The 56,069-nt window shown below is 52.2% G+C and carries 61 protein-coding genes and 2 tRNA genes (1 of these 63 only partly in view); 27 read left to right on the forward strand and 36 right to left on the reverse strand.

The annotated features are described in order from the left end of the window. Both nrdD and nrdG read left to right on the forward strand, forming a co-directional pair. Positions 1 to 254, forward strand: a 254-nt coding sequence (gene nrdD / locus ED901_RS13875) for an anaerobic ribonucleoside-triphosphate reductase (RefSeq protein WP_305775600.1), incomplete at its 5' end; no start/stop codon positions are given. 4 nt (positions 255 to 258) lie between these two features. Further along, a complete protein-coding gene (nrdG, locus tag ED901_RS13880) occupies positions 259 to 723 on the forward strand; it encodes an anaerobic ribonucleoside-triphosphate reductase-activating protein (RefSeq protein ID WP_122096261.1) in 465 nt (154 codons plus the stop codon). 39 nt (positions 724 to 762) lie between these two features. Here nrdG and ED901_RS13885 read toward each other — a convergent pair whose 3' ends face one another. Together ED901_RS13885 and ED901_RS13890 are read right to left on the reverse strand one after the other, a co-directional pair. Continuing rightward, complete coding sequence (locus ED901_RS13885) at positions 763 to 1,077, reverse strand: CcdB family protein (protein WP_122096262.1); 315 nt, start codon at positions 1,075 to 1,077, stop codon at positions 763 to 765. Next, the gene (locus ED901_RS13890; RefSeq protein WP_082465799.1) at positions 1,078 to 1,239 is read right to left on the reverse strand and encodes a type II toxin-antitoxin system CcdA family antitoxin; all 162 of its coding nucleotides are present in this window, start codon (positions 1,237 to 1,239) and stop codon (positions 1,078 to 1,080) included. 269 nt (positions 1,240 to 1,508) lie between these two features. On the opposite strand from ED901_RS13890, the gene phnF reads away from it, so the two are divergent. The 10 genes from phnF to ED901_RS13940 are packed head-to-tail and all read left to right on the forward strand — an operon-like array spanning position 1,509 to position 9,104. After that, complete coding sequence (gene phnF / locus ED901_RS13895) at positions 1,509 to 2,234, forward strand: phosphonate metabolism transcriptional regulator PhnF (protein ID WP_122096263.1); 726 nt, start codon at positions 1,509 to 1,511, stop codon at positions 2,232 to 2,234. Then, a complete protein-coding gene (gene phnG, locus ED901_RS13900; protein WP_056782410.1) occupies positions 2,235 to 2,678 on the forward strand; it encodes a phosphonate C-P lyase system protein PhnG in 444 nt (147 codons plus the stop codon). It begins immediately after the preceding gene. 3 nt (positions 2,679 to 2,681) lie between these two features. Further along, positions 2,682 to 3,263, forward strand: coding sequence for a phosphonate C-P lyase system protein PhnH (phnH, locus tag ED901_RS13905; protein WP_122096264.1), 582 nt, complete (start codon positions 2,682 to 2,684; stop codon positions 3,261 to 3,263). Next, entirely contained in the window at positions 3,263 to 4,345 is a 1,083-nt protein-coding gene (locus ED901_RS13910) for a carbon-phosphorus lyase complex subunit PhnI (RefSeq protein ID WP_056782412.1), read from the forward strand. The genes phnH and ED901_RS13910 overlap by 1 nt, the downstream gene beginning before the upstream one ends. After that, entirely contained in the window at positions 4,335 to 5,210 is an 876-nt protein-coding gene (locus ED901_RS13915; RefSeq protein WP_122096265.1) for an alpha-D-ribose 1-methylphosphonate 5-phosphate C-P-lyase PhnJ, read from the forward strand. Before ED901_RS13910 ends, ED901_RS13915 begins: the two co-directional genes overlap by 11 nt. Next, entirely contained in the window at positions 5,210 to 6,001 is a 792-nt protein-coding gene (gene phnK, locus ED901_RS13920) for a phosphonate C-P lyase system protein PhnK (protein ID WP_056782414.1), read from the forward strand. The genes ED901_RS13915 and phnK overlap by 1 nt, the downstream gene beginning before the upstream one ends. A 28-nt stretch (positions 6,002 to 6,029) precedes the next feature. Beyond that, positions 6,030 to 6,737, forward strand: a complete 708-nt coding sequence (phnL, locus tag ED901_RS13925) for a phosphonate C-P lyase system protein PhnL (protein WP_056782415.1) — start codon at positions 6,030 to 6,032, stop codon at positions 6,735 to 6,737. Next, a complete protein-coding gene (gene phnM / locus ED901_RS13930) occupies positions 6,734 to 7,870 on the forward strand; it encodes an alpha-D-ribose 1-methylphosphonate 5-triphosphate diphosphatase (protein WP_122096266.1) in 1,137 nt (378 codons plus the stop codon). The genes phnL and phnM overlap by 4 nt, the downstream gene beginning before the upstream one ends. An 11-nt stretch (positions 7,871 to 7,881) precedes the next feature. Continuing rightward, positions 7,882 to 8,457: a ribose 1,5-bisphosphokinase gene (gene phnN, locus ED901_RS13935; protein ID WP_122096267.1), complete on the forward strand. Its 576-nt coding sequence runs from the start codon at positions 7,882 to 7,884 to the stop codon at positions 8,455 to 8,457. Positions 8,458 to 8,465: 8 nt separating this feature from the next. After that, entirely contained in the window at positions 8,466 to 9,104 is a 639-nt protein-coding gene (locus tag ED901_RS13940; protein WP_056782418.1) for an acetyltransferase, read from the forward strand. Between the two features lie 98 nt (positions 9,105 to 9,202). Here the strand turns inward: ED901_RS13940 and ED901_RS13945 are convergent, their stop codons facing one another. Together ED901_RS13945 and ED901_RS13950 are read right to left on the reverse strand one after the other, a co-directional pair. Continuing rightward, positions 9,203 to 9,844, reverse strand: coding sequence for a hypothetical protein (locus tag ED901_RS13945; protein WP_056782419.1), 642 nt, complete (start codon positions 9,842 to 9,844; stop codon positions 9,203 to 9,205). 97 nt (positions 9,845 to 9,941) lie between these two features. Then, complete coding sequence (locus ED901_RS13950; RefSeq protein WP_122096268.1) at positions 9,942 to 10,394, reverse strand: YhbP family protein; 453 nt, start codon at positions 10,392 to 10,394, stop codon at positions 9,942 to 9,944. Positions 10,395 to 10,510: 116 nt separating this feature from the next. Between ED901_RS13950 and ED901_RS13955 the strand changes: the two genes are divergently transcribed. After that, positions 10,511 to 10,825, forward strand: coding sequence for a GIY-YIG nuclease family protein (locus ED901_RS13955; RefSeq protein WP_122096269.1), 315 nt, complete (start codon positions 10,511 to 10,513; stop codon positions 10,823 to 10,825). Between the two features lie 27 nt (positions 10,826 to 10,852). Here ED901_RS13955 and ED901_RS13960 read toward each other — a convergent pair whose 3' ends face one another. Continuing rightward, a complete protein-coding gene (locus ED901_RS13960; protein ID WP_056782422.1) occupies positions 10,853 to 11,356 on the reverse strand; it encodes a GNAT family N-acetyltransferase in 504 nt (167 codons plus the stop codon). Continuing rightward, positions 11,350 to 11,871 (reverse strand): SCP2 domain-containing protein, encoded by a 522-nt coding sequence (locus ED901_RS13965; protein WP_122096270.1) that lies wholly within the window; start codon positions 11,869 to 11,871, stop codon positions 11,350 to 11,352. The genes ED901_RS13960 and ED901_RS13965 overlap by 7 nt, the downstream gene beginning before the upstream one ends. 303 nt (positions 11,872 to 12,174) lie before the next feature. Here ED901_RS13965 and ED901_RS13970 point away from each other — a divergent pair, with 303 nt between their 5' ends. Together ED901_RS13970 and ED901_RS13975 are read left to right on the forward strand one after the other, a co-directional pair. Further along, complete coding sequence (locus ED901_RS13970) at positions 12,175 to 13,170, forward strand: peptidase U32 family protein (protein ID WP_056782424.1); 996 nt, start codon at positions 12,175 to 12,177, stop codon at positions 13,168 to 13,170. Positions 13,171 to 13,184: 14 nt separating this feature from the next. Next, the gene (locus ED901_RS13975; RefSeq protein ID WP_122096314.1) at positions 13,185 to 14,063 is read left to right on the forward strand and encodes a U32 family peptidase; all 879 of its coding nucleotides are present in this window, start codon (positions 13,185 to 13,187) and stop codon (positions 14,061 to 14,063) included. Between the two features lie 57 nt (positions 14,064 to 14,120). On the opposite strand, the gene ED901_RS13980 is transcribed toward ED901_RS13975, so the two are convergent. Genes ED901_RS13980 through ED901_RS13990 form a run of 3 tightly spaced genes read right to left on the reverse strand, consistent with a single transcriptional unit; the run spans position 14,121 to position 17,424 of the window. Continuing rightward, on the reverse strand, positions 14,121 to 15,284 hold the full coding sequence (locus ED901_RS13980; RefSeq protein ID WP_122096271.1) for an ABC transporter permease: 1,164 nt from the start codon (positions 15,282 to 15,284) through the stop codon (positions 14,121 to 14,123). Further along, positions 15,281 to 16,453 carry an ABC transporter permease gene (locus ED901_RS13985; RefSeq protein WP_122096315.1) on the reverse strand — a complete coding sequence of 391 codons (1,173 nt, stop codon included), beginning with the start codon at positions 16,451 to 16,453 and terminating at the stop codon, positions 15,281 to 15,283. Before ED901_RS13985 ends, ED901_RS13980 begins: the two co-directional genes overlap by 4 nt. Beyond that, a complete protein-coding gene (locus ED901_RS13990) occupies positions 16,450 to 17,424 on the reverse strand; it encodes an HlyD family secretion protein (protein WP_056782426.1) in 975 nt (324 codons plus the stop codon). The genes ED901_RS13985 and ED901_RS13990 overlap by 4 nt, the downstream gene beginning before the upstream one ends. A gap of 341 nt (positions 17,425 to 17,765) precedes the next feature. Here ED901_RS13990 and ED901_RS13995 point away from each other — a divergent pair, with 341 nt between their 5' ends. Continuing rightward, the gene (locus ED901_RS13995; RefSeq protein WP_056782427.1) at positions 17,766 to 18,791 is read left to right on the forward strand and encodes a luciferase-like monooxygenase; all 1,026 of its coding nucleotides are present in this window, start codon (positions 17,766 to 17,768) and stop codon (positions 18,789 to 18,791) included. A gap of 89 nt (positions 18,792 to 18,880) precedes the next feature. Here the strand turns inward: ED901_RS13995 and ED901_RS14000 are convergent, their stop codons facing one another. The 17 genes from ED901_RS14000 to rlmE form a co-directional block, all read right to left on the reverse strand. After that, positions 18,881 to 20,815, reverse strand: coding sequence for a DEAD/DEAH family ATP-dependent RNA helicase (locus ED901_RS14000; protein ID WP_122096272.1), 1,935 nt, complete (start codon positions 20,813 to 20,815; stop codon positions 18,881 to 18,883). Beyond that, entirely contained in the window at positions 20,805 to 20,885 is an 81-nt protein-coding gene (yrbN, locus tag ED901_RS25630; RefSeq protein ID WP_096335046.1) for a protein YrbN, read from the reverse strand. The genes ED901_RS14000 and yrbN overlap by 11 nt, the downstream gene beginning before the upstream one ends. A gap of 115 nt (positions 20,886 to 21,000) precedes the next feature. After that, entirely contained in the window at positions 21,001 to 21,885 is an 885-nt protein-coding gene (gene nlpI / locus ED901_RS14010) for a lipoprotein NlpI (protein ID WP_056782429.1), read from the reverse strand. Between the two features lie 129 nt (positions 21,886 to 22,014). Next, the gene (gene pnp, locus ED901_RS14015) at positions 22,015 to 24,138 is read right to left on the reverse strand and encodes a polyribonucleotide nucleotidyltransferase (protein WP_056782430.1); all 2,124 of its coding nucleotides are present in this window, start codon (positions 24,136 to 24,138) and stop codon (positions 22,015 to 22,017) included. 273 nt (positions 24,139 to 24,411) lie between these two features. Continuing rightward, complete coding sequence (gene rpsO / locus ED901_RS14020) at positions 24,412 to 24,681, reverse strand: 30S ribosomal protein S15 (RefSeq protein ID WP_056782431.1); 270 nt, start codon at positions 24,679 to 24,681, stop codon at positions 24,412 to 24,414. Between the two features lie 123 nt (positions 24,682 to 24,804). Continuing rightward, positions 24,805 to 25,749: a tRNA pseudouridine(55) synthase TruB gene (gene truB / locus ED901_RS14025; RefSeq protein WP_056782432.1), complete on the reverse strand. Its 945-nt coding sequence runs from the start codon at positions 25,747 to 25,749 to the stop codon at positions 24,805 to 24,807. Beyond that, on the reverse strand, positions 25,749 to 26,162 hold the full coding sequence (gene rbfA / locus ED901_RS14030; protein ID WP_056782433.1) for a 30S ribosome-binding factor RbfA: 414 nt from the start codon (positions 26,160 to 26,162) through the stop codon (positions 25,749 to 25,751). Before rbfA ends, truB begins: the two co-directional genes overlap by 1 nt. A 75-nt stretch (positions 26,163 to 26,237) precedes the next feature. Next, positions 26,238 to 28,931 (reverse strand): translation initiation factor IF-2, encoded by a 2,694-nt coding sequence (gene infB / locus ED901_RS14035; RefSeq protein ID WP_056782434.1) that lies wholly within the window; start codon positions 28,929 to 28,931, stop codon positions 26,238 to 26,240. Positions 28,932 to 28,955: 24 nt separating this feature from the next. Then, positions 28,956 to 30,464, reverse strand: coding sequence for a transcription termination factor NusA (nusA, locus tag ED901_RS14040; RefSeq protein ID WP_056782435.1), 1,509 nt, complete (start codon positions 30,462 to 30,464; stop codon positions 28,956 to 28,958). A 23-nt stretch (positions 30,465 to 30,487) separates the two neighbouring features. Further along, positions 30,488 to 30,940, reverse strand: a complete 453-nt coding sequence (gene rimP, locus ED901_RS14045) for a ribosome maturation factor RimP (RefSeq protein WP_056782522.1) — start codon at positions 30,938 to 30,940, stop codon at positions 30,488 to 30,490. A 228-nt stretch (positions 30,941 to 31,168) separates the two neighbouring features. Next, positions 31,169 to 31,245, reverse strand: a tRNA-Met gene (locus tag ED901_RS14050). 59 nt (positions 31,246 to 31,304) lie between these two features. Continuing rightward, positions 31,305 to 31,391, reverse strand: a tRNA-Leu gene (locus ED901_RS14055). Positions 31,392 to 31,477: 86 nt separating this feature from the next. Beyond that, complete coding sequence (gene secG, locus ED901_RS14060) at positions 31,478 to 31,813, reverse strand: preprotein translocase subunit SecG (protein WP_056782436.1); 336 nt, start codon at positions 31,811 to 31,813, stop codon at positions 31,478 to 31,480. 259 nt (positions 31,814 to 32,072) lie between these two features. Then, positions 32,073 to 33,413 (reverse strand): phosphoglucosamine mutase, encoded by a 1,341-nt coding sequence (gene glmM / locus ED901_RS14065; RefSeq protein WP_056782437.1) that lies wholly within the window; start codon positions 33,411 to 33,413, stop codon positions 32,073 to 32,075. A gap of 2 nt (positions 33,414 to 33,415) precedes the next feature. After that, complete coding sequence (gene folP, locus ED901_RS14070; protein ID WP_122096273.1) at positions 33,416 to 34,255, reverse strand: dihydropteroate synthase; 840 nt, start codon at positions 34,253 to 34,255, stop codon at positions 33,416 to 33,418. Positions 34,256 to 34,379: 124 nt separating this feature from the next. Beyond that, the gene (ftsH, locus tag ED901_RS14075) at positions 34,380 to 36,332 is read right to left on the reverse strand and encodes an ATP-dependent zinc metalloprotease FtsH (protein ID WP_072158216.1); all 1,953 of its coding nucleotides are present in this window, start codon (positions 36,330 to 36,332) and stop codon (positions 34,380 to 34,382) included. 47 nt (positions 36,333 to 36,379) lie between these two features. Further along, positions 36,380 to 37,009, reverse strand: a complete 630-nt coding sequence (gene rlmE / locus ED901_RS14080; protein ID WP_056782440.1) for a 23S rRNA (uridine(2552)-2'-O)-methyltransferase RlmE — start codon at positions 37,007 to 37,009, stop codon at positions 36,380 to 36,382. A 182-nt stretch (positions 37,010 to 37,191) separates the two neighbouring features. Between rlmE and yhbY the strand changes: the two genes are divergently transcribed. Next, positions 37,192 to 37,488 (forward strand): ribosome assembly RNA-binding protein YhbY, encoded by a 297-nt coding sequence (gene yhbY / locus ED901_RS14085; RefSeq protein WP_056782441.1) that lies wholly within the window; start codon positions 37,192 to 37,194, stop codon positions 37,486 to 37,488. A 181-nt stretch (positions 37,489 to 37,669) separates the two neighbouring features. On the opposite strand, the gene greA is transcribed toward yhbY, so the two are convergent. Beyond that, the gene (greA, locus tag ED901_RS14090) at positions 37,670 to 38,146 is read right to left on the reverse strand and encodes a transcription elongation factor GreA (RefSeq protein ID WP_056782442.1); all 477 of its coding nucleotides are present in this window, start codon (positions 38,144 to 38,146) and stop codon (positions 37,670 to 37,672) included. A 283-nt stretch (positions 38,147 to 38,429) separates the two neighbouring features. Between greA and dacB the strand changes: the two genes are divergently transcribed. The 3 genes from dacB to pmrB are packed head-to-tail and all read left to right on the forward strand — an operon-like array spanning position 38,430 to position 41,646. After that, entirely contained in the window at positions 38,430 to 39,863 is a 1,434-nt protein-coding gene (gene dacB / locus ED901_RS14095) for a serine-type D-Ala-D-Ala carboxypeptidase (RefSeq protein WP_056782443.1), read from the forward strand. Between the two features lie 20 nt (positions 39,864 to 39,883). Continuing rightward, a complete protein-coding gene (gene pmrA, locus ED901_RS14100) occupies positions 39,884 to 40,546 on the forward strand; it encodes a two-component system response regulator PmrA (RefSeq protein WP_056782444.1) in 663 nt (220 codons plus the stop codon). Continuing rightward, entirely contained in the window at positions 40,543 to 41,646 is a 1,104-nt protein-coding gene (gene pmrB, locus ED901_RS14105) for a two-component system sensor histidine kinase PmrB (protein WP_122096274.1), read from the forward strand. The genes pmrA and pmrB overlap by 4 nt, the downstream gene beginning before the upstream one ends. A gap of 45 nt (positions 41,647 to 41,691) precedes the next feature. Here the strand turns inward: pmrB and cgtA are convergent, their stop codons facing one another. From cgtA to rplU, 4 genes are all read right to left on the reverse strand, one after another. Then, the gene (cgtA, locus tag ED901_RS14110) at positions 41,692 to 42,864 is read right to left on the reverse strand and encodes an Obg family GTPase CgtA (protein ID WP_056782446.1); all 1,173 of its coding nucleotides are present in this window, start codon (positions 42,862 to 42,864) and stop codon (positions 41,692 to 41,694) included. A 33-nt stretch (positions 42,865 to 42,897) separates the two neighbouring features. Next, positions 42,898 to 43,854 (reverse strand): DMT family transporter, encoded by a 957-nt coding sequence (locus ED901_RS14115; RefSeq protein ID WP_056782447.1) that lies wholly within the window; start codon positions 43,852 to 43,854, stop codon positions 42,898 to 42,900. An 85-nt stretch (positions 43,855 to 43,939) separates the two neighbouring features. Next, complete coding sequence (gene rpmA, locus ED901_RS14120) at positions 43,940 to 44,197, reverse strand: 50S ribosomal protein L27 (protein ID WP_013573805.1); 258 nt, start codon at positions 44,195 to 44,197, stop codon at positions 43,940 to 43,942. Between the two features lie 18 nt (positions 44,198 to 44,215). After that, positions 44,216 to 44,527: a 50S ribosomal protein L21 gene (rplU, locus tag ED901_RS14125; RefSeq protein WP_056782448.1), complete on the reverse strand. Its 312-nt coding sequence runs from the start codon at positions 44,525 to 44,527 to the stop codon at positions 44,216 to 44,218. 259 nt (positions 44,528 to 44,786) lie between these two features. Here rplU and ispB point away from each other — a divergent pair, with 259 nt between their 5' ends. Continuing rightward, complete coding sequence (gene ispB / locus ED901_RS14130; protein WP_056782449.1) at positions 44,787 to 45,758, forward strand: octaprenyl diphosphate synthase; 972 nt, start codon at positions 44,787 to 44,789, stop codon at positions 45,756 to 45,758. A 51-nt stretch (positions 45,759 to 45,809) separates the two neighbouring features. Here the strand turns inward: ispB and ED901_RS14135 are convergent, their stop codons facing one another. Further along, on the reverse strand, positions 45,810 to 46,169 hold the full coding sequence (locus ED901_RS14135; protein WP_056782450.1) for a DNA-binding protein: 360 nt from the start codon (positions 46,167 to 46,169) through the stop codon (positions 45,810 to 45,812). 692 nt (positions 46,170 to 46,861) lie between these two features. Here ED901_RS14135 and ED901_RS14140 point away from each other — a divergent pair. Next, positions 46,862 to 47,134: a helix-turn-helix transcriptional regulator gene (locus ED901_RS14140; RefSeq protein ID WP_122096275.1), complete on the forward strand. Its 273-nt coding sequence runs from the start codon at positions 46,862 to 46,864 to the stop codon at positions 47,132 to 47,134. Positions 47,135 to 47,200: 66 nt separating this feature from the next. Here ED901_RS14140 and mdh read toward each other — a convergent pair whose 3' ends face one another. After that, positions 47,201 to 48,139, reverse strand: coding sequence for a malate dehydrogenase (gene mdh / locus ED901_RS14145; protein WP_122096276.1), 939 nt, complete (start codon positions 48,137 to 48,139; stop codon positions 47,201 to 47,203). A gap of 461 nt (positions 48,140 to 48,600) precedes the next feature. On the opposite strand from mdh, the gene argR reads away from it, so the two are divergent. The 3 genes from argR to yhcN (ED901_RS14160) all read left to right on the forward strand — a co-directional run bounded on the left by argR (position 48,601) and on the right by yhcN (ED901_RS14160) (position 50,270). Continuing rightward, entirely contained in the window at positions 48,601 to 49,071 is a 471-nt protein-coding gene (gene argR, locus ED901_RS14150; RefSeq protein ID WP_056782453.1) for a transcriptional regulator ArgR, read from the forward strand. Between the two features lie 482 nt (positions 49,072 to 49,553). Continuing rightward, positions 49,554 to 49,817: a peroxide/acid stress response protein YhcN gene (gene yhcN / locus ED901_RS14155; RefSeq protein WP_056782454.1), complete on the forward strand. Its 264-nt coding sequence runs from the start codon at positions 49,554 to 49,556 to the stop codon at positions 49,815 to 49,817. A gap of 189 nt (positions 49,818 to 50,006) precedes the next feature. Next, complete coding sequence (gene yhcN, locus ED901_RS14160; protein WP_122096277.1) at positions 50,007 to 50,270, forward strand: peroxide/acid stress response protein YhcN; 264 nt, start codon at positions 50,007 to 50,009, stop codon at positions 50,268 to 50,270. A 302-nt stretch (positions 50,271 to 50,572) separates the two neighbouring features. Here yhcN (ED901_RS14160) and mpl read toward each other — a convergent pair whose 3' ends face one another. Beyond that, positions 50,573 to 51,958 (reverse strand): UDP-N-acetylmuramate:L-alanyl-gamma-D-glutamyl-meso-diaminopimelate ligase, encoded by a 1,386-nt coding sequence (gene mpl / locus ED901_RS14165; RefSeq protein ID WP_122096278.1) that lies wholly within the window; start codon positions 51,956 to 51,958, stop codon positions 50,573 to 50,575. Between the two features lie 167 nt (positions 51,959 to 52,125). Between mpl and fbp the strand changes: the two genes are divergently transcribed. After that, a complete protein-coding gene (gene fbp, locus ED901_RS14170; RefSeq protein WP_056782457.1) occupies positions 52,126 to 53,130 on the forward strand; it encodes a class 1 fructose-bisphosphatase in 1,005 nt (334 codons plus the stop codon). A gap of 130 nt (positions 53,131 to 53,260) precedes the next feature. On the opposite strand, the gene ED901_RS14175 is transcribed toward fbp, so the two are convergent. Further along, positions 53,261 to 54,838: a methyl-accepting chemotaxis protein gene (locus tag ED901_RS14175; RefSeq protein ID WP_122096279.1), complete on the reverse strand. Its 1,578-nt coding sequence runs from the start codon at positions 54,836 to 54,838 to the stop codon at positions 53,261 to 53,263. A gap of 316 nt (positions 54,839 to 55,154) precedes the next feature. Between ED901_RS14175 and ppa the strand changes: the two genes are divergently transcribed. Next, positions 55,155 to 55,685, forward strand: a complete 531-nt coding sequence (gene ppa, locus ED901_RS14180; RefSeq protein ID WP_056782459.1) for an inorganic diphosphatase — start codon at positions 55,155 to 55,157, stop codon at positions 55,683 to 55,685. Positions 55,686 to 55,792: 107 nt separating this feature from the next. Here ppa and ED901_RS14185 read toward each other — a convergent pair whose 3' ends face one another. After that, positions 55,793 to 56,069, reverse strand: the 3' portion of a protein-coding gene (locus ED901_RS14185; RefSeq protein ID WP_122096280.1) for a gamma-glutamylcyclotransferase. It continues 74 nt past the right edge of the window; the window shows 277 of its 351 coding nt (coding positions 75-351); its start codon lies off the right edge, out of view; its stop codon occupies positions 55,793 to 55,795.

Consider the following 56,069-nt stretch of genomic DNA (forward strand, 5'->3'; position numbering starts at 1 on the left):
ACACCCGCGTGCCGTATTACGGCACCAACACGCCCATCGATGAGTGCTACGACTGTGGCTACACCGGCGAATTCGAATGTACCAGCAAAGGTTTCACCTGCCCGAAATGTGGCAATCACGAACCTTCCCGCGTGTCAGTCACCCGCCGCGTGTGCGGTTATCTCGGCAGCCCGGACGCCCGTCCGTTTAACGCCGGTAAGCAGGAAGAAGTGAAGCGCCGGATTAAACATCTGGGTAACGGCCAGCTGGGTTAATGCGTTGAGATTCCATCAGTATTACCCGATAGACGTCGTCAACGGGCCGGGAACGCGCTGCGTGCTGTTCGTTTCCGGCTGCGTCCACGAATGCCGCGGGTGCTATAACAAAAGCACCTGGCGGCTGGATTCCGGCAAACCCTTTACGCAGGAAGACGAAGACCGCATCATCGCCGACCTGCAAAATACCGTCATCCCACGTCAGGGGCTGACGCTCTCCGGCGGCGACCCGCTGCATCCGCAGAATCTTTCCGCCGTGCGCCAGTTGTTGTTGCGCGTGCGGGCAGAATGTCCGGGTAAAGACGTGTGGATGTGGACCGGTTATACGCTGGGTGAACTGAGCGCTGAACAGCAGGAAGTGACGGCATTAATCAACGTGCTGGTCGACGGGAAATTCGTACAGGAACTGAAAGACCCGTCACTTATCTGGCGCGGCAGCGGTAATCAGGTGATCCATTACTTACGTTAGATTCCATTCAGAGGGGAAATCATTCCCCTCTCCTCTGATTCAAATTCCATTCAGTAAAAAATCAAACGCATTTTTCACTTCATAGATTTCACCATCGAGCTGCCTGACCTGATCGCCAATTTCCTGAGGCGGGATCCCGCCTGGAATGTGTGTCATCAGCACATAATGTTTGTGCTGAACTTTAAGTAACGGGCACAGTTTTTTAGGGGGAGAGGTAGTCATCCTCGCCAGGGGAACCAGCGGCACCATGACGGTATGACCAAAGCCACTCGCCGCAGGATGGAGAACATTAAGCAGATAAGGGTAAGCGGCTTTACGCTCACCCATATTTTTATAAATAGCGTAATGCTCCATTTATAATTTCCGTGGCGGATGAGTCAGCGTCCCATGCTTTTCCACGTATTTCTTGAGCGCCTCAAGCCCGGCCCGGTTTTCACGTCGCCATTGCTCAACTGCTGTTTCCTGAACGGGTTGCTCCGCAGACATTTTAAAATCCCTCTTATTTCCTACTGACATAACAGTTCCTTTTACAGTTTTTAGTATGAAAAACAATCAACTAAAACAAAGTGTATTCCTTCACACTCAACTCGTAAATCACCACTGTTAATTCCTGCGAGGCATCTTCCAACTCTTCATTTCCCTGCAATCAGACCTTCACCCAACTGTCATTAAGCTCCGCCAACATGATGCCAACGCCACACTGAGGTTTGCATCATGACCCTTTCAGACCGCTTTCATACTTCCCCTGCCATAGCCCGTTTATCCCGTGCGAGGTATTCATTGTGATGAACTTATCTAGACATCCGACCAGTCACACCACGGTGTATCAGCAAATCGCTGCCGAACTGGAACAGGAACTGCGTAACGGTTACCGCTGCGGTGATTATCTGCCGCCGGAACAACAGCTTGCCGATCGTTTTCAGGTGAACCGCCACACGCTGCGCCGTGCGGTGGATGAGCTGGTGGATCGCGGCTGGCTGCAACGCCGTCAGGGCATTGGCACGCTGGTGCTGATGCGGCCTTACGATTATCCGCTGCACTCGCAGGCGCGGTTCAGCCAGAACCTGCTGGATCAGGGCAGTCACCCGACCAGCGAACGTCTGCTGGCGGTGCTGCGTCCGGCGACCGATCACGTCGCGGCGGCGCTGTCCCGCCAGGAAGGCGACACGATTATTCATTTGCGCACACTGCGCCGCGTTAACGGTGTGCCGGTCTGCGTGATTGACCACTACCTGCCAGATCTCGACTGGTGGCCTGCGCTGCAAAACTTCCACAGCGGCTCGCTGCACGATTTTATCCGCGAAGAAATTAAGCAAAAACTCAGCCGCCGCACCACCCGTATCAATGCCCGCCGCGCGCTGGCGAAAGAGAGCAAATTACTCGAAATCGTACCGCAGGCACCGCTGCTGTGTGTGCGCACCCTGAACATTCGTGAAGGCAGTGACATGGTGGCGGAATACTCCGTCAGCCTGACGCGCGCCGACATGATCGAACTGACCATGGAGCACTGAATGGATCACCTGCAAACCCGCCAGCGCTGGATGTCGGTGCTGGCTCACAGCCGCCCCGACGAACTGCTCGCGCACTGGCAAACGTTAAATTTATCACCGCAGTTTGAACGCATCCGCGCTGCCGAAACCGGCCTGACGCAGCTTCAGGGCCGCATGGGCGGCACCGGAAAACGTTTCGTGATGGGCGACATGACCATCACCCGCGCGGTCATTCAGTTAGATGGCGGCGTCTATGGCTACAGCTACGTCAGCGGGCGCAATAAACCGCACGCCGAACTGTGCGCGGTCATCGACGCCTTACTGCAAATGCAGGGCATGGACGAACTGCTGCATAAACGTGTGATTGCCCCGCTGGCTGCGCTGCAACAGGAGCGCCGTCAGCAACGCGCCCGTGAAGTGGCTTCCAGCCGCGTCGATTTTTTTACCCTGGTTCGCGGAGAATAATTCATGTCACTTGTTGCCAGTTTTCAACATCCCGTTGCCGATGCGCAGTACAGCTTTCGTCGTATTCTCAAGGCGTTAAGCGAGCCCGGCGTCAGCGTGCAGTTGCCCGCCATGCCCGGTTTTGGCGCACTGGGCTCTGCCAGCGCCTGCGTGCTGCTGACGCTTATCGATAAAGACACGCCGCTGTGGCTGAGCGCGTCGCTCAACGATGAAATCCTGCGTAAAAACCTGCGTTTTCATACCGGTGCCGTGCTGACCGACAATGCGTCTGCCGTCAGTTTTGCGCTGGCCGATCCGGCGCTCGACAGCGCCACCCTGCTGGCTTTCCCGTGCGGGGATGAAATGTCACCGGAGCTGGCGACCAGCGTGATTGTTCAGCTGGAAAGTCTCACCGGCGGCACGCCGCTGCGTCTGAGCGGGCCGGGCATCGAAAGCAGCCGGATGATCACGCCGCAGTTGCCCGATTCCGTCCGCGATTATCTGCTCAACCGCCCTCACCGCTTCCCGCTGGGCCTGGACTTTATGTTCACCTGCGGCGAAGAATTGATTGCCATACCGCGCACCACGCGCGTGGAGGTGTGCTGATGTACGTTGCCGTTAAAGGGGGTGAGAAGGCGATTGCCGCCGCCCATCAGTTGCTGGCGCACGAACGCCGTGGCAACGCCGATGTGAATGAACTGGGCTGTGATCAGATTGAACAACAGCTGGGGCTGGCGGTTGACCGTGTGATGAGCGAAGGCGGGATCTACGACCGCGAGCTGGCGGCGCTGGCGATCAAACAGTCCGGCGGTGATCTGGTAGAAGCGATTTTCCTGCTGCGCGCTTACCGCACCACGTTGCCGCGTCTGGCGACCAGCGAGCCGCTGAACACTCAGGCGATGCGCCTTGAACGCCGCATTTCCGCCATCTACAAAGATCTGCCAGGCGGCCAGGTGCTCGGGCCGACCTACGATTACACCCACCGTCTGCTGGATTTTGCCCTGCTGGCCGAAGGCGAAGCGCCGTTTACCCCGATTGCCGATGAACCGCAGCCGGAAGACTGCGGGCACGTATTTGATCTGCTGACACAGCAACAGCTGGCCGTTCGTGAGGAAGACGACGGAAGTGAGCCGGAAGATATCACCCGCACGCCGCCGGTATTTCCGGCATCCCGCGCGGCGCGTCTGCAACAACTGGTGCGGGGCGACGAAGGTTTTCTGCTGTCGCTGAGCTATTCCACCCAGCGCGGTTACGGTCGCACGCATCCGTTTGCCGGAGAAATCCGCACCGGCTGGCTGACCGTCGACATTGTGCCGGAGGAGCTGGGTTTTGCCATTGATATCGGCGAAATCCTGCTGACCGAATGCGAGATGGTGAACGGTTTTGTCGCCCCCGAAGACAAACCGCCGCACTTTACCCGTGGATACGGGCTGGTGTTTGGCCGTGCCGAGCGCAAGGCGATGTCGATGTCGCTGGTGGATCGCGCACTGCAAACCCGTGAATACAATGAGCAGATCAGCAGCCCGGCGCAGGACGAAGAATTCGTGTTGTCGCACGCCGATAACGTCGAAGCCGCCGGTTTTGTTTCGCACCTCAAACTGCCGCATTACGTCGATTTCCAGGCCGAACTGGAGTTGCTAAAACGCCTGCGCGCCGCGAAAGAACAGGATCCTGCCAATGAACAATAATACCGCCCGCACACTGACCGGCTACAACCACGGTTATCTCGATGAACAAACCAAACGCATGATCCGCCGTGGGATCCTCAAAGCCGTGGCGATCCCCGGTTATCAGGTACCGTTCGCCGGACGCGAAATGCCAATGCCTTACGGCTGGGGCACCGGCGGGATCCAGCTGACCGCCAGCGTGATCGGTGAAAACGATGTGCTGAAAGTGATCGACCAGGGCGCCGACGACACCACCAATGCCGTGTCGATCCGCAAATTCTTCCAGAGTGTCGCGGGGGTGAAAACCACCGAGAAAACCGTGGAAGCCAGCCTGATCCAGACCCGCCACCGCATCCCAGAGACGCCGTTGCAGGAAGATCAGATCCTGATTTTTCAGGTTCCGATCCCGGAGCCGCTGCGCTTTATTGAACCGCGTGAAACGGAAACCCGAAAAATGCACGCGCTGGAAGAGTACGGCGTGATGCAGGTGAAACTTTACGAGGACATCGCGCGCTTCGGCCATATCGCCACCACCTACGCCTATCCGGTAAAAGTGAATGACCGCTACGTGATGGATCCGTCGCCGATCCCAAAATTTGATAACCCGAAAATGAACATGATGCCCGCCTTGCAACTGTTCGGTGCCGGCCGTGAAAAACGTATTTACGCCCTGCCGCCGTTCACCAAAGTGGAAAGTCTGGATTTCGACGATCATCCGTTCACCGTCCAGCAATGGGATGAACCCTGCGCCCTCTGCGGCTCGCGCCACAGTTATCTTGATGAAGTGGTGCTCGACGATCAGGGCAACCGCATGTTCGTGTGCTCCGACACCGATTTTTGTGCTCAGCAGGTTGAGCAACAGGCTTCCAACGAGGGTAACCGCTGATGACCACTCCCTTAAATCTCGCCGCCGAACCCCTGTTGTCGGTGAATAACCTGACCCACCTTTATGCGCCGGGTAAAGGCTTCAGCGATGTGTCGTTCAATCTGTATCCGGGCGAAGTGCTGGGCATTGTCGGTGAATCCGGCTCGGGTAAAACCACGCTGTTGCAGTCGATTTCTGCCCGCCTCGCGCCACAGCAAGGGCAGGTCATCTACAACAACGGCCAGGTTGCCGCACAGTCGTTGTATGACATGGCCGAAAGCGACCGCCGCCGTTTGCTGCGCACCGACTGGGGCGTGGTGCATCAGCATCCGATGGACGGTTTACGCCGTCAGGTGTCTGCCGGGGGCAACATCGGCGAACGTCTGATGGCCGTGGGCGAACGTCATTACGGCGATATCCGCAAGAAAGCCGGTCAGTGGCTGGAGGATGTCGAAATTCCGGTGTCGCGCATTGATGACCTGCCGACCACGTTTTCCGGCGGCATGCAGCAACGTCTGCAAATCGCCCGCAATCTGGTGACGCATCCGCGTCTGGTGTTTATGGACGAACCGACCGGCGGACTCGACGTGTCCGTGCAGGCGCGTCTGCTGGATCTGCTGCGCACGCTGGTGGTGGAAATGCAGCTGGCGGTGGTGATTGTCACCCACGATCTGGGCGTCGCCCGCCTGCTCGCACACCGTCTGCTGGTGATGAAGCAGGGTCAGGTGGTGGAAAGTGGATTAACCGACCGCGTGCTCGACGATCCGCATCATCCTTATACGCAGCTGCTCGTTTCTTCCGTGCTGTCCTGAACCTTATTTAAGAGAAAGAGTGACCAAAATGACGACGAAGCTCAGGGTCGAAAATCTCAGTAAAACGTTTGTTCTGCATAACCAGAACAGCGCCAGATTGCCGGTATTCAGCAACGCCAGCCTGACAGTAAATGCCGGGGAATGCGTGGTGCTGCACGGCCATTCCGGCAGCGGGAAATCCACCCTTCTGCGCTCTTTATACGGCAACTATCTGCCGGACAGCGGCAAAATCTGGGTGGAACATCAGGGCCAGCAGATTGACATGGTTAGCGCCGAAGCACGGCAGATCCTGGCGGTTCGCCGCCATACGGTCGGCTGGGTCAGCCAGTTTCTGCGGGTTATCCCACGTATCAGCGCGCTGAACCTGGTGATGCAACCGCTGCTGGAACTGGGCGTGGATAAAGCGCAAAGCGAAGCCCGCGCCAGCGCCTTGCTGCGCCATCTGAACGTGCCGGAACGTCTGTGGCACCTCGCGCCTTCGACGTTTTCCGGCGGCGAACAACAGCGCGTGAACATCGCCCGCGGTTTTGTGGTCGATTATCCGGTGCTGTTGCTCGACGAGCCGACGGCTTCGCTGGACGCCACCAACCGCGCGGCGGTCGTCACGCTGATTGAACAGGCCAAAGCGCGCGGCGCGGCGGTGGTCGGGATTTTCCATGATGCGGATGTACGCGAACGCGTTGCCGATCGTTTATATGAAATGAGCCCGGAAACGGCTCCGGAGATGTCCGCATGATCATTAATAACGTCAGACTGGTGCTCGACGATCAGGTTGTTGAAGGATCTCTTGAGATGCAAAACGGCGTGATCAGCGCCTTCGCTGACACCCGCAGTCAGTTACCACAGGCGCTGGATGCGCAGGGCGGCTGGCTGATGCCCGGTTTTATCGAGCTGCACACCGATAATCTGGACAAATTTTTCACGCCGCGCCCGAAAGTTGACTGGCCGGCACATTCCGCAATGAGCAGCCACGATGCGCTGATGGTCGCCAGCGGTATCACCACGGTGCTGGATGCCGTGGCGGTCGGGGATGTGCGCGACGGCGGGCATCGTCTGGAGAATCTGCAAAAGATGATCGACGCGATTGTGAACAGCCAGAACGCCGGGCTGAACCGCGCCGAACACCGTCTTCATCTGCGCTGTGAACTGCCGCATGAAACCACGTTGCCGCTGTTCGAGAAGCTGATGGACACGTCAGTGTTGTCGCTGGTGTCGCTGATGGACCATTCGCCGGGCCAGCGCCAGTTCGCCACGCCGCAGAAATATCGCGAATATTATCAGGGCAAATACAACCTTAACGATGAGCAGATGGAGGACTATCAGGAAGAGCAAATCGCCCTGTCGCGCCGCTGGGCACAGCCAAACCGTGAAGCCATTGCTGCACACTGCCGTGAGCGCAGGATTTCACTGGCCAGCCACGATGATGCCACCGCCGCACATGTCGAAGAATCGCTGGCGCTCGGCAGCGTGATCGCTGAATTTCCGACCACCGAAGAAGCGGCGCGTGCTTCTCATGCTAACGGGTTGCAGGTGCTGATGGGGGCACCCAATATCGTGCGTGGCGGCTCGCATTCCGGCAACGTCGCGGCGCACCAGCTGGCCTCACTCGGCCTGCTGGATATTCTCTCCTCCGACTACTATCCCGCCAGCCTGCTCGACGCGGTCTTCCGCATCGCGACGGATGAGAATAATGCCTTCAGCCTGCCGCAGGCGGTGAAGCTGGTGACCCGTAATCCGGCTAATGCGCTGGGCTTGCAGGATCGCGGGGAAATTGCCGAGGGCAAACGCGCGGACCTGGTGCTGGCACGCGCGCACGGCGAACATCACTACGTTCAAAACGTCTGGCGACAGGGCATTCAGGTGTTCTGAGGGGAGAAAGGATGAGTCGTTTACTCTATCTGATGGGCGCGTCGGGTTCAGGCAAAGACAGTCTTCTGGACGCGTTGCGCCAGCATTTACCCACTGATGTCGCCGTGGCGCACCGCTACATTACGCGCCCTGCCGATGCGGGCGCCGAGAACCACATTGCGCTGAGTGAAACCGAGTTTTCTCAGCGCCGCCAGCTCGGTTTATTTGCCCTTGAATGGCATGCACACCAGTGCCGCTATGGCGTGGGCATTGAAATCGACAGCTGGATGCAACTGGGCTGTCATGTGGTGGTCAACGGCTCACGCGCGCATCTGGACATCGCCCGTCAGCGTTATGGCAAGCGGCTGCTGCCGGTGTGTTTGCAGGTTTCAGACGAAGTGCTGGCCGCACGTCTTACGAAACGCGGACGCGAAAATGCGGCGCAGATTGCCTGTCGGCTTCAGCGCGCCAGAGAGTATGCCAGCGCGCTGCCCGCCGAATGCCATCTGCTGAACAATGACGGCGCATTACAGGAAACATTACAGCATCTGCTGGCGGTGCTTTCGCTGCCGGTCAGTGCCCCGGCTTATCCCGTGACGTTACGATGAAGGATCCTATGACAGACATCATTTCTCCCTTTTCGCTGGCTGATGAACACGATTTTTCCCGGCCTCAAATTGGTCAGCAGGTTGAGCTGAACGGATCGCAGCTCGGGCACTATGTGCACATCGCGGATAACGCGATCATCGAAGAAACGCAGATCGGCGATTACTCTTACACCGCCGGAAATAACCAGATCTTCTACGCGACGATCGGCAAGTTTGTGTCGATCGCCACTTATGTGCGGATCAATCCCGGCAATCATCCGACCTACCAGCGTGTGGCGCAGCACCATTTCACCTACCGCAGTTCGGTGTATGGGCTGGGTGAAGACGATCAGGCCTTTTTCGACTGGCGGCGTGAGCATCACGTCACCGTGGGCAATGATGTGTGGATCGGCCATAACGCGGTGCTGATGCCGGGCGTGAACGTCGGCAATGGCGCGGTGATCGGCACGTCGGCAGTGGTCACCAAAGACGTCGAGCCTTATTCCATCGTCGCGGGTGTACCGGCGAAGAAGATCGGCATGCGCTTTGACGATAAGATGATCGACAGGATCGAAAAAAGTCAGTGGTGGAACTGGGATCATGAAACGCTGAAAGAAAGGATGCCGGACTTCAGGGATCTGGCGGTATTTGCGGAAAAATATCTGTAAAGATCGACCGGGAGGAAGCGTCAGGTCAGACAGGCAGAAAATTCACGTTTTTTGCCTGATACCTTATCACAAGGATCCGCCTGAGCGGATCACGCGGATTAAAGATCTTCAATACTGGCGGCAATCTGATCGGATTCCAGCACCGTTATTCCGCCCAGCCCGGCATTGAATGCCTGCTCCTGCAACGCTCTGGCCACGATATCAGCATCAATGGCTTTCAGTTTTCCCGGCAATAATTTAAACAATGGCGCACTCAGTTGTTCCAGCAGGCGCGGTGGATGCCGTTTTCCCACCAGCAAAGACGGTCTGACCAGCGTCAGCAGCGGCCATCCCTGTTGCATCAGCGCCTGTTCCATTTCGCCTTTGGTCCGGTTATATAAAAAACGCGAACGCGCATCGGCACCGTGGGCACTGACGGTAAGACAATGGCGTGCGCCCAGTTCCCGTGCGGCTTTGGCGCTGTCGACAACCAGGTCGTAATCGACGGCCCGGAAGGCCGCCGCACTGCCAGCCTGTTTGCGGGTGGTACCCAGACAACAGAACAGCAAATCGATGGGTTCATCCAGCGCGACCACCAGTGAGGTCAGATTGGCTCCCAGCGGATTGACCACTTTACTGCCCGGCGGCAAAGGACGGCGGCTCGGCGCAACAATGCGGCTGACGCGCGGGTCCAGCTGGAGCAGGCGCAGAAGCTCTCGCCCTACCAGACCACTCCCACCAAGAAGAAGAACTTTTGCCATATCACTTCCTTTTAAACATCGGCGTTTCAGATAGCTTTTATCAGCAGATTTTTCAGTGTTACCTGATCGTTAAAGCAGCGCTATAAGACATATCCTGTTACGGATGAATGTCAGACATCCCCCGATCCCACAGCAGCTTTTTCCCAAAGCCGAGCGTGTTGTCGGTCATCTTGATGTAATTGAGTTTAAGCCGCCACACCGGCGCTTTCATCGCCACGGCCACCGGAAAATGCGTGCAATAAAGATGGCGCGCGCGCCCCTCTTCTTCACCACTGAGCAGCGTGGCCTCTGCGCGAAACTGAATCCCCTGGATCAGGGCGATGGTTTTCGGATGCGGTGCGATGGTGCCGACCACCTGCGGCGATTTCGCCATCAGTGCGCCGTGCAGCGTTTTCATTTCCGTCATGAAATACAGCGACAGGCTTTCTGAATCGGTAACGTAAAAACAGTTGGCGCTCCACATCTCGCCATCGGCGGCGGCGCACAGCGCCAGAACGTGGTTTTTATTGAGAAACTTCAGGATGTGTTTCAGATCGTCGGGATTATTCATCAACGGTGCCCTTTCCATTCTTTGCGCACAGTGTAACGTGCTGCCAACAGGTTTTACGTCACTCCTTTGTGCGCTTCGGGTAAACTTACGCAAACTTTATTAAACGCCATGAGCCTATGTCAGCCCCACCAAACTGGTATTTGTATATGTTGAGAACCCCGACCGGCGTGCTGTACACCGGGATCACCACCGACGTGACGCGGCGTCTGGCGGAGCATCAGTCCGGAAAAGGGGCGAAAGCGCTGCGGGGAAAAGGCGAGTTACGGCTGGCGTTCCATTGCCCTGCGGGCAACCGTTCGCTGGCATCGAAGCTGGAAATCAGAGTGAAAAAGCTCAGCAAGGCGCAAAAGGAGTTACTGGTAAAAAATGCGCCGCCGTGTCTGGAAAGGTATTTTGGCTTGCCGGAGAGCGGTGTTCAGGAAGAGTGCTGACGGGCCTGATGACAGGCCCGCTGGAAATCAGAAACGGTTAAATGCCGCCGGGAAAACCACTTCTCCGCTGGCATGAGTGAGCGCATCGTCTGACAGGGTAAACAACTGGAAAGCATCCTGCGTGCCCGGCCAGCGGCAATGCAGGTCGTGTGGCGCGGCGGGTTTGAAGCCAAAACGGCGGTAATATGCCGGTTCACCTAATACCACCACAGCGGCATAGCCGAACTCGTTGAGGGAATCTAACCCTTCGTACACCAGTTTTTGCCCCAGCCCCTGTTTGCGCAGAGAGGCTTCTACCGCCAGCGGAGCCAGCCCTACCCAGTTACGGTCTTCACCCTGAATATCGACCGGGCAAAACGCAACGTAACCCACGACACCACCTTCATCATCCGTTGCCACAACGCCCAGCGTCAGCAGGCCGTCTTCGCGCAGTTCCTGGACTAAATCGGCTTCGGCACCGGTCGGAAACGCAGAGCGCAACAGGCGGTCTATGCCCGCCGCATCTACAGGAATTTCAGTTCGAATTAACATGATTCAGCTACCGGAGCTTGTGGCTCGCGGCCCTCTTGCAGACCTGCTTCAACAAAGTCGGCCAGACGCAGCAGACCGTTTTTCAGCAGTGCAGGCATCGTATCAAGGTCGATAGAATCCATCAGATTCTTCACGTTCAGACCGAGTTCAGTGTCACCTTCAATGCGCAGACGACGCTGGAAGAACAGCGTATCCGGATCTTCCTTACGCGCCGCGATCAGGATCAGATCGTTGGCTTGACCACTGAAACTGACGTCGGCTTCGCCTTGTTCGCGAACGATCAGTTTGCCTTCGCTGACGGACATCTGCCAGCTCAGGTTGAGATCGGAAACCTCAATTTTTAACCAGCGGCTTTCCAGAAAATCCAGTTCGCCGTCGGCCAGTGCCTGACGTAACTGCCAGCTCAACACCTGCTGCAAAACCTGACGCGACACGGCGAAAGGGGTGAATTTTAAAGGCACACTTAACAGGGATGGCCCCTGACGAACTATACGTGCACGTAGTTTTTGCAACACTCGCACTACTCCTTTCGGTAACTTTTTGGGCAACACGTCAGTCTATTTTGCCACATCGCCAGACTCATTCAGCGGCCTGCATCAATAAATACTGCTACAGAAAAACCTCACGTACAACCTCCCCGGCCCTAACTCACCGCTCAATACCGCAGAAACTGCCTCAAATCAAAATATTGCATCTATAGCTTCTCTAAAATAGTTCGCCAACCGAAGCCCTCGCTGATGAATGAATTACGTCGGCATATCGCTTCTCATCACTATCAACCCTTCAGCTACGCTGTCCGGTTGCAGCAAGGAATGATCATGGAGCTACTTTGTCCGGCAGGGAATTTACCTGCGCTGAAAGCGGCGATCGATAACGGGGCCGATGCGGTTTATATCGGCCTGAAAGACGACACCAACGCGCGCCATTTTGCAGGTCTGAATTTCACAGATAAAAAACTCCAGGAAGCGGTCAGTTACGTGCACAGCCGCCAACGTAAACTGCACATCGCCATCAATACGTTTGCACATCCGGACGGGTATCAGCGCTGGGAGCGCGCCGTGGATATGGCCGCGCAACTCGGCGCGGATGCGCTGATCCTCGCCGATATCGCCATGCTGGACTACGCGGCCAATAAATATCCTCACGTCGAGCGCCATGTTTCGGTGCAGGCTTCGGCCACCAACGATGAAGCGATCCGTTTCTATAAACGTAACTTCGACGTCGCCCGCGTGGTGTTACCGCGCGTACTTTCCATGCATCAGGTGCGTCAGCTCTCGCGCACATCGGTGGTGCCGCTGGAAGTGTTCGCCTTCGGCAGCCTGTGCATTATGGCCGAAGGCCGCTGCTATTTGTCTTCCTACCTGACCGGTGAATCACCCAATACCGTCGGAGCCTGTTCTCCGGCGCGGTTCGTGCGCTGGCAGCAAACCGCGCAGGGCATGGAATCACGCCTGAACGATGTGCTGATAGATCGTTACGAGGAAGGCGAAAACGCCGGTTATCCGACGCTGTGCAAAGGCCGTTATCTGGTGGATGGCGCCAAATATCATGCACTGGAAGAGCCAACCAGCCTGAATACGCTGGAATTACTGCCCGAGCTGTTCGCCGCCAATATTGCCTCGGTGAAAATTGAAGGCAGGCAGCGCAGCCCGGCCTACGTCAGCCAGGTCGCCCGCGTCTGGCGTGCGGCGATAGACCGTTGCATGGCCGATCCGGCGCACTTTACAACCGATGCCGCCTGGATGAGCACGCTGGGCGCAATGTCTGAAGGGACACAAACGACGCTCGGTGCCTATCACCGCAAATGGCAGTAACCGAAGAGACAATGATGAAATATTCTTTAGGCGCCATCCTTTATTACTGGCCGAAAGCGCAGGTGGAAGAGTTTTATCAGGCCGCCGCCGCAAGCAGCGCAGACATCATTTATCTGGGTGAAAATGTCTGTACCAAACGCCGTGAAATGAAGGTCAACGACTGGCTGGAGGTCGCGCGCCAGCTGGCAGCGACCGGCAAACAGGTGGTGATCTCCACGCTGGCGTTGTTGCAGGCACCGTCTGAACTCAATGAACTGAAACGCTATGTCGAGAACGGTGAGTTTCTGCTGGAAGCCAATGATTTTGGCGCAGTGAATATGGCTGCTGAGCGCAATCTGCCGTTTGTGGTTGGCCATGCGCTGAACTGCTATAACGCCGTTACGCTAAAAATCCTGCAAAAACAAGGCATGGTGCGCTGGTGTATGCCGGTTGAGCTTTCCCGCGACTGGCTGGCGAACCTGCTGAACCAGTGTCAGGATCTGGGTATTCGCGATAAGTTTGAAGTGGAAGTGCTCTCTTACGGGCATCTGCCGCTGGCTTATTCGGCACGCTGTTTTACCGCGCGTTCAGAGAACAAAGCCAAGGATGAGTGCGAAACCTGCTGCATCGGGTATCCGCAGGGCCGCAAGGTGCTGTCACAGGAAAATCAGCAGGTGTTCGTGCTCAACGGTATTCAGACGCAAAGTGGCTATTGTTACAATCTCGGTAATGAACTGACCTCGATGCAGGGGCTGGTGGATATCGTCAGGCTGTCGCCGGAAAGCAGCGAAGCACTTGCCACGCTGGAGGCATTTCGCCGCAATGAGCACGGATTAGCGCCGCTGACGCTGACCGATAAGGCTGACTGTAACGGTTACTGGCAGCGCGTCGCCGGACTGGAGCTGCGCCAGTAATTTCAGCCCGTGCGAAAAAGAAAAGGGATATGGCTTTGCGGCGATATCCCTTTTTTATCACGCTTTTTTATGTTTGCGCCTGAACATTGCCCGCAGGCGGACACCGTCGCGCAGCATGCCCACGGCAATACCGGTGAAGGTGTAAAACGCGCACAGGATCAGCAGCATCAGAATATCGCCGCCCACGTCTTTGAACGGCAGCCCCATCTGATTCACCCCGGCAATCGCTTTGGTCGCCCACGTCGAAGGCAGCATAGAAGAGATTGCCCGAACCCATGCCGGCATTGCCTGTAAGGGCCAGATAGTGCCGGAGATGTAAAACACCGGCGTGGTCAGAAAAGCCAGCGTCAGGTAAATCAGCTCGACGCTGCGCAGACATTCCGTAACCAGTTTGCCCAGCCCTAAAACGGCCAACAGGAACGGGAAAGTCAGCAGCAGAATTTCCGGAATGCTGGCCGTTTGCCGGTAGCCTAATATCCACGGCCAAAGCACAAAGAGCACGATCGATAAAAACAGCCAGACCGGGATCAGCGCCGAAATCCCGCCGAGAAATGCCGGGATCGTCGGTTTTCCGGAGGGAGCGCTGTTGAGCACAATACTGACGCGCACACTGGCAATCAGCAGGGAGTGTTGTAACAACATCACCAGCAGGCCGGGGAAAATGATTGCCGCAAAGCTGATGCCGGGGTTAAACAGATCCAGCGTCTGCCCCACCATCGGCGAGAGCACCACGCTGGCCTGACGCTCGCTGAAGCCGTTGCTCAACAACAGATCAGTGTTGTATTGGGTGAGGATCGCCTGATACGCCCCCAGCACATCCTGCTGGATCTGCCCGTTTGCCAGACGGTTGGTGGCATCGCCGTACACCGGAATAACGATATTTTGACCGGCGAGGATCTTCTTCTCCAGATCGACCGGCATGATGATCACGGCGAACAGTTTGCGCAGCGCAAGATCGTGCTCGGCATCCGCCAGATTTTCATAGTGCACCGTGGCGACTTTCGAGGTCGCGTCGAGCTGGCGGGTCAGCATCCGGCTGGCGGTACTGTGATCCTGATCGACGACGGCGACCGGCAAGTCCCACACTGTGCGGTTGGCGTAGACCATGCTCATCACGCACAGGGAAATCAGCAGCATCATCCACATCGGTTTATCAAGCAGGCCCGTCAGCACTTTGCTGAAAGTCCCCCACCAGGTCCTGAACCATTCGCGACGGGTCATTTTCCTGGCTCCTGTTGTTTCAGCCGCAGATATAAGCGTTTACGCACCAGAAGGCTGGTGACCAGCGGATAGATCAGCAGGATGGCGCAGACCATTAAAATACCGCGCACGGACACTTCACGCAGGAAGACGTCAAACATCGCGGCCAGGGCGTAACTGAGCGGTTCGATGCCGGAAATAATCCGCGCAGGCAAAGGCATCGACAGCACCGGGACCGCCATACCGGAGAAGGTCAGCGCGATACTGACGAAAATCCCCATCATGGTGTAGGCCGTAATCGTGGTTTTGGTAAAGGTAAACAGCAACAGCCCGAGGCTTTGGGCGGCAATCACATAAAAGAAACCGATGAGCAGCATATATAACGGGTTACCGCTGACGCGCGCGTCAAAAAAGCCGACCAGCATGGCGATCTCGACCATCAGTAACGTGGTGAAACACAGCGTGTAAGGCGCGAGTTTGCCCAGCAGTGCCAGCGTAAACGACGGCGTGCTGATCAACGCCTGACTGCGCGCCATGACGTAAATCATGCAGGTGACGGTAAACAGTTGCAGCAGGTGAATGGTCGCAGCGAACTGCTGGTAATAAATGTAACTGCCGCTGGCATTGAACAGGCTGCCGTAGGACAAATCCACGCTCGCCAGCGACGGCAACGTTTTGCCGATTTCAGTCGCGATAATCGAACGATAACGGGTATTGAGTTCAGTGATCAGCCCGCTGAAATCCTGCGTGGAATACAGTCCGGCACCGTAGAACAAAGCGTTGTAATACAGCACCGCACTCGGCTGTTTTCCGGCCAGCACATCCGCTTCGAAATTAACCGGAATATACAGCAACGCGTAATCCTGCGCGGTACGCAGGCGATATTCCGCTTCCTGCAATCCGCCACTGAAGGCCTGAACATGCGCATGGGAACCGGCGTCCAGTTTGCGGGTCAGGGTCTTCGACAGGTTGCTGTGATCGTTGTCGATGACCGACACCGGTAAATTCAGCAGGGTGCCTTCAGAGAAATTGCTGCTGATGAGGCCAAACAGCAACAACGGGAAAATCCAGCACAGCCAGTGGATCACCGGCTTGCGGAATGCATGACTGACTTCACGGTTAAATGCCCGGCTAAAACAGCGCCATCCGGCTTTTATTCTTTCACTGCGCGGCGCTTTGACCCGCTTCACTTCGCCTTCCACTGCCACAGCGCACTCATGCCCTGCCGCAATCCGGGCACCGGTTTCGCAGGGTAAAGACGCACTTCAAAGGTTTTAAGATCGAAATCACCTGTCGCACGCGTGGCGCGTTTGGTTGCGTAATCACCGAGCGGTGCGATGTAGCGCACTTCGGCTTCGATCATCTGGTTGTTCAGCGCAGGCACGCGCATTTGCACTTTGTCGCCTTTGCGCACGCCGGCCAGAATATCTTCGCGCAGGTTAAAAACGAAATAGGCGTCAGGCAGACGGACTAACGTCAGCAACGGGCTGTTCGCACTTTCCAGTTCGCCGACTTCCACCGGGATCGGCCCCACTTCACCATCGACCGGGGCTTTCACCTGCAAGTCATCGGTTTGCGCTTTGATTTCCAGTAAGTCTTCTTCCGCCTGACGCAGCTGCGCGGCGTAGCTTTCGCGCTGTTCCACGCGGTCGCCATTGACACCTTCATCAAGATTGGCTTTGGCGACGAGAACTTGTGCATAGGCGCTGTCGCGGGCGCGGCGGGAATCTTCTAAATCAGACGCTGAAATAAACCCTTTCGCCGCCACTTTGGCGTTGCGGTTATAGAGGTCGCGGGCGTTAACATATTCCGCCTGAGACTGGGCCAGCGTGGCTTTCAGGTTGCGGATGCTCTCTTCGCGAGTACCGTTAACGGAGAGATCGAGCTGCGCTTTTGCCTGATCGCGGGCAGCTTCGGCGGCGCGCAACTGCGCCATCATTTCCGGGCTGTCGAGGGTGATCAGTAGCTGACCGGCTTTGACATCGTCACCGCGTTCAACGTGACGTTCAATCACGCGGCCTTTGGCTTTGGAGGCGACAATGACTTCCGGCGCATCGACTTCGCCCTGCAGCAATAAGTCCTGATTGTTCGCACGGAACAACACGGCTAAAGAAACCGCCACGAAGACCAGCAGAAGGGTCAATAAAATTCGTTTACTCATGTGTTGCCTGATCCTTTTTTTTCTCGCCAGTGTTCTTTAAAGGCATTGGTTTTCCATTCCTTGAGTGTCCTTACGCCGCGCTCTGTTTTCGGAGTGATCGATACATCACAGGAGGCGTTCAATCATAGCGGCGCTGACAGAGAGTTTTTAACACAAAACAACATATTGACTGAAACGATAAATTAAACGCAATTCATAGTCGTTACGCATGAGTTGGAGGATCAGGAAAGGCACAAATGCAGTATTCAATCCACGGTGAATGGGTAATACTCGTTCTAATTATGAGCATTTTTAGCGGGCGAACTGCTTGTGTTTCGCCCATCAACGAGTGAGCCGTGACTATGTCTGATAAACACACCGTTCCCCTATCCGTGCTGGATTTAGCACCCGTTCCACAAGGTGCCGACGCTGCACAGGCCTTTAAATCTTCCCTCGATTTGGCACAACATGCTGAAAAATGGGGCTATCAACGTTACTGGATGGCTGAGCATCACAACATGACCGGCATCGCCAGTGCGGCGACGTCGGTGTTGCTGGGATACATCGCGGGCGGCACGAAAACGATTCGCGTCGGTTCCGGCGGGGTCATGCTGCCCAACCATTCCCCGCTGGTCATTGCCGAACAGTTCGGCACGCTGGCGACGCTGTATCCGAACCGTGTCGATCTTGGTCTTGGCCGTGCGCCGGGTACCGATCAGCGCACAATGATTGCGCTGCGCCGCCATCTCTCCGGTGAAGTCGATAATTTCCCGAAAGATGTGCAGGAATTACAGTTGTACTTCGGCGAAGTTCAGCCACAGCAGGCGGTGCAGGCCGTGCCGGGTCAGGGATTGCATGTGCCGATCTGGCTGCTGGGGTCGAGCTTGTACAGCGCTCAGCTGGCCGCCGCACTGGGATTGCCTTTTGCCTTCGCCTCGCATTTTGCGCCGGATATGCTCTATCAGGCATTGGCCATCTATCGCAGTAAATTCCAGCCTTCTGCCCAGTTTGAAAAGCCGTATGCCATGGTGTGTATTAACGCGATTGGCGCGGATACGGATGAAGAAGCGCGACGGATGTTTACCTCAAATCAGCAGCAGTTCATCAATCTGCGTCGCGGTATGCCGGGCAAACTGCCAGCACCCGTGGATAACATTGAAAGTCTGTGGTCCGCGTCAGAGCGCTTTGGGGTGGATAATGCGCTGCGTATGTCGGTCGTCGGCAATAAAGACACGCTACGCCAGGGATTGCAGTCTATTCTGCGTGAGACACAAGCGGATGAACTGATGATTAACGGCCAGATTTTTGATCATCAGGCGCGTTTGCATTCCTTCGAGATTGTGGCCGGTTTACAGGATGATTTGGTAAAAGAACAGCGCATCAGTTAATCGCGTTCACACATTTAAGACGAAAAAAAACCAGCCGGTTAAGGCTGGTTTTTTATTATCTGCACCCGAGTAAAACCAGGTGCGATAAATTATGCGTCAGTCGTGCGACGTGGTGCGCGGCTTGGCGGACGACGTTCGCCTGCAGCAGAAGAACCTTCACGACGATCGCCGCTGAAAGAACGTGGAGCGCCGTTACCACGACGTTCGCCACCTGCACCCGCAGGACGGTCACCGTTGAAAGGACGCGGAGCACCGTTACCACGACGCTCACCACCTGCACCGGCTGGACGTTCGCGACGCGCAGCCTGTGGCTGAGCATCACCCAGTAACTGCATGTTCATCGGTTTGTTCAGGATACGAGTACGGGTGAAATGAGACAGAATCTCGCCCGGCATACCTTTCGGCAGTTCGATAGTAGAGTGCGTACCGAACAGCTTGATGTTACCGATGTAACGGCTGCTGATGTCGCCTTCGTTAGCGATCGCGCCAACGATGTGACGAACTTCAACACCATCATCACGACCCACTTCGATGCGATACAGTTCCATTTCGCCAGCGTCACGACGCTCACGACGTGGGCTGTCGCCATCACGTGCAGGACGGTCGTTGCTGCGCGCCGGACGGTCACGACGATCGCCACGGTCACCGCGATCGCCACGTTCTTCAAATTCACGACGCGGTGGACGGCTTTTGAAGATTGGGTCAGCAGCAACAATCAGAGGACGTTCGCCCTGTGCCATTTTCAGCAGTGCAGCAGCCAGCGTTTCGATGTCCAGCTCTTCTGCAGGTTGCAGTTTAGCCAGCAATGCGCGGTACTGATCCAGATCGCTGCTTTCCAGTTGTTGCTGAACTTTTGCTGCGAACTTAGCAAGACGACGCTCGCCCAGGACATCAGCAGTAGGAATTTCAACTTCTGGAATGGTCAGCTTCATGGTGCGTTCAATGTTACGCAACAGGCGACGTTCACGGTTTTCGACGAACAGTAATGCACGACCAGCACGGCCTGCACGACCGGTACGACCGATACGGTGAACGTAAGACTCAGAGTCCATCGGGATGTCATAGTTAACAACCAGGCTGATACGTTCTACATCCAGACCACGTGCTGCCACGTCGGTTGCGATAAGAATGTCCAGACGGCCATCTTTCAGACGCTCCAGGGTTTGCTCGCGCAGCGCCTGGTTCATGTCGCCGTTCAGTGCAGCGCTGCTGTAGCCGCTACGTTCCAGAGCTTCGGCCACTTCAAGGGTCGCGCTCTTAGTACGAACGAAGATGATGGCTGCATCAAAGTCTTCTGCTTCCAGGAAACGCACCAGTGCTTCGTTTTTACGCAGGCCGTGTACAGTCCAGTAGCTCTGGCTGATGTCCGGACGGGTAGTCACGCTTGACTGGATACGTACTTCCTGTGGATCTTTCATGAAGCGACGCGTAATGCGACGAATCGCTTCTGGCATGGTTGCAGAGAACAACGCGGTCTGATGTTCAGCCGGGATCTGCGCCATGATAGTTTCAACGTCTTCGATGAAGCCCATACGCAGCATTTCATCAGCTTCGTCCAGCACCAGACCGCTCAGGTTAGAGAGGTTCAGGGTGCCGCGTTTCAGGTGGTCCAGCAGGCGGCCCGGGGTACCCACAACAACTTGTGGACCTTGACGCAGTGCGCGCAGCTGAACGTCATAGCGCTGGCCGCCGTAAAGGGCAACCACATTCACGCCATGCATATGTTTAGAGAAATCGGTCATTGCTTCAGCAACCTGAACCGCCAGTTCGCGGGTCGGAGCCAGAACAAGAATTTGTGGTGCTTTCAGTGAAGCATCAATGTTGTGCAGCAAAGGTAAAGAGAATGCAGCAGTTTTACCGGAACCGGTCTGCGCCATACCCAGAACGTCGCGGCCACTCAGCAGGTGAGGAATACACTCAGCCTGGATTGGTGAAGGTTTTTCGTAGCCCAAATCAGTCAGGGCAGAAATGATCGGAGCAGACAGCCCCAGGTCAGCAAAAGAGGTTTCAAGCTCAGTAGTCATGTACACGTGCCTCATTAATAATGGCAGCCAGTCTACATAACTCGTCGAGAAAATTTTCAGTCATTTTCATTGAAAAGTGTGAACCGGCTCAAATTAGATTATAAAACGAACAAAGCAACCCTCGCCCGTTAAGGCGCTTAAAAATGGTAAAAACCATGATTAATCAGGCTGATTGGTGTCGTCAGCTATTGCTGGTCCGATTCTGATAGGTCGTCTTGCTCTTGGCCCAAAAGCGCCAATTCCAACAATGCATAGCGGTGCTCAACAAAGTTGTGAACGTTGTTAGCTACCGTCAGTTTGAACAGTGCCGCAGCGCTGTTCTTGTCCCCCAGACTTAGGTAGTGCTTACCTAAATAGAAGTCAGTTTCACTGAGATGCTCAGCGAGCGAAGTGTTATCCGTTGCTTCTGCCTTGAGGCGTTCCATCAGCGTAGATTCGCTGATTTTGCCCAGGTAGAATTCGACGATATTCCATCCCCATTGCCCTCTGTCCGCTTTGTCATAACGCTGTTGAAGCGCTACGTCGGCATCCTTTGGATTGATTTCTCGCTCCGCAAGATAAAGCCATAATGAACGGAAGGGATCATTTGGATCGTCTCGATAAAACGCCTGCAGATCATCCTGCGCTAACGAGAATCGGCCACCGTAATACAGGGCGATACCTCGGTTCAAACGCGCGTAGTTGTAAGTTGGATCAAGCTCTAGTACAGAATCAAACGCTTCATAGGCAGCATCGAAATTGCCTGCCTGCGTTAGGTAAATCCCCAGGTAGTTAAAAACTTCTGGCATATCAGGACGAACAGACAGCGCTTGTGAAAAATCATTACGCGCCAGTGCTCTTAGCCCGAGACTATCATACAGCACACCGCGCTCATATAATAGCTGTGCTCTCTCATCATCGGTTAATGACCGGCTGGCAAGAATTTGTTCCATGCGTGCCAGGATGACTTCCTGCTGCAACGTCGGCTGCAAAGGAATCGCCAGAACTTCATTTTTACGCCAATCATGGTTGCTGCATCCTGCCAACATAAGTGCTGTCGCAACATAACACCAGCGCAAGAAAGGCTTCATTTCTACTCCCGGAGACAAACATTGGATAGACGTCCTGTCATCCGCTTGCTTAACACAAACGCGTCCTACGCTCGTGATACGAACAGCTCCTCTCCGGATGGAAAGGAGCTGTAAAACTTCTGTTACAGATTATTCTGCGTCAGGTTGCTTAGTTGTATCGTCCTGAGTCGGTGCAGTGGCTTCTTTGATGCTCAAACGCACACGGCCCTGACGGTCAACTTCCAGTACCTTAACCGGTACTTCCTGACCCATTTGCAGGTAATCAGTCACTTTCTCTACACGCTTGTCAGCGATTTGAGAAATGTGAACCAGACCTTCTTTACCGCCGCCGATGGCAACAAACGCACCAAAGTCTACGATACGGGTCACTTTACCCTGATAGATACGGTCAACTTCGATTTCTGCAGTGATCTCTTCGATACGACGGATAGCGTATTTCGCTTTCTCGCCGTCGGTTGCTGCGATTTTCACAGTACCGTCATCTTCGATTTCAATGGTTGTACCCGTTTCTTCAGTCAGGGCACGGATCACAGAACCACCTTTACCGATCACGTCCTTGATTTTGTCCGGGCTGATCTTGATGGTGTGGATACGTGGAGCAAACTGAGAGATGTCGCCGCGCGGAGTGCTGATAGCCTGTTCCATTACGCCCAGAATGTGCAGACGCGCACCCTTAGCCTGGTTCAGAGCCACCTGCATGATTTCGCGGGTGATACCTTCAATTTTGATGTCCATCTGCAGCGCGGTGATACCATCGCGGCTACCGGCTACTTTGAAGTCCATGTCGCCCAGGTGATCTTCGTCACCCAGAATGTCAGACAGAACAACAAAGCTTTCGCCTTCTTTAACCAGACCCATTGCAATACCTGCAACAGCGGCTTTGATCGGCACACCTGCATCCATAAGGGCCAGAGATGCACCACAAACAGAAGCCATAGAAGATGAACCGTTAGATTCAGTAATTTCAGACACGACACGTACGGTGTACGGGAAGTCTTCTGGTTTTGGCATCATCGCCAGCACGCCGCGTTTCGCCAGGCGGCCGTGACCAATTTCACGACGTTTTGGTGAACCCACCATCCCGGTCTCACCAACGGAGTACGGAGGGAAGTTGTAGTGGAACAGGAAGCTGTCAGACTTCTCGCCCATCAGTTCATCCAGGTTTTGCGCGTCACGGGCAGTACCCAGAGTTGCAGTAACCAGTGCCTGAGTTTCGCCACGCGTAAACAGCGCTGAACCGTGAGTACGTGGCAGAACGCCAGTACGAACGTCCAGACCGCGGATCATGTCTTTTTCACGGCCATCGATACGTGGCTCGCCACGCAGAACACGGCTACGCACCACATTCTTCTCAATGCTACCCAGCAGGTCAGAAATTTCGCCAGCGTCCAGCGCTTCATCTTCTGCTTGCAGGGTCTGAACCACTTCCGCTTTGATGACGTTGATCTGAGCGTAACGGTCTTGTTTATCAGTGATCAGGTAAGCATCACCTAAACGAGATTCTGCCAGCGCTGCAACGCGAGCGTGCAGCTCTGCGTTAACCACTTCTGGTTGCCAATCCCATTTCGCTTTACCGACTTCAGCAACCAGAGAGTTGATGTTATCGATAACGATTTGTTGTTGCTCGTGGCCGAACACCACAGCGCCCAGCATCTGGTCTTCGCTCAGAACGTCAGCTTCAGACTCAACCATCAGAACCGCGCCTTTAGTACCGGCAACGACCAGGTCAAGACTACTGGTTTTCAATTCATCTGCGGTTGGGTTCAGAACGTACTGATCGTTAATGTAACCCACGCGTGCTGAACCGATTGGGCCGCTGAAAGGAATACCAGACAGGCTCAGGGCAGCGGACGCACCGATCATCGCAACGATGTCAGGGTTTACTTGCGGGTTCAGGGAAACCACGGTCGCGATAACCTGAACTTCATTCAGGAAACCTTCCGGGAACAGTGGGCGAATTGGACGGTCGATCAGACGTGAAGTCAGTGTTTCGCCTTCGCTTGGACGGCCTTCACGACGGAAGAAGCTACCCGGGATACGACCAGCAGCATAAGTACGCTCCTGGTAGTTAACAGTCAGTGGGAAGAAACTCTGACCTGGTTTGGCTTTTTTCTGGCCAACAACGGTAACGAATACCGCGGTGTCGTCCATGCTAACCATCACGGCTGCAGTCGCCTGACGCGCCATCATGCCGGTTTCCAGCGTAACGGTGTGCTGGCCGTATTGGAATTTACGAATAGTCGGATTAAGCAATGTAATGTCCTTAATTGTGGCACGCAGCTGTTATGACAGCAGTTCACGCCGATAGATATCCGAGCTTCTCACTACATTCTCGCGACTAATGACAATCCTTATTGACCTGACAATGTGGCAATAAAGTCTCTCATTAGCCGCGCGAAAACATCTGTAACGGAAGTTCATGTTCTTAGAAAAACAGCAGAAACAACAGCCATACAGTACCCTGATTTGGTGTTGCTTCCTAGAATAAAGGGGCCTATTGGCCCCTTTACACTGAAACTCGCTTGATTAGCGACGCAGACCCAGACGTTCGATCAGGCTGGTGTAACGCGCTACATCTTTACCCTTCAGGTAGTCCAGCAGTTTACGACGCTGAGAAACCATACGCAGCAGACCACGACGGCTGTGGTGATCTTTTTTGTGCTCTGCAAAGTGACCTTGCAGATGGTTAATTTGAGCAGTCAGCAGAGCAACCTGAACTTCGGTAGAACCACTGTCGTTAGTGCCGCGACCAAAGTCGGAAACGATTTGAGCTTTAGCTTCAACGCTTAGAGACATAATTATACTCCAAAATATTATAGATAGTTTAAACGGGTGCCGATCTCTAATTCAGCTACCCAATGCATAAGCTGCGCTATTCTACCCTTTGCTATATATGATCGCAAGGTGGGCAAAAAGCGCTTATTCGGCGTATTCGACGACTAAACGACGTGGCGCAATGCGGCCATCATCGTCAATTTCGCCAATGCCGATAAACTTATGTTCTTCACCTTCCGTAATGCGAACCATGCCGCTCGTCGGTGCGCCCGATGCCTGAACAGGTTGACCCTGTTTAACGTATCCGGCCACCACTGGCAGCAAATTCACTTCCGGGAAGTCTTCGCATGCGCTGTCCATAGGCAGCAACAACGGATCCAACAGCAAGCGTGGCTCGATGCCCTGCTCTTCTGCCTGAGCAATCAACTCATGGAGTTTTTCCATTGTGACCATGCGCTCAAGGGGATACGTAGCCACCTGCAAACGACGCAAATAAGTGACGTGTGCGCCACAACCCAATTTTTCACCTAAATCATCCACAATAGTGCGAATGTAAGTGCCTTTTGAGCAATGGATTTCCAGTTCAACCTCAACGCCTTCCCAGCGGATAAACTTCAGTTCATACACCGTAATACTGCGAGATTGACGGGGAACTTCGATACCCTGGCGTGCGTATTCATACAGCTTCTTGCCTTCGTATTTTAACGCAGAATACATAGAAGGAATTTGCTGGGTTTCCCCGCGGAAGCTATCGAGTGCGTCGTCGAGTTGCTGCGGCGTAAAGGTTATTTCACGTTCGGAAACGATCTCACCTTCAGCGTCAGACGTATCAGTGCGTTGGCCGAGGCGGGCAATGACCCGATAACGCTTGTCAGAATCCAGCAGAAAACGCGAGAACTTGGTCGCTTCACCTAAACACAATGGCAGCATGCCAGTTGCCAGAGGGTCGAGCGCACCGGTATGTCCTGCGCGGTTCGCGTTGTAGAGGCGTTTCACCTTTTGCAGGGCATCGTTGGAAGACAAGCCGTAAGATTTGTCCAGTAGCAGAACGCCGTGAATATCACGGCCGCGGCGACGTGGGCGGCTCATTATGCTTCCTCGTCGTCGCCTGCAGCTGAACGACGTTCAGCATCATTCTTCACGACGTTAGTCACCAGGTTAGACATACGCATGCCTTCAACCAGGGAGTTATCGTAAGCAAAGGTCAGTTCCGGAACAACACGCAAACGCATCGCTTTACCGATCAGGGTACGAATGAAACCTGATGCATCCTGTAAGGCTCTGATGCCGTTTTTCACACGATCGGGATCGTGATTATCGGTGGTCAACACGTCGAGGAAGGTAACGAACACTTTGGCATAAGCCAGGTCACGTGACACTTCTACGCCGGACACGGTGGCCATGCCAACGCGTGGATCTTTGACTTCGCGCTGTAAAATAATCGCGATTTCTTTTTGCATCTCCTGAGAGACACGTTGAGTACGGCTAAATTCTTTTGCCATGATTCTTTCTCCACTTGCTCCAGACAAATAAGGGGGCGCAAGGCCCCCATCTGGATATCAGCTACTTCGCAAACGTTAAGCGATAGTACGTTTGATCTCGATGATTTCGAAGACTTCGATCACATCACCAGTACGCACATCGTTGTAGTTCTTAACGCCGATACCACATTCCATGCCGTTACGAACTTCAGCAACGTCATCTTTGAAGCGACGCAGGGATTCCAGCTCGCCTTCGTAGATCACCACGTTGTCACGCAGTACACGGATTGGGTTGTTACGTTTGATCATACCTTCAGTAACCATACAACCTGCAATTGCGCCAAATTTCGGTGACTTGAACACGTCACGAACTTCAGCCAGGCCGATGATTTGCTGTTTGTACTCTGGCGCCAACATACCGCTCATCGCCTGTTTGACTTCATCAATCAGGTTATAGATGACGGAGTAGTAACGCAGATCCAGGCTTTCGCTTTCTACAACGCGACGGGCAGAAGCATCCGCACGCACGTTGAAGCCCAGGATGATCGCACGGGAAGCGGCTGCCAGCGTTGCATCAGTCTCGGTGATACCACCGACACCCATACCCACGATTTTGACTTTCACTTCGTCGGTTGACAAGTTCTGCAGTGCATCGGAAATCGCTTCGCAAGAACCCTGTACGTCAGATTTCAGAACGATGTTCAGTTCAGAAACTTCACCTTCGGTCATGTTCGCAAACATGTTTTCCAGTTTAGATTTCTGCTGACGAGCCAGTTTCACTTCGCGGAATTTACCCTGACGATACAGAGCAACTTCACGAGCTTTCTTCTCATCACGAACAACAGTCACTTCATCACCCGCAGCCGGAACGCTGGACAGACCCAACACTTCGACAGGAATAGAAGGACCTGCAGACAGAATGTCACGTCCCAGTTCATCGCGCATCGCACGAACACGGCCGTATTCGAAGCCACACAGAATGATATCGCCTTTATTCAGCGTACCTTCCTGAACCAGAACTGTTGCTACCGGGCCGCGACCTTTGTCCAGGAAGGACTCAATCACAACACCACTTGCCATACCGGTACGTACCGCTTTCAGTTCCAGTACTTCAGCTTGCAGCAAGATGGCTTGCAGCAGATCGTCGATACCCGTACCGACTTTCGCAGAAACATGGATGAACTGAGATTCACCGCCCCACTCTTCCGGCATAACGCCGTACTGAGAAAGCTCGGTGCGAACGCGATCTGGATCAGCATCTGGCTTATCAATTTTGTTCACTGCAACCACGATTGGCACGCCAGCCGCTTTCGCATGCTGAACTGCTTCAATGGTCTGTGGCATCACGCCATCATCGGCTGAAACAACCAGAACCACGATGTCAGTTGCCTTGGCACCACGTGCACGCATTGAAGTAAACGCGGCGTGTCCCGGAGTATCCAGGAAGGTGATCATACCGTTTTCTGTTTCAACGTGATAAGCACCGATGTGCTGAGTAATACCACCGGCTTCGCCCGCAGCAACTTTCGTTGAGCGAATGTAGTCAAGCAGGGAGGTTTTACCGTGGTCAACGTGACCCATGATGGTCACAACCGGAGCACGTGGCTCAGCGGCAGCTGAAGCACCGGTATCACGGTCGCTCATCAGCGCTTCTTCCAGCTCGTTCTCACGACGCAGGATGACTTTATGGCCCATTTCTTCAGCAACCAGTTGAGCAGTTTCCTGATCAATAACCTGGTTGATAGTAGCCATCGCACCCAGTTTCATCATCGTTTTGATGACCTGAGAGCCTTTAACTGCCATTTTGTTCGCCAGCTCAGCAACGGTAATGGTTTCACCCACAACAACGTCACGATTCACTGCAGCGACAGGCTTGTTGAAGCTCTGTTGCAGTGTGCTTGGCTTACGCTTGCCTTTACCATTACGGCCAACGGCACGTGCTTCTTCGCGATCCGCTTTAGATTCAGACAGTTTATTGCCTTTCTTCTGCTTGGTCGCTTTGCCACCGCGGGTACGGCTACGACGTTCGCCTTCAACTTTGGCGTCGTTTTCGTCTTCAGCTGCACGGGCGTGGGTAGAAGTGGTGACATGATAGTCAGCAGATTCTGATTCGCTTGGCGCGACAGTTTCAGTCCAGACACCTGAGTCAGCCATTTTGCGGGCTTCCTCTGCGATGCGCTTGGCGTTTTCTTCAAGCTTACGCTGGGCTTCTTCTTCCGTTTTGCGTTTCAGCTCTGCGGCTTCAGCTTCACGGCGTGCTTTCTCTGCCTGAGCTGGTTTGGTTACTTCGTCAGTATGTTGATTCGTCACTTTATCTTTTTCCGCTGCATCACGCTTAGCTTTATCAGCGGCCTCACGTTTAGCTTGCTCTTCGGCGGCGCGTTTGGCTTTTTCCTGAGCTTCGCGCTGGGCTTGCTCTGCTGCTGCACGCTGTGCCTGTTCTTCCGCGTCACGCTTCGCCTGCTCTTCCGCTTCGGCCTGGGCAAGTTCTGCTTCGGTCATATCACGTTTAACATAAGTGCGTTTCTTGCGGACTTCGATTTGCACCGATTTACTCGTCCCGCCGGTGCTCGGAATATTCAGTGTACTACGCGTTTTGCGTTGTAACGTCAGTTTGTTTGTCGCACCAGCGTTTCCGCCATTCAGATGCGCCAACAATGTTTCTTTTTCCTGCTGGGTCACAGAGTCAGATTCGGACTTCGAGATCCCTGCATCAGCAAATTGCTGTACCAGGCGATCTACCGGGGTCTGAATCTCTGCCGCCAGCGATTTTACAGTTACATCTGTCATGCTGTTCCTTCCTGCTACAGTTTATTACGCGTTGTCGCCAAACCAGCAGATATTGCGCGCGGCCATGATAAGTTCACCAGCCTGCTCGTCAGTAAGACCTTCAATATCAGCCAGATCGTCGACACCCTGCTCGGCAAGATCTTCCAGCGTACAAACGCCTTGTGCAGCCAGTTTAAACGCCATGCTACGTTCCAGACCCGCCAGGTTCAGCAGATCGTCAGCAGGCTTGTTGTCACCGAGACTTTCTTCCTGGGCTAAAGCCAACGTCGTCAGCGCTTCTTTCGCACGTTCGCGAAGCGCATTCACGGTGTCTTCATCCAGGCCGTCGATTTCAAGCAGTTCGTTCACTGGCACATAAGCCAGTTCTTCGAGAGTAGAGAAACCTTCTTCTACCAGAACCGTGGCGAAATCTTCATCAATGGCCAGGTATTTAGTAAAGGTTTCAATCGCAGCGTGTGCCTCAGCCTGATGTTTGGCCTGAAGGTCGTCTGCTGTCATCACGTTCAGTTCCCATCTGTCATCACCACGATGTTGTTTCAACAGTTGGGAAGCCAAACGTACGTTCTGACCATTACGGCCAATCGCCTGTGCCAGGTTGCTGGCTTCAACGGCGATATCCATGGTGCATTTATCTTCATCAACCACGATGGAGGCAACATCTGCCGGAGCCATGGCGTTGATAACGAATTGCGCAGGATTGTCATCCCAAAGGATGATATCGATACGTTCGCCGCCCAGTTCACTGGAAACGGCCTGAACGCGTGCACCGCGCATACCGACACAAGCACCGACAGGATCGATGCGTTTGTCGTTGGTTTTCACTGCGATTTTTGCACGGGAGCCAGGATCGCGGGCTGCCGCTTTAATTTCGATCAGCTCTTCACCGATTTCTGGCACTTCAATACGGAACAGTTCGATCAGCATTTCGTTGCGCGAACGGCTGACAAACAGCTGTGCGCCACGTGCTTCAGGACGAACATCATACAGAACGCCACGAATACGGTCGCCAGAGCGGAAGTTTTCACGCGGAAGCATATCTTCACGCAGGATCACAGCTTCAGCATTGCTGCCTAAATCCAGGGCGATGCTGTCGCGGTTAACTTTTTTCACGACGCCAGTGACGATTTCGCCCTGCTGTTCACGGAACTGCTCAACAACCATCGCGCGTTCAGCTTCGCGTACTTTCTGTACGATAACTTGTTTTGCGGTTTGGGTGGTGATGCGGTCGAATGTGACTGACTCGATTTGATCTTCGATGTAACCGCCGAGTTCGATAGACGGTTCTTCATACTGTGCTGCTTCGAGGGTGATTTCACGCGTTGGCTGAGTCACTTCGTCGACTGCAACCCAACGACGGAAGGTATCGAAGTCACCTGTTTTACGGTCAATGCTGACGCGGACTTCGATTTCCTGCTCGTATTTTTTCTTGGTCGCTGTTGATAATGCAATTTCCAGCGCTTCAAAAATCTTCTCGCGCGGGAGGGATTTTTCATTAGAAACTGCTTCTACAACAGCCAGAATCTCTTTGTTCATCCTAGTTGCCTCTTCCAAACTCTTTAAAAGTGGGGTACCAGGTTCGCTTTCTGGATGTTGCTCAGTGCGAACACTTCGTCTTTCCCTTCCACAGTCACCGTGATCATTTCGCCTTCGACAGCTTTGATGATGCCCTGCCATTTGCGACGATTCTGGACCGCCATACGCAGTACCATGCTGACTTCGTCACCGATAAAACGTTGATAATGCTCAGCGGTGAACATAGGACGATCAAGGCCTGGAGAGGAAACTTCCAGGTTATAGGCGACGGTGACTGGATCTTCAACGTCCAGCACAGCGCTCACCTGGTGGCTGACATCAGCACAATCATCAACATTGATCCCGGCGTCACTATCAATATAGATGCGCAACGTCGATTGGCGAGCCCGAACGAACTCGATGCCCACCAGCTCAAAGCCAAGTGCCTCGACTGGTGCTGTAATCAGCTCTGTTAATTTTTGTTCTAATGTGGACAAGCCCACCCCCAAGACATAAAAAAAGGGCTAAATAGCCCAGTGATTCTGTTGCCAAATAACAAAAAACCCCGATAAATCGGGGCTTTATGCAACTGGACCCTATTTGCCGCATAGCGGCTTCGGTACAACTTTCTAAGTGTTATTTTCAAATTGAAGCTTTCAAATGGGAACTGCAGAACATCACAGGAAGATACTGAAAGTCTATTTGAAATAAACACTTAGGGAAAGTGGTTGCGGGGGCCGGATTTGAACCGACGACCTTCGGGTTATGAGCCCGACGAGCTACCAGGCTGCTCCACCCCGCGTCCGAAAACGTGGGAAATACTACGCCGATAATCGCTAAAAAGCAAATTATCACAAAGATTGGTACCGAGGACGGGACTTGAACCCGTAAGCCCATTCGGGCACTACCACCTCAAGGTAGCGTGTCTACCAATTCCACCACCTCGGCACTCTTTTTTTTCACAATCGCTTGTACTGTCCAAGTTCAAGCCACTGTTTAAAACTTTTCACTTCTTTAGGTAAGAAGGTTACTGCTTAGTGAGGAACATCACTGTTCGGCGCTGCTGGAGCTGCCGGTGCAGTTGTCTGCTCAGTTTGCGCTGGCTGACTTAAGTTTTCCCACTCACTGCCTTTTTGGCCTTTATTGGTGCTCATGTTCCCAAGAATCAAACTAATGATAAAGAACAAAGCGGCCAACACGCCGGTCATACGGGTCATGAAGTTACCGGAACCACTCGAACCGAACAATGTGCCTGAAGCACCTGCTCCGAAAGAGGCTCCCATATCAGCGCCTTTACCTTGTTGCAGCATAACCAAAGCCACAAGGCCGATTGCTACGATAAGGAAAATCACCAGAAGAGCGTCGTACATAGTAGTACCTGTATCCTCGCGGGTTCACCGCATGCCAATTGCTTCTCACCAATTTAGCAGGCCATTTAAGGACCCACTGAAGCGGGTGTGAATACTAACCAAAGCCGTATGGCCGCGCAAGAGCAATTTGCAATGGAATGTTCGTTTGCGGAAAAAAACGGCAAATTCATCCAAAAAACCTTAATCAGGTATTATCTGCGCCGTTATCTGATGAGGAGACAACGGCGCAGAGCAGAAAAATTCGCCATTTCTTATCGGGTTACGGCTTGACCGCTTTCACTGCATCGGCAATGCGATTGGCTAATTTTTCTACCAGCTCCGCATCTTCACCTTCCACCATGACACGCAACAAAGGTTCTGTGCCTGATTTACGCAATAAAACGCGGCCACGGCCTGCAAGTTGCTTTTCAACTTCAGCGGTTACCTGCTTCACTTCATCAGATTCCAGCGGATCATGTTCGCCAGCGAATCGCACATTAATCAGAATTTGGGGCAATAATTTCATACCGCTGCACAAATCATGAAGAGTCATGTGGTTACGGACCATTGCGGTGAGTACTTGCAAACCTGCAACAATACCGTCTCCTGTGGTCGTTTTGTCCAGCAAGATGATATGACCGGAGTTTTCAGCACCAATACGCCAGCCTTTTTCCTGCATTTTTTCCAGAACGTAGCGGTCGCCCACTTTCGCACGTGTGAAAGGAATGCCGAGCTGCTTGAGCGCAAGTTCGAGGCCCATATTACTCATCAGCGTGCCTACCGCACCGCCTTTAAGTTGCCCCTGACGTAGGCCTTCACGCGCGATGATATAAAGAATCTGGTCGCCATCAACTTTGTTACCTTCGTGGTCAACCATGATCAGACGATCGCCGTCACCATCAAATGCCAAACCGACGTCAGCTTTTTCTGCCAGAACGCGCTGTTGCAACTGACGAACGTCCGTTGCGCCGCACTCTTCGTTAATATTCATGCCGTCTGGCTCACAGCCGATAGCGATGACTTTCGCGCCCAGCTCGCGCAGTACACTTGGCGCAATGTGATAAGTTGCACCGTTAGCACAATCGACCACAATTTTCAGACCGTTAAGGCTGAGTTCGCTCGGGAAAGTCCCTTTGCAAAATTCGATGTAACGACCTGCCGCATCCACTATACGACTGGCTTTGCCTAACTCTGCCGATTCAACGCAGGTCAGCGGTTTTTCCAGTTCGGCTTCGATGGCTTCTTCCACGTCATCTGGCAGCTTTGTCCCATCGATGGTGAAAAATTTGATGCCGTTATCGTAATAAGGATTGTGGGAAGCAGAAATCACGATCCCAGCTTCTGCACGGAAAGTACGCGTCAGATACGCCACCGCAGGTGTGGGCATCGGTCCGGTAAAGGAAGCCGATAAGCCCGCTGCCGCCAGCCCTGCTTCAAGAGCAGATTCCAGCATATAGCCCGAGATGCGTGTGTCTTTACCAATAATCACTTTACGAGAGCCGTGGCGCGCTAAAACTTTTCCCGCTGCCCAGCCGAGTTTGAGAACGAAATCTGGCGTGATTGGGTTATCACCTACTTTTCCGCGAATGCCATCGGTGCCAAAGTATTTACGGTTGCTCATAGTTATTTTTTATCCCTTGCAGAAAGTGTAGCTTCGACGACACGCATCGCTTCGACGGTTTCTTTTACATCATGTACACGGACGATCTGAGCGCCCTGCATGGCTGCGATAACAGCACAGGCAACACTTCCCGTCACACGTTGTTCTGGTGAGACATGAAGCAGTTGGCCGACCATGGATTTCCTCGACATGCCAACAAGAAGAGGCAAGCCGAAATGATGAAACTCAGCCAGTCTGGCGAGCAACTGGTAATTGTGGTTCAGATTTTTACCGAAACCAAAGCCCGGGTCGAGTAACAATTTGCTTTTCGGAATGCCGGCATTCTCACAGCGTGCAATTTTTTCAACAAAATACTCCGCGACTTCAGCAACCACATCCTCATATTTTGGGGAGTGCTGCATTGTTTTCGGTTGCCCTTGCATGTGCATCAGGCAAACGGGCAAACCTGTTTCTGCGGCTGCCTGTAATGCGCCCGGCTCTTGTAAAGAGCGAATGTCATTGATCAGATGCATACCTGCGCGGGCAGCTTCGCGGATAACGATCGCTTTTGATGTATCCACTGAAATCCAGACATCAAAGCGACGGGCAATCGCCTCAACAACCGGCACCACACGCGCCAGTTCCTCATCTTCACTGACCTCAGCAGCACCTGGACGCGTCGACTCTCCGCCAATATCAAGAAGGGTTGCCCCGGCATTGATCATCGCCTCAGCATGCCTGAGTGCGAGATCCAGCGAGTTATGCCTACCTCCATCGGAAAAGGAATCCGGCGTAACATTCAGGATCCCCATTACCTGAGGAAAAGTGAGGTTTAGAATCGATTCTCTGGCTGTGAGTTGCATACGTCATGTCTCGTTTGATCGGTCAGTGGTCGTAATATCTAAATTCCGGGGCAAAGAATGCACGCATAAAAAACCCCGGGCAAGCCCGGGGTAGTATGTAATCAGCATTTTTCCAACCAGCGACTTATTTGCCGCTGAATTGTTCAAACATCGTATTGCCAGGATTTGGCGTACGAGGCTCATCAACCGGCGTTGGCGCTTTTGGCGAACCACCGTCGTTAGAATTGCCATTACCATTTTTACCGCCGACGTCATCCCAGCCAGCTGGCGGGCGAACTTCAGTACGGTTCATCAGATCGTCTATCTGTGGTGCATCGATGGTTTCATATTTCATCAGGGCATCTTTCATTGAATGAAGGATATCCATATTTTCCATCAGTAAAGTACGCGCACGTGCATAGTTGCGTTCAACCAGAGATTTCACTTCCTGATCGATGATTCGCGCCGTTTCATCAGACATGTGTTTCGCTTTTGCTACTGAACGACCGAGGAAGACTTCGCCTTCTTCTTCCGCATACAGCAACGGACCTAATTTGTCTGAGAAGCCCCACTGCGTAACCATGTTACGGGCAATGGATGTCGCCACTTTAATATCGTTCGATGCACCGGTAGAGACTTTTTCTACACCGTAGATGATCTCTTCAGCAAGACGACCACCGTACAGCGTGGAAATCTGGCTTTCGAGTTTCTGACGGCTGGCACTGATCGCATCACCTACTGGCAGGAAGAACGTAACACCCAATGCCCGGCCACGAGGAATAATCGTGACTTTGTGCACAGGATCGTGTTCAGGAACCAGGCGGCCAATGATGGCGTGACCCGCTTCGTGATACGCGGTGGATTCTTTCTGCGCTTCTGTCATCACCATGGAGCGACGTTCCGCACCCATCATGATTTTGTCTTTGGCTTTTTCGAACTCAACCATAGACACCACACGTTTATTACCACGTGCAGAGAACAGAGCGGCTTCGTTGACCAGGTTTGCCAGATCAGCACCGGAGAAGCCCGGTGTACCACGTGCAATCACTGAAGCATCAACATCTGTTGCCAGAGGAACGCGGCGCATGTGAACTTTAAGGATCTGTTCGCGGCCACGCACGTCTGGCAAGCCAACCACAACCTGACGGTCGAAACGGCCCGGACGCAGCAATGCCGGGTCAAGAACGTCAGGACGGTTAGTCGCAGCAATAACGATAATGCCTTCGTTACCTTCAAAGCCGTCCATCTCAACCAACATCTGGTTCAGCGTTTGCTCACGTTCATCGTGACCGCCGCCTAAACCTGCACCACGCTGACGGCCAACGGCGTCAATTTCATCGATGAAGATGATACATGGAGCAGCTTTCTTCGCTTGTTCGAACATGTCACGCACACGGGATGCGCCGACACCCACGAACATTTCGACGAAGTCAGAACCAGAAATAGTAAAGAAAGGAACCTTAGCTTCACCTGCGATGGCTTTCGCCAGCAAGGTTTTACCGGTACCCGGAGGACCGACCATCAGGACGCCTTTAGGAATTTTACCGCCCAGTTTCTGGAAACGGCTAGGTTCGCGCAGGTAATCAACCAGCTCGCTAACCTCTTCCTTGGCTTCGTCGCAACCTGCAACATCCGCAAAAGTCGTTTTAATTTGATCTTCTGTCAGCATGCGCGCTTTGCTCTTGCCAAAGGACATCGCCCCTTTGCCGCCGCCGCCCTGCATTTGCCGCATAAAGAAGATCCAGACCCCAATCAACAACAACATTGGGAACCAGGAAATAAAGATAGAGGCCAGTAAGCTTGGTTGCTCTGGTGGCTCACCCACTACGGTTACATTTTTGCTCAGCAGCGTATCCAGCAACTTAGGGTCTTCAACTGGAATGTAGGTCGTGTACTTGTTGCTGTCTTTTTTAACAACGTTAATCTCACGTCCATTGATACGCGCTTCGCGAATCTGGTCTTGGGTCAATTCGGACATGAAGGTAGAATAATCTACCCTACGGCCATTAGACTCGCTGGGCCCAAAGCTCTGAAATACAGACATCAATACTACTGCGATGACTAACCAGAGAATCAGGTTCTTCGCCATGTCACTCAAGGGATCAACCTCATATTACAACTGTGTTAACAAACAGCGTTAGGGTACTACAGTTTCCGCCCTGTCGCTACGATGTACACTTCTCGCGAACGTGCTCGGGAAGCGTCTGGCTTACGAATCTTCACCTTCGTAAACAGGGAGCGAATTTCCCGCAGGTATTCATCAAAGCCATCTCCCTGGAACACCTTCACCAGGAAACTTCCGCCTGGTGCTAATACATCCCGACACATATCCAGCGCTAACTCAACCAAATACATCGATTTTGGAATATCGACTGCCGGTGTACCGCTCATATTCGGGGCCATATCGGACATGACCACCTGAACCTTGTTTTCTCCCACGCGGTCAAGCAGCGCTTTGAGAACTAATTCATCACGAAAATCCCCCTGAAGGAAATCGACTCCAACAATAGGATCCATAGGTAAAAGGTCAAGAGCAATGATGCGCCCTTTGCTACCGATCTGCGTGGCGGCAAACTGCGACCATCCACCGGGTGCTGCGCCTAAATCCACAACGGTCATCCCGGGTTTGAACAGCTTATCGCCCTGCTGTATCTCATCAAGCTTAAACCAGGCGCGGGAACGCAGCCCTTTTTTCTGTGCCTGAATCACGTATTTATCGCTAAAGTGTTCCTGCAGCCAGCGTGTGGAACTTGCAGAACGCTTTTTAATAGACATTATTTAGTAACCATATAGTTTTCCAACTACCCTGTGTTAGAGCTTTTGGAACAAGCTGTTAGCGTCATGACGTCTATGGCTAAGTCAGTATAAATCACATCCCGAAGCAGTGCGGGTTGGTCATATACATGAGATGGCGGTAGAATGACCCGTTTTCAATCCCAACTTAAGCAAAAAAGACGATGAATCTTAACAATAAACAAAAACAGTACCTGAAAGGTCTGGCACATCCACTGAAACCGGTTGTCATGCTGGGTAACAACGGCCTGACAGAAGGCGTGCTTGCCGAAATCGAACAGGCACTGAAGCATCACGAACTGATCAAGATTAAAGTCGCGGCAGAAGAACGCGAAACGAAGACCTTGATCGTAGACGCTATCGTGCGTGAAACCAAGGCGTGTAATGTGCAAGTTATCGGCAATATGCTGGTACTTTATCGCCCTTCTACCGAAGACCGCAAAATTATCTTACCGCGTTAATTCGTCAGAGTTTAACGAAAAACGCTTTAGATTTTCGGAAAGGTGCCACGAAATCACGTTCAGGAAAAGGCTATAACTGGCCTTTTTACGTTAGTTTTCAATTTAATGTGAAGTCATTCACTTCATGAATGGGTGATTTATAGGGCGAAACATTACGTTTCGCCCTTTTTAATGCAGATTTTTAGAGGTACTCGACCTTCAGCACTTCAAACTCAACATCCCCGCCTGGGGTGCTGATCACAACCACGTCATCCTGTTCTTTCCCAATCAAACCGCGTGCGATAGGTGAGTTCACAGAAATCAGATTTTGCTTAAAGTCAGCTTCGTCGTCACCCACGATGCGGTAGGTCTGTTCTTCTTCGCTGTCCAGGTTCATCAATTTCACCGTGGCACCAAAAATGACACGCCCCGTCGCCGGCATTTTTGTCACGTCGATCACCTGAGCATTTGAAAGCTTGGCTTCGATCTCCTGAATACGGCCTTCGCAGAAGCCCTGCTGTTCGCGGGCAGCGTGATACTCAGCATTCTCTTTCAGATCGCCGTGTTCGCGCGCAGTGGCAATATCAGCAATAATTTTTGGACGACGTACGCCCTTCAGATGATCCAGCTCTTCACGTAATCTTTCTGCGCCACGCAACGTCATCGGAATCGGTTTCATATATTCATTACCTCTAACTTGGTCCTTTCGGTAAACACCGTCCTGATTGAATCAGGTAAGAAATTAAGCCAGCTCTTTTGACCTACTCACTCTGGCGAAAAACAAAAAAAACCTCACCCGGAGTTGCCACCAGGCCAGGATTCATTTTGCATTATGATTCGTATTTTAACGTAGAGTTCCTTGAGGATCATCGTTTACTTTCAGCCACGTTGCGCCTGGGTTCGTAGCATCGTAGTATGGCACCACATTATCCTGTTGTTACCCAGAGCCTTTACTCAAAATAATGCGTTTTATACGAATAGTCAGTGGATTAGCATGCGCGTTTGTTCTGAATACAAATGCGGCTCAGATCGAAAATTACACAGAATATCTGCCTGACGGTACGAATCTGGCTGTGCTGGTACAGAAAATAGGCGCTCCCGCGCCTGCCATCGACTATCACGGTTCCCAGATGGCGTTGCCCGCCAGTACAATGAAGATCCTGACCGCGCTGGCGGCCTTACTTCAGTTGGGTCCAGATTTCCGATTCACAACCACCCTGGAAACCCCGGGCTCCGTTTCCGATGGCGTCTTAAAAGGGGATCTGGTCGCGCGTTTTTCCGGTGATCCGACGCTGAAACGTCAGAATATTCGGAATATGGTCGCGGTGCTGAAAAAACAGGGCATTAAAGAGATCAGTGGTGATGTGGTCGTGAACACGTCAGTGTTTGCCAGCCATGACAAAGCCCCCGGCTGGCCATGGAATGACATCACACAGTGCTTCAGTGCGCCGCCCGCCGCGGCGATTGTCGATCGTAACTGTTTCTCGGTGTCCCTTTACAGCGCGCCTAAACCTGATGAAAACGCCTTTATCCGCGTCGCCTCCTATTATCCGGTGCATATGTTCAGTGAGGTCCGCACGCTGGCAAAAGGTTCTCCGGATGCACAGTATTGTGAACTGGATGTGGTGCCGGGAGAATTCAATCGCTACACATTGACCGGTTGTCTCACCCAACGCAGTGAACCTTTGCCACTGGCTTTCGCCATTCAGGATGGTGCCAGCTATGCCGGTGCAATTTTGAAAGACGAACTCTTGCAGGCAGATATTCAGATTGATGGCACGTTGAAACGTCAGACGCGCCAGACACCTGCCGGGACGGTGCTTGCACAAACTCAGTCTGCCCCGTTGCATGATCTGCTGCGCATAATGCTGAAGAAATCCGACAACATGATTGCCGATACGGTATTTCGTACGATTGGTCATCAGCGGTTTGGTGTGCCGGGAACCTGGCGTGCCGGTTCAGATGCTGTACGCCAAATCCTTCGCCAGAAAGCGGGCATCGATTTAGGCAACTCTATTCAGGTTGATGGCTCAGGCCTGTCACGTCACGATTTGCTGTCACCGGCGACGATGATGCAGGTACTGCAATACATCGCGCAGAACGATAAGGATTTAGACTTTATCTCAATGCTTCCACTGGCCGGTCATGACGGTACGCTGCAGTATCGCGGTGGTCTGCACGAAGCCGGTGTGGACGGCAAAGTGTCTGCGAAAACAGGCTCACTGTCTGGCGTATACAACCTGGCGGGCTTTATCACCACCGCCAGCGGGCAGCGCATGGCGTTTGTTCAGTTCCTCTCCGGATACGCAGTGCCTCCGGAAGACCAGCGTACGCGTCGCGCTCCGCTGGTACGCTTTGAGAGCCGTCTCTATAAGGACGTCTACCAAAATAATTAACCCTGGAGAAGTGCCAGACGATGAAACTGCTGATAGTTGAAGATGATGAACTTTTACGGCAGGGTTTATCGCTGGCATTAACCAGCGATAATTATGTGTGCGACTGCGCATCCACCGCGGCAGAAGCGCAAAGCCTCATCCAGACCAGTCAATACAGTCTGGTGATCCTTGATTTAGGGTTGCCAGATAAAGATGGCGCCACGCTTCTGCGTCAATGGCGTCGCCAAAGAATTTCCCTTCCCGTCCTCATTTTGACCGCCCGTGATGCTCTTGAAGACCGGGTCGATGGTCTGGACGCCGGTGCCGATGATTACCTGATCAAACCTTTCGCCCTGGCCGAGCTCCAGGCGCGGGTTCGTGCGCTTATTCGCCGCTATCAGGGACAAAGTGATAACGAGATTTCCGTTGGCAATTTGAAAATTAACCTCTCGTCGCAGCAAACCTATCTGGGTGACGCTCAGGTGGAGGTCACGCCGAAGGAATTTGCGATTTTAACCCGGCTGATGATGCGCGCCGGGCAAACGGTCAACCGTGAGTTACTTCAGCAAGATCTCTATACCTGGCAGGACGATTTAGGATCTAATACGCTGGAAGTTCACGTTCATAACCTGCGACGCAAACTGGGTAAGGAACTCATCCGCACAGTGCGCGGCATTGGATACCGGCTGGAGATAGCACCGTGACCAGTATGCGCCGCCGTCTTCTGGTCATGCTGGCGTTGATTCTTTTTGTCACCCAACTCACCAGCATTTTCTGGCTCTGGCATGAAAGTCAGGAGCAGATTAATTTGCTGGTGAATGACACGCTTTCCGCCAAAGTTCGCAATGCGCATGTTGAGAAGGAAATTGCCGAAGCGATTGCCTCACTGATTGCGCCTTCTTTGCTGATGATGACCATTACTCTGGTGCTCTCCTTCTGGGCCATCAGCTGGATTATTCGTCCGCTAAACCAGTTACAAAAACGTCTGGAAACCCGCTCGGCAGATAACCTTTCGCCTTTGCCACTGAACAGCGAAATTCGCGAGGTAGTGGCGGTGACAAACGCCCTCAATCAGCTGTTTTCGCGCCTTTCAAATACGATTCAGCAGGAACGATTATTCACTGCCGATGCCGCTCACGAATTACGAACGCCACTTGCCGGAGTGCGTCTACATCTTGAGATCATGCAAAAAAATGGCATCACCGGCAGCGATACCCTGATTGGTCGCATCGATCAGCTTATGCATACCATTGAACAATTACTGATGTTATCCCGCGCCGGACAGAATTTTGCTAAAGGTGAATATCAGCAAGTGGATCTTGTGGCAAACGTCATCGAACCGCTGCGTGAAGAGTTCTGCGAGATGCTGGAAGATCGCCAACAAAGGCTGATTTTGAGGCTTCCGCAACATGCCACCCTTCAGGGGGATGCCGTTCTGCTTCGTTTGCTGGTGAGGAATCTGGTGGAAAATGCTTTCCGCTACGGCCCTGAGAACAGTGAAATACTCATTACAGTGCAGCCACAGAACAAGGGTTTCCTGATACAAATTGACGATGAAGGTCCGGGGATTGATGAGACAAAAGCGTGTGAGCTGACCCAGGCATTCAAACGTATGGATCAACGTTATGGCGGCAGCGGGTTGGGTTTGAACATTGTGATACGTATTGCTCAACTTCACTGCGGAACGTTGACGTTGCGTAACCGTGCCTCAGGCCACGGGCTGAGTGCGCAATGCTGGCTGCCCGATGTGATTTTGGAAAATGCCCTTTCACTTTCTGCCAGCACCACGAAAAATATGTATTAAAAAAGGCTGCCACTGGCAGCCTTTCAGATTGAGATCTACGCCGGATTAACGTTCGTAAATGATTTCAACGCCTTCGTCGTCGTCTTCATCCCAGTCATCGTCCCAGTCGTCGTCAGCTTCAGATTCCACTTCAGCCAGTTGTTCACGGTGATAATCATCCCACATGAATTCAACTTTTTCTGGCGCAGCTTCTTCAATCGCCATGTGCTTAGGATTTTCATTGATAAATTTCATCACATCCCAGCACAGTGCATTCACGCCTTCGCGATTAGCGGCTGAAATCAGATAGTAGTTACCTTCCCAACCCAGCGCTTCTGCAATGGCTTTAGCACGCGTCTCAGCTTCTTCTTTTTCGATCAGATCAACTTTGTTGAATACCAGCCAACGTGGCTTTTCAGCCAGTTTTGCATTGTATTGCTGCAACTCGTTGATGATAACTTTCGCATTCTCGATCGGATCAGATTCATCAATCGGCGCGATATCGATCAGGTGCAATAACACACGGCAACGCTCAAGGTGTTTCAGGAAGCGAATACCTAAACCAGCACCTTCAGATGCCCCTTCAATCAGACCAGGGATATCGGCGATCACAAAGCTTTGCTCACTGTCCATACGAACAACACCAAGGCTTGGTACCAGGGTGGTAAACGGATAGTCAGCAACTTTTGGTTTCGCTGCGGAAACGGCACGAATGAAGGTCGATTTACCCGCATTTGGCAGCCCCAGCATACCCACGTCAGCCAGCAGCATCAGCTCAAGCGCGATATCACGCTCTTCGCCTTTCGTGCCCATGGTTTTTTGGCGTGGGGAACGGTTAACCGACGATTTGAAGCGGGTATTGCCAAGACCGTGGAAACCGCCTTTAGCCACCATATTGATCTGACCGTGTTTGGTCATATCAGCAAGCACTTCACCGGTGGCCTGATCCAGAACGCGCGTACCAACGGGAACTTTGATCGTAATATCTTTACCGCGTTTACCGGTACAGTCGCTGCTTTGACCGTTTGTGCCGCGCTCCGCGCGATATGATTTCACAAAGCGGAAATCGATCAGCGTATTGAGGTTTTCATCAGCAAGCAGGAAAACGTCGCCACCATCGCCACCGTCGCCACCATCAGGGCCGCCACGGGGAATATATTTCTCACGACGGAAGCTCACACAACCGTTACCGCCGTCACCTGCCACGATCAATATTGTGGCTTCATCAACAAACTTCATTTGTACTGTCTCCGTAAATCATTCGCCGGGCAGCTATAGTTTAGCTACCAGGTTTTGCTCTGTCCGACGAGGCCACCAACGATGGCCTGCTGCGGAAAACATTGCACCCGCCACCACCACAAATGCCCCAAGATAACCTACAAAATTGAGCACTGGTGCGGCGAAATAGCCCGGCCAGGCAAGTGCTAACAGATCTGAAAATAGCAGGGTAAACAAGGGCGTCAGCGTCACTATTGCGCTGACCTGCGATGCCTGCCATCTCGCCATCGCTTCCGCTAAGGCGCCATATCCTACTAAGGTATTCGCGCCGCAAAACAACAAACAGGCAAACTGCCAGCCGCTGAGCTGTGAAAGCATCGCCGGACTGGCCAGCGGGAGCAATGCGATAGAACATAAAGTGTACAGCAAAAACAAGATTTGCGGCGAGGCCAGCTGACGCAACAGAACCTTTTGCGCCACACCATAAATCACCCAAACCATTGCTGCCCCGACACCAAAAATCACACCGAGGGTGTAATCGGTAAGACGGGTAAATATTTCAATCAGGCTGACATTGAAGAACAATATCAGTCCTAAAATCAACATAATGGCGCCAATAACCTGCGTGACACGCATCTTCTCTTTCAGGATTATCACACTGGCCAGCATCATACCAACAGGCGAAAGCTGACCGATAACCTGAGAAGCCGTCGGACTGAGAAACTTCAGTGAAGAACTAAAAAGAACAAAGTTCCCCATCAGCCCTGCGGTGGCAATTAACACCAGAATAAGCCAGCGTGGCCTGCTTAAAATCACTCTTGGCGGTAAGCGACGCTTCGCGGCAAGAATGCATCCCAGCACAATTGCAGCCATGGAAAACCGATACCAGACCACCGTAAAGGGATCCATGACGACCAATACCTGCTTCATAGCGATGGGCAAAGAGCCCCAACTCATGGCAGTGATCAGCGCTAACATGATCCCGACAGGTGCCTGCGATTTAGTATCCATTATCCGCCAGAATGGGCTAACCAGAATGTAAAAAGCCCCGCAACGAGTTGCGGGGCTTACATCTATTTACTAAGACGAGAAAAACTTATTCAGCTTCGATGCTGATGTACTTACGGTTTTTCGGGCCTTTAACTTCGAACTTGACTTTACCGTCAGCCAAAGCAAACAGAGTGTGGTCCTTGCCGCAACCCACGTTGATACCAGCGTGGAATTTGGTGCCGCGCTGACGAACGATGATGCTGCCTGCCAGTACTGCTTCGCCGCCAAAGCGTTTTACGCCCAGACGTTTAGCTTCTGAATCGCGACCGTTGCGTGTGGAGCCGCCAGCCTTTTTGTGTGCCATTGTTCCGCTCTCCTAATCTTAAGCGCTGATGCCGGTGATTTTAACGTCAGTGAACCACTGACGGTGGCCCTGCTGCTTACGATAGTGCTTACGACGACGAAACTTAACGATTTTGACTTTAACGCCACGACCGTGAGCAACGATTTCAGCTTTAACGATACCGCCAGCAACTAAAGGCAGGCCGATATTAATTTCTTCACCGTTTGCAATCATCAGAACCTGATCAAACTCGATCGTTTCGCCAGTTGCGATGTCAAGCTTCTCAAGGCGAATAGTCTGCCCTTCGCTGACACGGTGTTGTTTACCACCACTTTGGAAAACCGCGTACATATAAAACTCCGCTTTCCGCGCACTCAACTTTGTATAGTTCAGAGGGCGCTATAAATATTCACAATAGGGCGCGAATTCTACGCAAAAAATCAGAGTAAGACAAGAGCACAATGACCACAAAAGAAGAAAAAAAGCGCAGTTCTTTCGTTATCATTTATCTACACTGTTTTTCAAGTACAATCCCCTTTACAGTTAGCGCCATCTGCCAATGTGAGCCAGATCTCATTGCGGTGAAGAGAACAACAGCCGAAAAAACACAATGAACCTAGAACAGATTATCGATCTTACTCAGGACGACATGGCTGCGGTCAACGCATCCATCCTTGAACAGTTGAACTCCGAAGTTTCACTCATCAATCAACTGGGATATTACATCATCAGCGGTGGCGGTAAACGCATCCGTCCAATGATTGCAGTATTGACTGCCCGTGCGCTCTCTTACGAAGGCGACAAGCACATCAAAGTGGCTGCGTTGATTGAGTTTATCCATACCGCCACGTTATTGCACGATGACGTTGTGGATGAATCCGACATGCGTCGGGGCAAAGCCACTGCCAATGCGGCTTTTGGTAATGCGGCCAGCGTACTGGTGGGTGATTTCATTTACACCCGTGCCTTCCAGATGATGACTGATTTGGAATCACTTCCCGTTTTAGCTCTGATGGCAAAAGCGGTGAATGTGATCGCCGAAGGCGAAGTACAGCAACTGATCAACTGCAACGATCCTGACATTAGCGAAGAGAGCTACATGCAGGTTATTTACAGCAAAACAGCGCGCCTCTTCGAAGCAGCATCCCAGTCTTCTGCCATGCTGGCTGGCGGAACTCAGGAGCAGATTGTCGCGTTGCAGGATTACGGTCGCTATCTGGGTACTGCGTTCCAGCTGATTGATGATTTACTCGATTATGATGCTGACGGCGAAACGCTGGGTAAAAATACCGGTGATGATCTTGATGAAGGCAAACCGACATTACCGCTTTTGCATGCAATGCAGCATGGTGATGAAGAACAGTCAGCCATGATCCGTAAAGCTATCGAAGAAGGTAATGGGCGCCATTTACTGGAACCCGTCCTGGCAGCCATGCACCAGTGGGGCTCACTGGAGTACACCCGTCAGCGCGCTGAAGAAGAAGCAGACAAAGCGATTAAAGCCCTTCAGGTATTGCCGGAGTCTGTCTACCGCTCCGCGCTTGAAGGTTTGGCGCACCTTTCTGTGAAACGCGACTTCTGATGTTTTCTGTCGTACCTGCATGACCACGGCAGGTACGACAGAGTTACAACGCTAGCTTTCGTCAGGTTTGCGTAACCTGTTTAATATTTCCGAAACACCTTCTCTCACAATAAACGAGATCATTGTTTCACGTTCCGGCTCTCTCAGTTGCTTATAGCTTTCAATCCATATCGCCAGGGGATCCTGATGCGACGTATAAACATACTCTGCCGAGTGCTCATTCATCGCCAGACTGGCGACGGTATTACCTGGCAAACTGTCTATGTGATATTCAACCGCACGCCCCTGTACACCTCGCCTCCTTCGCTTTATCCAGCATAACCTGCGCGCCATTCCGTGCACGCCTTGTGTCGAAGTCGGAAGCCCTTCTTTACCGGTCAACTCCTTTGCTGCAAACCACTCTTTTTTCATAACGTTCCTTGTCTTTCTCATTCAAACCAATAAGAAAGTTGCTGTTATAAATCCATGTGAATAATGACGATGCTTTCCTGACACGGGCGACGTTTATTTTAGAGAAGATATTAACGCCACCACTTAAGGAAAACGTCTATTTAACGGAAAGAAGATATTCAATTTTTCGAAATGAGTCCACTGCTGCTTTAAAAGTTTCCATGAATTATCTTTATCAACAAACCATGAATATGCTTAAAGGAAGTTTTTTAGAAAGAAGCATTATAATGTCGAAAGAAAAACATTAACACCCTTAAAATATAACTATAAAACAAAGCCTTAAGATAAAAATCAATAATCAATAATCAATAATCAATAATCATTCAACTATAATAAATTCACTACTCAAAACATTTAATTATTATTTTTATAAATGCTAAAGATCAAAAAACACGCATACCGATAACGCATTCACTTTAATAAATTTCAACTTTGCACGTGATACATCATGAAAATAGACATGAATCACAAAAAGCAACATGAATTTACTTGTTTGTTTAAATCACAATAAGAATGTATTTTTCTAAATGAAAGCAATGAGGGTTTTTAAGAAACATAGATTTAAATGATCGTAAATAAATCAAACCCTCGTTAAATGTATAAGTGCGATAAATATGCCCGCGGAATAAAATTAAACAAATAAGGAAGCCATCATGAATACAAGGAACGAAGACTGGCATCAGGCCGATATTATTGCTGCACTCAGAAAGAAAGGAACCACCCTGGCGGCAGTATCGCGCTCTGCAGGTTTGAGCTCTTCCACCTTATCAAACGCTCTGACACGGCCATGGCCAAAGGGCGAATTGCTCATCGCGAATGCGCTGGGGTTACATCCTTCAATTATCTGGCCAAGCCGCTATTTCGACACCAGGACTTTTCAGATCATTGAACGCCGTTGCCGCACACCCAATGCTGCGCAAGAGTAAATCCGAGGGGAGATAAAAGAAAAAAACCGCCGGGATAAGCCGGCGGTTATCTATAAAGAGACGCAATCAGTGATTAATAAACTGTTCGCCGAGTTCGATATCCTTATGCAGGATCTCCAGCATCGATTCCAGTGACTGCTGTTCAAATGCGCTCAGTTTACCGATGTCCAGCAATTCGGTGATCCCGTTTTTGCCAAGCAAAACAGGCTGTGCGAAAAAGCGAGCATACTCGCCATTGCCTTCGACATACGCACATTCCACAACGTTGCTTTCACCCTGCATAGCTCTCAGTAATGAAAGTCCGAAACGCGCAGCCGCCTGCCCCATCGACAGCGTTGCTGATCCACCACCCGCTTTTGCTTCTACCACTTCAGTACCTGCGTTTTGAATGCGCTTGGTGAGTGAAGTGATTTCACTTTCGCTGAACGCCACACCAGGTACCTGAGAGAGCAGCGGCAGAATAGTGACACCAGAATGTCCACCGATCACCGGCACTTCAATGTCTTCCGGTTGTTTACCTTTTAACTCCGCAACGAAAGTATTAGAACGGATCGCATCCAGCGTTGTGATGCCAAAAAGTTTGTTTTTGTCATAGACGCCGGCTTTTTTCAGCACTTCTGCCGCAATAGCAACCGTCGTGTTGACCGGGTTGGTGATAATGCCAATGCAGGCTTTCGGACAGGTTTTCGCCACTTGCTGAATAAGATTACGAACAATACCCGCGTTAACATTAAACAGATCTGAGCGATCCATCCCTGGTTTTCGCGCCACACCCGCTGAAATCAGGACAATATCTGCGCCTTCCAAAGCAGGTGTGGCATCTTCGCCACAGAAGCCTTTGATTTTCACAGCGGTAGGGATATGACTGAGATCGACAGCAACGCCCGGCGTCACCGGAGCGATATCATATAATGAGAGTTCGGAACCGGAAGGTAGCTGGGTCTTTAGCAGAAGCGCGAGGGCCTGACCGATACCGCCCGCAGCACCGAGAACTGCAACTTTCATCCTATACTCCTTTTTTATCATTAACTTATAAGTGTCGTGGAATTATTTTGGTTGTGACCTTAATCACTTACGCTGTTAAAAACAATCGCTCACCTGCAGAGAATCTGAGGTTGGTCGTTTAGAAAGTAAAAAAATACACCTAAGCGCCCTTATCCGGTCTTTTATGACTTTTATCGGAAAGCTACCCCTTAAAAGTAGCACCGCAAAAGACGTCAGGTTAATAAATGGTTAAATTTGGTTCATTGTGTGAGCTGAATCGAAATCGGTTGAGCCCAACTTCCTGCGGAAGGCTTACTCAAAATTCACAATTTCGGCATATTCATGAAAAACCCACTAACGCGACACCCGTCACATTCCTTGCAGAACGGTGAGTTCTGGATTGTCCATGTCTTGCGTTGTTGCATAAAAATGCAATTATCTGCATAATCAGCCAAACATTGATCAAGAGACCAGGGTGCAAAATGCGTAATCCTGCCAAACAGGAAGATTTAATCAAAGCCTTCAAAGCATTACTGAAGGAAGAGAAATTCAGTTCTCAGGGCGAAATTGTCGTCGCACTCCAGGAGGAGGGCTTCGAAAACATCAACCAGTCCAAAGTCTCACGGATGCTGACCAAGTTCGGTGCGGTGCGTACGCGCAACGCGAAAATGGAAATGGTGTACTGCCTGCCCGCTGAAATCGGTGTGCCAACAACGACCAGTCCGCTGAAGAACCTGGTACTGGACATTGATCACAATGAAGCCATGGTGGTCATCCGCACCAGTCCGGGGGCAGCACAGCTGATCGCCCGCCTGCTTGATTCACTCGGAAAATCAGAGGGTATCCTCGGAACTATCGCGGGTGATGATACGATTTTCATTACACCTGCCCGCAGTTTCAGCGTTAAACAACTGCACGATGCGATCCTGAGTTTGTTCGAACAAGAGTTATAAGCCGCCTCAATAGTACAAGGGTGTAAGCGCCCTTTCTGTGCAGGGGGTCAGAAGAACAGAATTTCTGACCTCAGGCCAGCCTCTTTACCCTTCCTTTATATTGCGCACATTTCAAATGCCGCACAAAAATACCGGTTTTCTACCATGAACGGGTACAAGGCGCATGCCCTCTTCTGTTAACGCCGGTCACAACAGGCTCATTTCCGTCACATAAATATTTCAATGATGTGATTCACACCAAAAATAAGCACAGATAATCAAATTCATTCAATCTATTGATTTTACTAAAAATCAACACCTTTTGAACAATTTATAGACGTTTTTTATTACTTTCCGTTATTAAAAACACCAATAGGACACACATAACCACCCAAATAACTATTAGCAAACTATTAATATTTTGAGTGACTAGATGTATACTCATTTCCGTGGTGTGAGACACCAGTTGTTGGAACACATAATAAAATCGACGAGGTCAAATCATGAACGTTAAAACTACAATCGCAACATTAAGCATTCTCTCTGCTCTGTCATTTGGTGCATTTGCAGCACAACCTGTTAGTCAGGAACAAGCTGCCAATCTGCAGGCGAAAGGGATGATCAGCGTCAGCGGCGTTGCCGGTGCACCTTCTGATATCCGCCAGGCACTGTCTGACAAAGCCGATGCAAAAGGCGCTAAAGCTTTCCGCGTTATTGAAGTGCGTCAGGAAGGTAACTACCACGCAACCGCAGAAATCTACCAGTAAGTTCCGGTAGCCATCGCGAAGGGGCCTGAATAAATCAGGCCCGTGAATAAACAGATTTATCACTGCCCGTTTTACGTTCCCGCACGCTTTAAGCGCCCTGAACTGCAGTTAACAGCCCTGATAAATCTACATTTGAATCGACGTTGCTCTCTCAAATTGCATCAACGTCAGTGAAATCAGGAAATTATCATGAAAATCATCACTACTATCGCCGCTCTTAGTCTGTTGTCTGCTGTGTCTTTCGGTGCGTCTGCTGCGCAACTGATCACGAATCAGCAAGCAGAAAATCTGCAACCTATGGGCATGATCAGCGTGAGCGGAGTGAATGGTGCACCCACCGATATTCGCCAGCAGCTGTCTGACAAGGCTGATGCCAAAGGCGCTAAATCTTATCGTGTGATCGAAGCCCATAATGAAGGCGCTTATCACGCGACAGCAGAAATCTATCAGTAAGATTTTCTGTACGTTACCCAGAACTAAAGCCACTGCTTGAGTATTTATATGAATTAGCGTTACCGGGTTTCAACAGCCACAGATCGTCTCAATAAAACGATGCTGTTGAGGCTGGGAGAGAGCTGACACTGCCACTGCCGTGCTCTCTTGCTAACGATACCCTCGTCGTCCTGTCCGACGACACCCTTTGGCTCCCACGCTTTTTTTGGGAGCTTTTTTTTGTCTGTTGATAAGCCATTGCCCGGAATTAAAGACAAAAAAAGCACAGCGAATGCTGTGCTTTGAGGCCGTTGAGGAAGACATTATGGCTGCTGTGTCATGCTCGCTTTCGCGGCCAGTGCCTCCAGCAGTTTTCCGTGGATGCCACCAAAACCGCCATTACTCATGACGAGAATATGATCGCCCGGCAGCGAGGCCTTGATCACCATATCCACCAGCGAATCCACATCAGCACTCCAGTGCGCAGGCTGTATACAGTGTTCAGCCACTTCTGCTACCTGCCACGGAATATGCTGCGGCTGCAGCAGGAAAACTTCGTCCGCACGCCCCAGCGACGGCGCCAGTTCGTTTTTGCTCATGCCCATTTTCATGGTGTTTGAGCGCGGTTCAAGCACTGCCAGAATACGCGCCGTGCCGCCCACTTTGCTGCGCAATGCGGAGAGCGTTGCCAGAATCGCCGTTGGGTGATGGGCGAAGTCGTCATAGACGCTGACGCCATTTTCAACGCCGCGCAGTTCGAGACGACGACGCGCGTTGATAAATTCGCCCAGGGCTTTACAGGCATCCTCCGGTTTCACACCGACATGACGCGCGGCGGCAATCGCCATCAGCCCGTTATGCATGTTGTGTTCACCGACCAGATTCCAGTCCACCTGCCCGACGATTTCGCCTTTCAGGTAGACATTGAAAGAGCTGGCATCCGGCGTCAGTTTTTTTGCATCCCACGAACAGGCATCCGTTTCACCCGCAAATTCCTGTTCACTCCAGCACCCCATCGCCATCACTTGCTTAAGCGGAGTATCGTGCTCGGGCAGGATGATTTTCCCTTTACCCGGCACCAGACGCACCAGATGATGGAACTGTTTCTGGATGGCTTTAAGATCGTCGAAGATATCGGCGTGATCGAATTCAAGGTTGTTCAGGACCAGCGTGCGTGGGCTGTAGTGAACGAATTTCGAGCGCTTATCAAAGAAAGCACAATCGTACTCATCAGCTTCCAGCACCATAAACGGGCTGTTGCCCAGACGCGCAGACACCTCAAAGTTACCCGGCACGCCACCAATGACGTATCCCGGCTCATAACCACAGGCTTCGAGGATCCACGTCACCATACCCGCCGTGGTGGTTTTGCCATGTGTACCGGCAACGGCAATCACCCAACGCCCAGGCAGAACGTGATCGTGCAGCCATTGCGGGCCAGACACGTAAGGGATCCCCTGTTCCAGCACGGCTTCAACGCACGGGTTTCCGCGCGTCATCGCATTGCCAATGATCACCAGATCCGGCTGAGGGTCTAATTGTGCAGGATCGTACCCCGTAATCAGCTCAATACCCTGATTTTCCAGCAGCGTACTCATCGGTGGATAAACGTTATCGTCCGAACCTGTAACCTGATGCCCCTGAGCACGAGCCAGCATCGCCAGCCCGCCCATAAACGTGCCGCAAATCCCAAGAATATGAATGCGCATATGTTTTCCATTAATGCCTTTAAGTCAGCCGCCATTCTACCGCTCAGAATCCTTCAGAAGAAATGGATTTGCCTATGATTCATCCATATATTTGGGCTAAACTGCCCACGCTCTTGTAAAGGTTTTATTAACGAACCGTTATCCATCCTAGATTCAGGGAACGTGTTATGAAAACGTTAGGCGAATTTATTGTTGAAAAACAGCAAGACTTTCCTCATGCAACCGGTGAACTCACCGCCTTGCTCTCAGCAATAAAACTCGGCGCTAAAATCATTCACCGTGACATCAACAAAGCGGGTCTGGTTGATATTCTCGGTACCAGCGGCGCAGAAAATGTTCAGGGCGAAGTACAGATGAAGCTCGATCTGTATGCGAATGAGAAGTTAAAAGCAGCCATGAAAGCGCGCGGCGAAATTGCCGGTATCGCGTCGGAAGAAGAAGACGAAATTGTTATTTTCGAGGGCGAACGCGCTGAGAATGCAAAATACGTCATTTTGATGGATCCGCTCGATGGCTCTTCAAACATCGACGTTAACGTCTCGGTCGGCACCATCTTCTCCATCTACCGTCGTACCACGCCACTGGGCCAGTCGGTGACCGAAGCTGACTTCCTGCAACCGGGCAACCGTCAGGTCGCTGCGGGCTACGTGGTTTACGGTTCGTCCACCATGCTGGTATACACCACCGGCGTTGGCGTTCATGCCTTCACTTACGATCCTTCACTCGGTGTATTCTGCCTCTCCCATGAAAAAGTACGCTACCCGGCAACCGGCAGCATGTATTCGATCAATGAAGGCAACTACATCAAATTCCCGCTCGGCGTAAAAAAATACATCAAATATTGTCAGGAGCAGGACGAAGCTACGCTGCGCCCTTACACCTCACGTTACATCGGTTCTCTGGTGGCAGATTTCCACCGTAACCTGCTCAAAGGTGGCATTTACATTTACCCAAGTACGGCGACCCATCCCAACGGAAAATTGCGTTTGCTGTACGAATGCAACCCGATGGCGTTCCTGGCTGAACAGGCCGGTGGCAAAGCCAGCGACGGTAAAAACCGCATTCTGGATATCATTCCGCAGAAACTGCATGAACGCGCGCCGTTCTTCGTCGGTAACTGCTCAATGGTCGAAGATGCAGAACGCTTTATCGCCCAATTCCCTGATGAATAAGCCCTGCGCGGCACGACAATAAAACATCAAAGAATGAACGTGATACCTCTGTAACTTAGCCTTACCGTTGTTCTGAACGTAAAAAGGTGGCTTTCTAAGCCACCTTTTTTATTTCCTGCAAAATGCGGTTTTACGATCGGTACTGCTCAGACTGATTCAGTTTGAACACGGCCATGCTCGCCGCCAGCAGCTGAGCCTGCTCTTCCAGAGAACGCGTCGCCGCCGTCGCCTGTTCAACTAACGCGGCGTTTTGCTGTGCCACCTGATCCATCTGGGTGATCGCGACATTCACCTGCTCGATGCCGTGCGTTTGCTCGCTGGTGGCAATCGAGATTTCCCGCATCAGGCTGGTCACGCGCGTCACTTCGCTGGAAATTTCCAGCATCGTCGCCGCCGCAGATTTCACCATGCTGGATCCTTCCGCCACCCGGCTTTCTGAATCACCAATCAGCTCTTTGATTTCTTTGGCTGATTGCGCACTGCGCTGTGCCAGGCTGCGCACTTCCCCCGCCACGACGGCAAATCCGCGCCCCTGCTCACCGGCACGTGCGGCTTCAACGGCGGCATTCAGCGCCAGAATATTGGTCTGGAAAGCGATGCCGTCGATGACAGTAATGATATCGCCGATACGTTTGGAGCTGTCGGTGATGCCCTGCATTTTCTCCATCACCTGATTAACAACCTGGCTGCCTTTGTCCGCAATCGATGAAACGCTGTGCGCCAGCTGGTTCGCCTGTTCAGAGTTTGCGGCGTTCATCCGCACGGTCGAGGTCAGCTGCTCCATGCTGGCGGCAGTTTCTTCCAGAGAGGCCGCAGACTCTTCGGTGCGCTGCGCCAGATGCACATTACCGGCCGCCAGTTCGCGCGAGCCCACGTCAATCTGGTTACCCGCATCGCGGACGCGGCCAACCGATAACACCAGAGAATCCTGCATTTGCTTCATGGCTTTCAGCAGGCGCCCCATTTCGTTGTTGTGAGAGTCGTCGATATCGTGTGTCAGATCGCCTTGCGCAATGAATTCCAGCTGCGCGATGGAAAACGTCAGCGGACGCATAATGAGTTTCTGCAATGCAAACCACGCCATGATCGCAATCGTCAGCGCCACCACAAAAGCCGCGACGATGACGGTCAGCTGGATACGCGCCTCTGCCCGAGCCTGCTCAATGCGTTGACGGGTGTTATCCACCGCATACGCGCGGAAATCCGCGAGCGCTTTGTCGTAAGCATTGCTGTAGGGCGTGATTTTATTCTCCAGCACATCGTAATAACTGTCGGCGCTTTGCGACTGCAACGCCTGAAGAATGGGGACCAGGCCATTGGTTTTGTAGGCTTCGTAGGTTTTTTGCACCGCCGCGGACAAATCCCTGCCGTGCTGAGTGTCATCCACTATGCTGACGAATTTTCCCAGATCCTCATCTGCCTGTTTGATGTAACCGGCAATGCGGTCGGACGTTGCTTTCGCGTCATCCATCATGCCGATTTCCAGCTGACGGACAGCCACACCGCTGGCAACACGGGTGCGCAGGGAGTAACTGTAGCTGTCAGCCAGCGAGCCCAACTCCTCGCCCTGCAGCTGATTAATCTTTTGCAGCGAGGTCGCACTTTGCCTGATGGCATTGGCGCCCAGTACGCTCACCAACAGTAAAATCAGGGTCATAAACACTAACAGGCCGATCAGACCGGCCTTTACGCTCAGCTTATTCAACATACGGTGTTATCCAGTCATTCAGGTGAAAAGGAGAAGTGCATATCGCGGTAGGGGTCAGGTTTATCCCGACTTTTATTTGAATAGAGTTATCGGCAATTGACTGAATTTCTTGATAAGAAAAGCAAAAACAGGCAGTTACGCGGTGAAATGACCTGGCGGTAAATTTTACTGCCGAACCTTAAGTTTTTGCAGGTTCGCAACAGCAGGTCATGCGGGAAAATTGGAAAGCGACATTCGGTGAAAAGGGCGGGAAATCACGGGAGACTTGGCTATAATGTGCGGCACTCTATTCCTGGTTCAATGAAGGAAACCAACCATGAGCTTACTGAATGTACCTGCTGGCAAAGATATGCCAGAAGATATCTACGTTGTTATCGAAATCCCGGCAAATGCTGATCCGATCAAATACGAAGTAGATAAAGACACCGGCGCACTGTTCGTAGACCGTTTCATGTCTACAGCGATGTTCTACCCGTGCAACTACGGCTACATCAACCACACTCTGTCTCTGGATGGCGACCCGGTTGACGTTCTGGTGCCAACGCCTTACCCACTGCAACCGGGTTCTGTGATCCGTTGCCGTCCGGTTGGCATGCTGAAAATGACCGACGAAGCGGGTGAAGATGCGAAGCTGGTTGCGGTTCCGCACACTAAACTGAGCAAAGAATACGATCACATCCAGGATGTGAACGACCTGCCAGAACTGCTGCGCGGCCAGATCACCCACTTCTTCGAGCAATACAAAGCGCTGGAAAAAGGCAAATGGGTAAAAGTTGACGGTTGGGCTGACGCTGCTGCTGCAAAAGCTGAAATCGTGGCTTCTTTCGAACGCGCTAAAAACAAATAAGTTTTTCGCTGTTCGGACGAAAAAAAACACCGCCAGATGGCGGTGTTTTTTTATGTATTACGCGTTGAAACACAACGTTTATTTTTAGACGACCTTGCTCAGATTACTCACTCTGCTGCATCGTTACGCTTTACCCAGTCGCCACCCTCTATTCTCGGCACACCATCCAGTGAGCGAATGTAGAGATAAATCCAGGCACTGCCGTACGGCGTCGAAATCAGCTCGCGACGATAATCTTTTGTATTACTTTTCAGTTCATCCAGCTCGGCTAAGATAGACGAGTTTATGCGGTAAACTTCGCAGTAGACCTTTCCTTCCCCTGGAATCACAGCCGGGTAATGCCCCAGATTATAGAGCGCATACCCTTCCAGCTCATGGTCACCC

The sequence above is a fragment of the Rahnella sp. Larv3_ips genome, assembly GCF_003697865.1.
Taxonomy (GTDB): Bacteria; Pseudomonadota; Gammaproteobacteria; order Enterobacterales; family Enterobacteriaceae; genus Rahnella; species Rahnella rivi.

Excerpts from the sequence above, each read along its gene's own strand:
- fbp (WP_056782457.1), top strand. The coding sequence starts at position 52,126 with ATGAAAACGTTAGGCGAATTTATTGTTGAAAAACAGCAAGACTTTCCT.
- rpmA (WP_013573805.1), bottom strand. The coding sequence starts at position 44,197 with ATGGCACACAAAAAGGCTGGCGGCTCCACACGCAACGGTCGCGATTCA.
- greA (WP_056782442.1), bottom strand. The coding sequence starts at position 38,146 with ATGAAACCGATTCCGATGACGTTGCGTGGCGCAGAAAGATTACGTGAA.
- phnG (WP_056782410.1), top strand. The coding sequence starts at position 2,235 with ATGGATCACCTGCAAACCCGCCAGCGCTGGATGTCGGTGCTGGCTCAC.
- ED901_RS13975 (WP_122096314.1), top strand. The coding sequence starts at position 13,185 with ATGAAATATTCTTTAGGCGCCATCCTTTATTACTGGCCGAAAGCGCAG.
- rplU (WP_056782448.1), bottom strand. The coding sequence starts at position 44,527 with ATGTACGCGGTTTTCCAAAGTGGTGGTAAACAACACCGTGTCAGCGAA.
- ispB (WP_056782449.1), top strand. The coding sequence starts at position 44,787 with ATGAACCTAGAACAGATTATCGATCTTACTCAGGACGACATGGCTGCG.
- dacB (WP_056782443.1), top strand. The coding sequence starts at position 38,430 with ATGCGTTTTATACGAATAGTCAGTGGATTAGCATGCGCGTTTGTTCTG.
- ED901_RS13940 (WP_056782418.1), top strand. The coding sequence starts at position 8,466 with ATGACAGACATCATTTCTCCCTTTTCGCTGGCTGATGAACACGATTTT.
- infB (WP_056782434.1), bottom strand. The coding sequence starts at position 28,931 with ATGACAGATGTAACTGTAAAATCGCTGGCGGCAGAGATTCAGACCCCG.
- ED901_RS13995 (WP_056782427.1), top strand. The coding sequence starts at position 17,766 with ATGTCTGATAAACACACCGTTCCCCTATCCGTGCTGGATTTAGCACCC.
- rbfA (WP_056782433.1), bottom strand. The coding sequence starts at position 26,162 with ATGGCAAAAGAATTTAGCCGTACTCAACGTGTCTCTCAGGAGATGCAA.
- ED901_RS13890 (WP_082465799.1), bottom strand. The coding sequence starts at position 1,239 with ATGTCAGTAGGAAATAAGAGGGATTTTAAAATGTCTGCGGAGCAACCC.
- rlmE (WP_056782440.1), bottom strand. The coding sequence starts at position 37,009 with ATGTCTATTAAAAAGCGTTCTGCAAGTTCCACACGCTGGCTGCAGGAA.
- mdh (WP_122096276.1), bottom strand. The coding sequence starts at position 48,139 with ATGAAAGTTGCAGTTCTCGGTGCTGCGGGCGGTATCGGTCAGGCCCTC.
- phnK (WP_056782414.1), top strand. The coding sequence starts at position 5,210 with ATGACCACTCCCTTAAATCTCGCCGCCGAACCCCTGTTGTCGGTGAAT.
- mpl (WP_122096278.1), bottom strand. The coding sequence starts at position 51,958 with ATGCGCATTCATATTCTTGGGATTTGCGGCACGTTTATGGGCGGGCTG.
- ED901_RS14000 (WP_122096272.1), bottom strand. The coding sequence starts at position 20,815 with ATGACTACTGAGCTTGAAACCTCTTTTGCTGACCTGGGGCTGTCTGCT.
- glmM (WP_056782437.1), bottom strand. The coding sequence starts at position 33,413 with ATGAGCAACCGTAAATACTTTGGCACCGATGGCATTCGCGGAAAAGTA.
- ED901_RS13980 (WP_122096271.1), bottom strand. The coding sequence starts at position 15,284 with ATGACCCGTCGCGAATGGTTCAGGACCTGGTGGGGGACTTTCAGCAAA.
- argR (WP_056782453.1), top strand. The coding sequence starts at position 48,601 with ATGCGTAATCCTGCCAAACAGGAAGATTTAATCAAAGCCTTCAAAGCA.
- cgtA (WP_056782446.1), bottom strand. The coding sequence starts at position 42,864 with ATGAAGTTTGTTGATGAAGCCACAATATTGATCGTGGCAGGTGACGGC.
- yhcN (WP_122096277.1), top strand. The coding sequence starts at position 50,007 with ATGAAAATCATCACTACTATCGCCGCTCTTAGTCTGTTGTCTGCTGTG.
- yhbY (WP_056782441.1), top strand. The coding sequence starts at position 37,192 with ATGAATCTTAACAATAAACAAAAACAGTACCTGAAAGGTCTGGCACAT.
- yrbN (WP_096335046.1), bottom strand. The coding sequence starts at position 20,885 with ATGAAAATGACTGAAAATTTTCTCGACGAGTTATGTAGACTGGCTGCC.
- ED901_RS14140 (WP_122096275.1), top strand. The coding sequence starts at position 46,862 with ATGAATACAAGGAACGAAGACTGGCATCAGGCCGATATTATTGCTGCA.
- phnL (WP_056782415.1), top strand. The coding sequence starts at position 6,030 with ATGACGACGAAGCTCAGGGTCGAAAATCTCAGTAAAACGTTTGTTCTG.
- phnH (WP_122096264.1), top strand. The coding sequence starts at position 2,682 with ATGTCACTTGTTGCCAGTTTTCAACATCCCGTTGCCGATGCGCAGTAC.
- ED901_RS13970 (WP_056782424.1), top strand. The coding sequence starts at position 12,175 with ATGGAGCTACTTTGTCCGGCAGGGAATTTACCTGCGCTGAAAGCGGCG.
- yhcN (WP_056782454.1), top strand. The coding sequence starts at position 49,554 with ATGAACGTTAAAACTACAATCGCAACATTAAGCATTCTCTCTGCTCTG.
- ED901_RS13950 (WP_122096268.1), bottom strand. The coding sequence starts at position 10,394 with ATGAATAATCCCGACGATCTGAAACACATCCTGAAGTTTCTCAATAAA.
- truB (WP_056782432.1), bottom strand. The coding sequence starts at position 25,749 with ATGAGCCGCCCACGTCGCCGCGGCCGTGATATTCACGGCGTTCTGCTA.
- ED901_RS14135 (WP_056782450.1), bottom strand. The coding sequence starts at position 46,169 with ATGAAAAAAGAGTGGTTTGCAGCAAAGGAGTTGACCGGTAAAGAAGGG.
- ED901_RS13955 (WP_122096269.1), top strand. The coding sequence starts at position 10,511 with ATGTCAGCCCCACCAAACTGGTATTTGTATATGTTGAGAACCCCGACC.
- ED901_RS13910 (WP_056782412.1), top strand. The coding sequence starts at position 3,263 with ATGTACGTTGCCGTTAAAGGGGGTGAGAAGGCGATTGCCGCCGCCCAT.
- ED901_RS13885 (WP_122096262.1), bottom strand. The coding sequence starts at position 1,077 with ATGGAGCATTACGCTATTTATAAAAATATGGGTGAGCGTAAAGCCGCT.
- ED901_RS13960 (WP_056782422.1), bottom strand. The coding sequence starts at position 11,356 with ATGTTAATTCGAACTGAAATTCCTGTAGATGCGGCGGGCATAGACCGC.
- phnM (WP_122096266.1), top strand. The coding sequence starts at position 6,734 with ATGATCATTAATAACGTCAGACTGGTGCTCGACGATCAGGTTGTTGAA.
- ED901_RS13945 (WP_056782419.1), bottom strand. The coding sequence starts at position 9,844 with ATGGCAAAAGTTCTTCTTCTTGGTGGGAGTGGTCTGGTAGGGCGAGAG.
- folP (WP_122096273.1), bottom strand. The coding sequence starts at position 34,255 with ATGCAACTCACAGCCAGAGAATCGATTCTAAACCTCACTTTTCCTCAG.
- nusA (WP_056782435.1), bottom strand. The coding sequence starts at position 30,464 with ATGAACAAAGAGATTCTGGCTGTTGTAGAAGCAGTTTCTAATGAAAAA.
- ED901_RS14175 (WP_122096279.1), bottom strand. The coding sequence starts at position 54,838 with ATGTTGAATAAGCTGAGCGTAAAGGCCGGTCTGATCGGCCTGTTAGTG.
- rpsO (WP_056782431.1), bottom strand. The coding sequence starts at position 24,681 with ATGTCTCTAAGCGTTGAAGCTAAAGCTCAAATCGTTTCCGACTTTGGT.
- ED901_RS14115 (WP_056782447.1), bottom strand. The coding sequence starts at position 43,854 with ATGGATACTAAATCGCAGGCACCTGTCGGGATCATGTTAGCGCTGATC.
- ED901_RS13990 (WP_056782426.1), bottom strand. The coding sequence starts at position 17,424 with ATGAGTAAACGAATTTTATTGACCCTTCTGCTGGTCTTCGTGGCGGTT.
- nlpI (WP_056782429.1), bottom strand. The coding sequence starts at position 21,885 with ATGAAGCCTTTCTTGCGCTGGTGTTATGTTGCGACAGCACTTATGTTG.
- secG (WP_056782436.1), bottom strand. The coding sequence starts at position 31,813 with ATGTACGACGCTCTTCTGGTGATTTTCCTTATCGTAGCAATCGGCCTT.
- ED901_RS13915 (WP_122096265.1), top strand. The coding sequence starts at position 4,335 with ATGAACAATAATACCGCCCGCACACTGACCGGCTACAACCACGGTTAT.
- pmrA (WP_056782444.1), top strand. The coding sequence starts at position 39,884 with ATGAAACTGCTGATAGTTGAAGATGATGAACTTTTACGGCAGGGTTTA.
- phnF (WP_122096263.1), top strand. The coding sequence starts at position 1,509 with ATGAACTTATCTAGACATCCGACCAGTCACACCACGGTGTATCAGCAA.
- phnN (WP_122096267.1), top strand. The coding sequence starts at position 7,882 with ATGAGTCGTTTACTCTATCTGATGGGCGCGTCGGGTTCAGGCAAAGAC.
- ppa (WP_056782459.1), top strand. The coding sequence starts at position 55,155 with ATGAGCTTACTGAATGTACCTGCTGGCAAAGATATGCCAGAAGATATC.